Annotated in this window: 59 protein-coding genes (1 of these 59 cut by a window edge); 22 read left to right on the top strand and 37 right to left on the bottom strand. The window is 69.3% G+C overall.

All coding sequences use genetic code 11. The annotated features are described in order from the left end of the window. A protein-coding gene (locus F9C11_RS08500; protein WP_409184338.1) for an ABC transporter ATP-binding protein crosses the window boundary here: on the top strand, positions 1-549 show its 3' portion. Its footprint begins 1194 nt before the window's first position; only the last 549 of its 1743 coding nucleotides appear in the window; its start codon lies off the left edge, out of view; its stop codon occupies positions 547-549. Between the two features lie 72 nt (positions 550-621). Next, positions 622-1041 carry a pyridoxamine 5'-phosphate oxidase family protein gene (locus tag F9C11_RS08495; protein ID WP_009084795.1) on the top strand — a complete coding sequence of 140 codons (420 nt, stop codon included), beginning with the start codon at positions 622-624 and terminating at the stop codon, positions 1039-1041. A 48-nt stretch (positions 1042-1089) separates the two neighbouring features. Here the strand turns inward: F9C11_RS08495 and purQ are convergent, their stop codons facing one another. Together purQ and purS are read right to left on the bottom strand one after the other, a co-directional pair. Beyond that, positions 1090-1767 (bottom strand): phosphoribosylformylglycinamidine synthase subunit PurQ, encoded by a 678-nt coding sequence (purQ, locus tag F9C11_RS08490; protein WP_409184337.1) that lies wholly within the window; start codon positions 1765-1767, stop codon positions 1090-1092. Further along, the gene (gene purS, locus F9C11_RS08485; protein ID WP_409184336.1) at positions 1764-2003 is read right to left on the bottom strand and encodes a phosphoribosylformylglycinamidine synthase subunit PurS; all 240 of its coding nucleotides are present in this window, start codon (positions 2001-2003) and stop codon (positions 1764-1766) included. Before purS ends, purQ begins: the two co-directional genes overlap by 4 nt. A 93-nt stretch (positions 2004-2096) precedes the next feature. Between purS and F9C11_RS08480 the strand changes: the two genes are divergently transcribed. The 3 genes from F9C11_RS08480 to F9C11_RS08470 all read left to right on the top strand — a co-directional run bounded on the left by F9C11_RS08480 (position 2097) and on the right by F9C11_RS08470 (position 5441). Next, positions 2097-2975 carry a hypothetical protein gene (locus F9C11_RS08480; protein WP_409184335.1) on the top strand — a complete coding sequence of 293 codons (879 nt, stop codon included), beginning with the start codon at positions 2097-2099 and terminating at the stop codon, positions 2973-2975. An 82-nt stretch (positions 2976-3057) separates the two neighbouring features. Beyond that, a complete protein-coding gene (locus tag F9C11_RS08475; RefSeq protein WP_409184334.1) occupies positions 3058-4638 on the top strand; it encodes a GMC family oxidoreductase in 1581 nt (526 codons plus the stop codon). Further along, on the top strand, positions 4635-5441 hold the full coding sequence (locus tag F9C11_RS08470; protein WP_409184333.1) for a class I SAM-dependent methyltransferase: 807 nt from the start codon (positions 4635-4637) through the stop codon (positions 5439-5441). Before F9C11_RS08475 ends, F9C11_RS08470 begins: the two co-directional genes overlap by 4 nt. Here F9C11_RS08470 and F9C11_RS08465 read toward each other — a convergent pair. Then, the gene (locus F9C11_RS08465) at positions 5438-6631 is read right to left on the bottom strand and encodes a glycosyltransferase 87 family protein (RefSeq protein ID WP_409184332.1); all 1194 of its coding nucleotides are present in this window, start codon (positions 6629-6631) and stop codon (positions 5438-5440) included. The genes F9C11_RS08470 and F9C11_RS08465 overlap by 4 nt on opposite strands. Positions 6632-6840: 209 nt before the next feature. On the opposite strand from F9C11_RS08465, the gene F9C11_RS08460 reads away from it, so the two are divergent. Continuing rightward, positions 6841-7182 carry a hypothetical protein gene (locus tag F9C11_RS08460; protein ID WP_409184331.1) on the top strand — a complete coding sequence of 114 codons (342 nt, stop codon included), beginning with the start codon at positions 6841-6843 and terminating at the stop codon, positions 7180-7182. 4 nt (positions 7183-7186) lie between these two features. Here the strand turns inward: F9C11_RS08460 and F9C11_RS08455 are convergent, their stop codons facing one another. Continuing rightward, the gene (locus F9C11_RS08455; protein ID WP_409184330.1) at positions 7187-8350 is read right to left on the bottom strand and encodes an alpha-hydroxy-acid oxidizing protein; all 1164 of its coding nucleotides are present in this window, start codon (positions 8348-8350) and stop codon (positions 7187-7189) included. A gap of 9 nt (positions 8351-8359) precedes the next feature. Next, on the bottom strand, positions 8360-9856 hold the full coding sequence (locus F9C11_RS08450; RefSeq protein WP_409184329.1) for an aldehyde dehydrogenase family protein: 1497 nt from the start codon (positions 9854-9856) through the stop codon (positions 8360-8362). 199 nt (positions 9857-10055) lie between these two features. On the opposite strand from F9C11_RS08450, the gene F9C11_RS08445 reads away from it, so the two are divergent. After that, positions 10056-10691 (top strand): MBL fold metallo-hydrolase, encoded by a 636-nt coding sequence (locus tag F9C11_RS08445; RefSeq protein WP_409184328.1) that lies wholly within the window; start codon positions 10056-10058, stop codon positions 10689-10691. Here the strand turns inward: F9C11_RS08445 and F9C11_RS08440 are convergent. The 6 genes from F9C11_RS08440 to F9C11_RS08415 form a co-directional block, all read right to left on the bottom strand. Beyond that, entirely contained in the window at positions 10688-11386 is a 699-nt protein-coding gene (locus F9C11_RS08440) for a DUF2334 domain-containing protein (protein ID WP_409184327.1), read from the bottom strand. The two genes, F9C11_RS08445 and F9C11_RS08440, sit on opposite strands and share 4 nt — an antisense overlap. Before the next feature lie 231 nt (positions 11387-11617). Beyond that, positions 11618-12478 carry a class I SAM-dependent methyltransferase gene (locus F9C11_RS08435; RefSeq protein WP_409184326.1) on the bottom strand — a complete coding sequence of 287 codons (861 nt, stop codon included), beginning with the start codon at positions 12476-12478 and terminating at the stop codon, positions 11618-11620. Between the two features lie 246 nt (positions 12479-12724). Then, positions 12725-13243 carry an NADPH-dependent FMN reductase gene (locus F9C11_RS08430; protein WP_409186847.1) on the bottom strand — a complete coding sequence of 173 codons (519 nt, stop codon included), beginning with the start codon at positions 13241-13243 and terminating at the stop codon, positions 12725-12727. A 738-nt stretch (positions 13244-13981) separates the two neighbouring features. Next, on the bottom strand, positions 13982-14818 hold the full coding sequence (locus F9C11_RS08425) for a patatin-like phospholipase family protein (protein WP_409184325.1): 837 nt from the start codon (positions 14816-14818) through the stop codon (positions 13982-13984). Between the two features lie 30 nt (positions 14819-14848). Beyond that, positions 14849-15670, bottom strand: coding sequence for a helix-turn-helix domain-containing protein (locus F9C11_RS08420; RefSeq protein ID WP_409184324.1), 822 nt, complete (start codon positions 15668-15670; stop codon positions 14849-14851). Between the two features lie 73 nt (positions 15671-15743). Further along, positions 15744-16625 (bottom strand): phosphoribosylaminoimidazolesuccinocarboxamide synthase, encoded by an 882-nt coding sequence (locus tag F9C11_RS08415; RefSeq protein WP_409184323.1) that lies wholly within the window; start codon positions 16623-16625, stop codon positions 15744-15746. A 47-nt stretch (positions 16626-16672) separates the two neighbouring features. Between F9C11_RS08415 and F9C11_RS08410 the strand changes: the two genes are divergently transcribed. After that, positions 16673-17467 carry an S-adenosyl-l-methionine hydroxide adenosyltransferase family protein gene (locus F9C11_RS08410; RefSeq protein ID WP_409184322.1) on the top strand — a complete coding sequence of 265 codons (795 nt, stop codon included), beginning with the start codon at positions 16673-16675 and terminating at the stop codon, positions 17465-17467. On the opposite strand, the gene F9C11_RS08405 is transcribed toward F9C11_RS08410, so the two are convergent. Next, positions 17350-18237 carry an MOSC domain-containing protein gene (locus tag F9C11_RS08405; RefSeq protein WP_409184321.1) on the bottom strand — a complete coding sequence of 296 codons (888 nt, stop codon included), beginning with the start codon at positions 18235-18237 and terminating at the stop codon, positions 17350-17352. The two genes, F9C11_RS08410 and F9C11_RS08405, sit on opposite strands and share 118 nt — an antisense overlap. Positions 18238-18321: 84 nt before the next feature. Here F9C11_RS08405 and F9C11_RS08400 point away from each other — a divergent pair, with 84 nt between their 5' ends. Continuing rightward, positions 18322-18843 (top strand): NUDIX domain-containing protein, encoded by a 522-nt coding sequence (locus F9C11_RS08400; RefSeq protein ID WP_409186846.1) that lies wholly within the window; start codon positions 18322-18324, stop codon positions 18841-18843. On the opposite strand, the gene F9C11_RS08395 is transcribed toward F9C11_RS08400, so the two are convergent. From F9C11_RS08395 to F9C11_RS08365, 7 genes are all read right to left on the bottom strand, one after another. Beyond that, entirely contained in the window at positions 18803-19543 is a 741-nt protein-coding gene (locus F9C11_RS08395; protein WP_409184320.1) for an amino acid ABC transporter ATP-binding protein, read from the bottom strand. The two genes, F9C11_RS08400 and F9C11_RS08395, sit on opposite strands and share 41 nt — an antisense overlap. Next, positions 19540-20280, bottom strand: a complete 741-nt coding sequence (locus tag F9C11_RS08390; protein ID WP_409184319.1) for an amino acid ABC transporter permease — start codon at positions 20278-20280, stop codon at positions 19540-19542. Before F9C11_RS08390 ends, F9C11_RS08395 begins: the two co-directional genes overlap by 4 nt. Before the next feature lie 4 nt (positions 20281-20284). After that, positions 20285-21049, bottom strand: coding sequence for an ABC transporter substrate-binding protein (locus tag F9C11_RS08385; RefSeq protein ID WP_409184318.1), 765 nt, complete (start codon positions 21047-21049; stop codon positions 20285-20287). A 20-nt stretch (positions 21050-21069) separates the two neighbouring features. After that, the gene (locus tag F9C11_RS08380) at positions 21070-21873 is read right to left on the bottom strand and encodes a substrate-binding periplasmic protein (protein ID WP_409184317.1); all 804 of its coding nucleotides are present in this window, start codon (positions 21871-21873) and stop codon (positions 21070-21072) included. A 145-nt stretch (positions 21874-22018) separates the two neighbouring features. Next, on the bottom strand, positions 22019-23446 hold the full coding sequence (purB, locus tag F9C11_RS08375) for an adenylosuccinate lyase (RefSeq protein ID WP_409184316.1): 1428 nt from the start codon (positions 23444-23446) through the stop codon (positions 22019-22021). A 34-nt stretch (positions 23447-23480) separates the two neighbouring features. Beyond that, positions 23481-24629 carry a galactonate dehydratase gene (dgoD, locus tag F9C11_RS08370; RefSeq protein WP_409184315.1) on the bottom strand — a complete coding sequence of 383 codons (1149 nt, stop codon included), beginning with the start codon at positions 24627-24629 and terminating at the stop codon, positions 23481-23483. An 18-nt stretch (positions 24630-24647) separates the two neighbouring features. Further along, a complete protein-coding gene (locus F9C11_RS08365; protein ID WP_409184314.1) occupies positions 24648-25328 on the bottom strand; it encodes an SDR family NAD(P)-dependent oxidoreductase in 681 nt (226 codons plus the stop codon). An 80-nt stretch (positions 25329-25408) separates the two neighbouring features. Between F9C11_RS08365 and F9C11_RS08360 the strand changes: the two genes are divergently transcribed. From F9C11_RS08360 to F9C11_RS08350, 3 genes are read left to right on the top strand one after another with little or no spacing between them, the layout of a single operon-like run. Next, on the top strand, positions 25409-26023 hold the full coding sequence (locus F9C11_RS08360) for a bifunctional 4-hydroxy-2-oxoglutarate aldolase/2-dehydro-3-deoxy-phosphogluconate aldolase (RefSeq protein ID WP_409184313.1): 615 nt from the start codon (positions 25409-25411) through the stop codon (positions 26021-26023). Next, positions 26020-27006, top strand: coding sequence for a lactonase family protein (locus tag F9C11_RS08355; RefSeq protein WP_409184312.1), 987 nt, complete (start codon positions 26020-26022; stop codon positions 27004-27006). Before F9C11_RS08360 ends, F9C11_RS08355 begins: the two co-directional genes overlap by 4 nt. Further along, positions 27003-27713 carry a FadR/GntR family transcriptional regulator gene (locus tag F9C11_RS08350; protein WP_409186845.1) on the top strand — a complete coding sequence of 237 codons (711 nt, stop codon included), beginning with the start codon at positions 27003-27005 and terminating at the stop codon, positions 27711-27713. Before F9C11_RS08355 ends, F9C11_RS08350 begins: the two co-directional genes overlap by 4 nt. Here the strand turns inward: F9C11_RS08350 and F9C11_RS08345 are convergent. After that, complete coding sequence (locus F9C11_RS08345; protein ID WP_409184311.1) at positions 27689-28621, bottom strand: GlxA family transcriptional regulator; 933 nt, start codon at positions 28619-28621, stop codon at positions 27689-27691. The two genes, F9C11_RS08350 and F9C11_RS08345, sit on opposite strands and share 25 nt — an antisense overlap. Positions 28622-28692: 71 nt before the next feature. Between F9C11_RS08345 and F9C11_RS08340 the strand changes: the two genes are divergently transcribed. Together F9C11_RS08340 and F9C11_RS08335 are read left to right on the top strand one after the other, a co-directional pair. After that, positions 28693-29349 carry an HD domain-containing protein gene (locus F9C11_RS08340; protein ID WP_409184310.1) on the top strand — a complete coding sequence of 219 codons (657 nt, stop codon included), beginning with the start codon at positions 28693-28695 and terminating at the stop codon, positions 29347-29349. Positions 29350-29362: 13 nt separating this feature from the next. After that, the gene (locus tag F9C11_RS08335) at positions 29363-29776 is read left to right on the top strand and encodes a RidA family protein (RefSeq protein ID WP_409184309.1); all 414 of its coding nucleotides are present in this window, start codon (positions 29363-29365) and stop codon (positions 29774-29776) included. A 6-nt stretch (positions 29777-29782) separates the two neighbouring features. On the opposite strand, the gene F9C11_RS08330 is transcribed toward F9C11_RS08335, so the two are convergent. From F9C11_RS08330 to F9C11_RS08320, 3 genes are read right to left on the bottom strand one after another with little or no spacing between them, the layout of a single operon-like run. Then, on the bottom strand, positions 29783-30394 hold the full coding sequence (locus tag F9C11_RS08330; RefSeq protein ID WP_409184308.1) for a TetR/AcrR family transcriptional regulator: 612 nt from the start codon (positions 30392-30394) through the stop codon (positions 29783-29785). A 37-nt stretch (positions 30395-30431) separates the two neighbouring features. Beyond that, positions 30432-31121 carry a hypothetical protein gene (locus tag F9C11_RS08325; protein ID WP_409184307.1) on the bottom strand — a complete coding sequence of 230 codons (690 nt, stop codon included), beginning with the start codon at positions 31119-31121 and terminating at the stop codon, positions 30432-30434. After that, positions 31114-31623, bottom strand: a complete 510-nt coding sequence (locus F9C11_RS08320) for a SigE family RNA polymerase sigma factor (protein ID WP_009084836.1) — start codon at positions 31621-31623, stop codon at positions 31114-31116. The genes F9C11_RS08325 and F9C11_RS08320 overlap by 8 nt, the downstream gene beginning before the upstream one ends. 141 nt (positions 31624-31764) lie before the next feature. Here F9C11_RS08320 and F9C11_RS08315 point away from each other — a divergent pair, with 141 nt between their 5' ends. Both F9C11_RS08315 and F9C11_RS08310 read left to right on the top strand, forming a co-directional pair. Next, on the top strand, positions 31765-32781 hold the full coding sequence (locus tag F9C11_RS08315) for a threonine aldolase family protein (protein WP_409186844.1): 1017 nt from the start codon (positions 31765-31767) through the stop codon (positions 32779-32781). A gap of 17 nt (positions 32782-32798) precedes the next feature. Continuing rightward, positions 32799-33380, top strand: coding sequence for an HAD family hydrolase (locus tag F9C11_RS08310; RefSeq protein ID WP_409184306.1), 582 nt, complete (start codon positions 32799-32801; stop codon positions 33378-33380). Between the two features lie 67 nt (positions 33381-33447). On the opposite strand, the gene F9C11_RS08305 is transcribed toward F9C11_RS08310, so the two are convergent. The 9 genes from F9C11_RS08305 to purD all read right to left on the bottom strand — a co-directional run bounded on the left by F9C11_RS08305 (position 33448) and on the right by purD (position 41323). After that, on the bottom strand, positions 33448-33633 hold the full coding sequence (locus tag F9C11_RS08305) for a hypothetical protein (protein WP_409184305.1): 186 nt from the start codon (positions 33631-33633) through the stop codon (positions 33448-33450). 124 nt (positions 33634-33757) lie between these two features. Continuing rightward, a complete protein-coding gene (locus tag F9C11_RS08300) occupies positions 33758-34924 on the bottom strand; it encodes a pyridoxal phosphate-dependent aminotransferase (protein WP_409184304.1) in 1167 nt (388 codons plus the stop codon). A gap of 41 nt (positions 34925-34965) precedes the next feature. After that, entirely contained in the window at positions 34966-36105 is a 1140-nt protein-coding gene (locus F9C11_RS08295) for a transglycosylase SLT domain-containing protein (RefSeq protein ID WP_409184303.1), read from the bottom strand. 22 nt (positions 36106-36127) lie between these two features. Then, positions 36128-36439 (bottom strand): hypothetical protein, encoded by a 312-nt coding sequence (locus F9C11_RS08290; RefSeq protein WP_067577414.1) that lies wholly within the window; start codon positions 36437-36439, stop codon positions 36128-36130. A gap of 189 nt (positions 36440-36628) precedes the next feature. Then, positions 36629-37387, bottom strand: coding sequence for an ESX secretion-associated protein EspG (locus F9C11_RS08285; protein ID WP_409184302.1), 759 nt, complete (start codon positions 37385-37387; stop codon positions 36629-36631). Then, the gene (locus F9C11_RS08280) at positions 37384-38982 is read right to left on the bottom strand and encodes a hypothetical protein (protein ID WP_409184301.1); all 1599 of its coding nucleotides are present in this window, start codon (positions 38980-38982) and stop codon (positions 37384-37386) included. The genes F9C11_RS08285 and F9C11_RS08280 overlap by 4 nt, the downstream gene beginning before the upstream one ends. 9 nt (positions 38983-38991) lie before the next feature. After that, positions 38992-39594 carry a DUF3558 domain-containing protein gene (locus tag F9C11_RS08275; RefSeq protein ID WP_409184300.1) on the bottom strand — a complete coding sequence of 201 codons (603 nt, stop codon included), beginning with the start codon at positions 39592-39594 and terminating at the stop codon, positions 38992-38994. After that, positions 39575-39964, bottom strand: coding sequence for a PE domain-containing protein (locus tag F9C11_RS08270; protein ID WP_037354127.1), 390 nt, complete (start codon positions 39962-39964; stop codon positions 39575-39577). The genes F9C11_RS08275 and F9C11_RS08270 overlap by 20 nt, the downstream gene beginning before the upstream one ends. A 99-nt stretch (positions 39965-40063) precedes the next feature. Then, positions 40064-41323 carry a phosphoribosylamine--glycine ligase gene (gene purD, locus F9C11_RS08265; protein WP_409184299.1) on the bottom strand — a complete coding sequence of 420 codons (1260 nt, stop codon included), beginning with the start codon at positions 41321-41323 and terminating at the stop codon, positions 40064-40066. 241 nt (positions 41324-41564) lie between these two features. Here purD and F9C11_RS08260 point away from each other — a divergent pair, with 241 nt between their 5' ends. After that, the gene (locus tag F9C11_RS08260; RefSeq protein ID WP_409184298.1) at positions 41565-42701 is read left to right on the top strand and encodes a glycerophosphodiester phosphodiesterase; all 1137 of its coding nucleotides are present in this window, start codon (positions 41565-41567) and stop codon (positions 42699-42701) included. A gap of 37 nt (positions 42702-42738) precedes the next feature. On the opposite strand, the gene F9C11_RS08255 is transcribed toward F9C11_RS08260, so the two are convergent. Next, positions 42739-43206, bottom strand: a complete 468-nt coding sequence (locus F9C11_RS08255; protein WP_409184297.1) for a nitroreductase family deazaflavin-dependent oxidoreductase — start codon at positions 43204-43206, stop codon at positions 42739-42741. Positions 43207-43573: 367 nt separating this feature from the next. Between F9C11_RS08255 and F9C11_RS08250 the strand changes: the two genes are divergently transcribed. Together F9C11_RS08250 and F9C11_RS08245 are read left to right on the top strand one after the other, a co-directional pair. After that, complete coding sequence (locus F9C11_RS08250; protein WP_409184296.1) at positions 43574-45109, top strand: amino acid permease; 1536 nt, start codon at positions 43574-43576, stop codon at positions 45107-45109. Positions 45110-45545: 436 nt separating this feature from the next. After that, the gene (locus tag F9C11_RS08245) at positions 45546-47183 is read left to right on the top strand and encodes a Na+/H+ antiporter (RefSeq protein ID WP_409184295.1); all 1638 of its coding nucleotides are present in this window, start codon (positions 45546-45548) and stop codon (positions 47181-47183) included. Here the strand turns inward: F9C11_RS08245 and F9C11_RS08240 are convergent. Then, positions 47164-48066, bottom strand: coding sequence for a TIGR03564 family F420-dependent LLM class oxidoreductase (locus F9C11_RS08240; RefSeq protein ID WP_409184294.1), 903 nt, complete (start codon positions 48064-48066; stop codon positions 47164-47166). The genes F9C11_RS08245 and F9C11_RS08240 overlap by 20 nt on opposite strands. 149 nt (positions 48067-48215) lie before the next feature. On the opposite strand from F9C11_RS08240, the gene F9C11_RS08235 reads away from it, so the two are divergent. After that, entirely contained in the window at positions 48216-48713 is a 498-nt protein-coding gene (locus F9C11_RS08235) for an OsmC family protein (protein WP_409184293.1), read from the top strand. On the opposite strand, the gene F9C11_RS08230 is transcribed toward F9C11_RS08235, so the two are convergent. Next, positions 48714-49892 (bottom strand): pentapeptide repeat-containing protein, encoded by a 1179-nt coding sequence (locus F9C11_RS08230; protein WP_409184292.1) that lies wholly within the window; start codon positions 49890-49892, stop codon positions 48714-48716. A 303-nt stretch (positions 49893-50195) separates the two neighbouring features. Continuing rightward, a complete protein-coding gene (locus F9C11_RS08225) occupies positions 50196-51482 on the bottom strand; it encodes an adenylosuccinate synthase (protein ID WP_009084870.1) in 1287 nt (428 codons plus the stop codon). Positions 51483-51558: 76 nt separating this feature from the next. On the opposite strand from F9C11_RS08225, the gene F9C11_RS08220 reads away from it, so the two are divergent. Next, the gene (locus tag F9C11_RS08220) at positions 51559-52230 is read left to right on the top strand and encodes a hypothetical protein (protein ID WP_409184291.1); all 672 of its coding nucleotides are present in this window, start codon (positions 51559-51561) and stop codon (positions 52228-52230) included. Between the two features lie 152 nt (positions 52231-52382). Beyond that, positions 52383-53021, top strand: coding sequence for an HNH endonuclease family protein (locus F9C11_RS08215; protein ID WP_409184290.1), 639 nt, complete (start codon positions 52383-52385; stop codon positions 53019-53021). Between the two features lie 66 nt (positions 53022-53087). Here the strand turns inward: F9C11_RS08215 and F9C11_RS08210 are convergent, their stop codons facing one another. Then, positions 53088-54965, bottom strand: a complete 1878-nt coding sequence (locus F9C11_RS08210) for an FAD/NAD(P)-binding protein (protein WP_409184289.1) — start codon at positions 54963-54965, stop codon at positions 53088-53090. Positions 54966-55021: the final 56 nt, after the last annotated feature.

Here is a 55021-nt window from a genome sequence, read left to right as displayed (position 1 = left end):
GTCGGCGGCGCCGAGGTGTCGACGCTCGCGGACGACGTGCTGCGCGGCGAGGTGCTGCTGCTGACGCAGGAGCACCACACGTTTTCCGGCACGCTGCGGGAAAACCTGGCGCTCCCGGCGCGCCGCGGCGGCGGGGACTGGACCGACGAGGAACTGATGGCCGCGCTCGCGTCCGCCGGCGCGGCGGAGTGGGCGGCCAGCCTTCCGGACGGGCTGGACACCAAGCTCGGCTCGGGCGCGTACGCGGTCCCGGCCGGTCTCGCACAGCAACTGGCGCTGGCCCGGGTCGTCCTGGCCGACCCGCACACCCTGGTGCTGGACGAGGCGACGTCGCTGCTGGACACCGGTTCGGCTCGGGAGTTGGAACGGTCGCTGAACTCGGTGCTCGAAGGCCGCACGGTGATCGCGATCGCGCACCGGCTGCACACGGCCGCGGCGGCCGACCGGGTCGCGGTGGTCGAGGGTGGGCGGATTACCGAACTCGGCCCGCATGAGGACCTGATCGCGGCGGGCGGTCCGTATTCGCGATTGGTTGCGGCGGCGAGTTGAGCGGAATGCCCGCAGGGGTTCGGCGTTGGCTCCAAGCGGAACCTGATCTTCCTAGCTTGGGGGTGGTGCCGGATGGCAGTCATGACGGTAGATGAACGAGAGAAATTCCTCGCCGAGGAGCGCGTGGGCGTGCTGTCGATCGGCAGGGAAGGCGCGGCTCCGCTCGCCGTGCCGGTCTGGTACGACTACGAGCCCGGCGGCGAACTGCTGATCTGGATGGACCGCGGCTCGGCGAAGGACCGCGCGATCGAGGCGGCGGGCCAGCTGAGCCTCACGGTGCAGCAGGAGACCCAGCCGTACAAGTACGTCACGGTGTCCGGCCCGGTCGTGGACCGGTCCTCGGCTCCGACCGAGGAGCAGGCGCTCGCCATCGCCTCCCGGTACGCGCCGGAGGCCGAGGCGCGGAAGTTCGTCGAGGGTTCGCTCAAGGAGACCTCGGTGCTGGTGCGGGTGCGCACCGAACGCTGGCTCTCCAGCGACCACAGCAAGTAACGCGAAAAGGGGCCCCGGGATTTCCCAGGGCCCCCTTTTCGGCGCTGATCAGGCTTTCACGAGCGCGTCGACCGCGCTGTAGAACATGCCGAGGCCGTCGTCGGACGGGCCGGTGAGCGCGTCGATCGCGTGCTCGGGGTGCGGCATGAGACCGACCACGCGGCCGTTCTCGCTGGTGACGCCCGCGATGTCGTTGCGGGAGCCGTTCGGGTTGCCGCCGACGTAGCGGAACGCCACCCGGCCCTCCGCCTCCAGCATGTCCACAGTGGACTGATCGGCGACGTAGCAGCCGTCGTTGTTCTTGAGCGGGATCAGGATTTCCGCGCCCGCCTCGTAACGCGTGGTCCACGCGGTGGTGTTGTTGTCCACGCGCAGCCACTGGTCACGGCACACGAAGTGCAGGCCGACGTTGCGGATCATCGCGCCGGGAAGCAGTCCGGCCTCGCACAAGATCTGGAAGCCATTGCAGATGCCGAGCACCGGCATGCCCTTGCGGGCCGCGTCGATGACCGACGACATCACCGGCGCGTAGCGGGCGATCACGCCGGCGCGCAGGTAGTCGCCGTAGGAGAAGCCGCCGGGGACGACGACCGCGTCGACGCCCTTCAGGTCGTCGTCGGCGTGCCAGAGCGAAACCGCCTCGGCCTCGGCGTAGCGGACCGCGCGGGCGGCGTCGCCGTCGTCGAGCGTGCCGGGGAAGGTGATGACGCCGATGCGGGCGCTCACGCGTCCACCCGCCGGATCGTCCACTGCTCGATCACCGGGTTGGCGAGGAAGCCCTCGGCCATCTTGGCCAGCGTCTCGTCGTCGACGTCGTCGTCGACCTCGAGTTCGAAGTGCCGTCCCTGACGCACGTCGGAGACCCCGGAAAAGCCCAGCCGCGGCAGCGCGCGCGCCACCGCCTGGCCCTGCGGGTCGAGGATCTCGGGTTTGGGCATGACGTCGACAACGACTCGAGCCACGGCTGGCTGCTCCTTATTTCTGCAGGTCGTGGGTGCGGTTGAAGCGTACTTCACTAGCCTGACCGGCAGACAGTCCGGTATCGAGGGGGAGACATGAACCACCCGCCGCAAGGCCCGTACCCGCAGCAGGGTCCGTTTCCGCCGCGCGGGCCTCAGCAGGGGCAGTTCCAGCAGCCGTATCCGCCGCAGTTCGGCCAGTACCCGCCGCCGCCTCCGGAGAAGAAGTCGAAGGCCGGGTTGTGGATCTCCCTCGGCGCGGCGGTCGTCGTGCTCGGCGGCGCGGTCGCGTTCACCGGCTGGGTGACGCCCGGGTTCTTCACGGAGAAGCTGGACACGACGTCGCGGGGGACGCCGGAGCAGCTGGCCCAGTCGGTCGCGAACTCGATCACCGAGCAGACCGGGCTGGACCAGCTGTGGTGCAAGATCCGGTCGAAGCGGTCCTACCCCGCCGACGACTTCTTCCGGAGCGCGAAGGGCGAGGCGAAGATCAGCAATCCGGTGCATCCGACCGGTCAGCAGGAACGCGCGGCCACGGTCACCGCGAGCAACCTCGCCTACGGCATCGCGCTCATCCCGGACGGCAACGGCTGGTGCGTGCGCGACGCCAAGGCCGACGGCGAACCCGCCCCGCTGGCCAGCGTGTCGACCGAGCCGAAGCCGCGGCCCCAGGTGAAGGACGGCACGGACGCCGCGATCAAGTTCATCGACGCGGTCAACGCCCGCGACATCCCGGCGGCGCTGTCGGTGATGTGCCGGGACGCGCCGGACACCACCCGCGACGGCACCCAGCAGTGGATCTACGGCGAAACGCAGCTGGCCGTGCGGAAGACGGACGTGCTGCGGACCGCGGGCCGGACCATCGTGCACGTCGACGCCAAGCTCGACGGCGTCGCCAAGGAGGGCCGGGTGGAAACCGACGACCACGCGGTGGACGGCGCGTGCGTCACCTCCTTCGACCCCACTTCTGACTGATCGGTTTTCCGGGGAGTTGCGCGTAGCGTGACCTGCGCCATGATGTGTCGTTGACAGGGTGTCAACACCACCGGGAGGCAGCGTGCCAGAGCAGGACTCCTTCGACTACGTGATCGTCGGCGCGGGCAGCGCGGGCTGCGTGCTGGCGAACCGGCTGAGCGAGGACCCGTCCGCGCGGGTGCTGCTGCTCGAGGCGGGCGGCGAGGACACCGCGGACGAGGTCCGGATCCCGGCGGCGTTCGCGTCGCTGTTCAAGACGAAGTGGGACTGGAACTACGAGACCGTCGAGCAGAAGCACACCGGCAAGACGGCGTACTGGCCGCGCGGCCGGATGCTCGGCGGCTGCTCGTCGATCAACGCGATGATCTACATCCGCGGCAACCGCGCCGACTACGACGGCTGGCGCGATGCGCACGGAGCCGCCGGGTGGGGCTGGGACGACGTGCTGCCGTACTTCAAGCGCGCCGAGGGCAACCAGCGCTTCGGCGGCCCGCTGCACGGCACGGACGGCCCGCTGCACGTCGAGGACCGGCGGTTCACCCACGAGCTGTCGCACGCGTGGGTGGACAGCGCGGTCACGTGGGGGCTCAAGCACACCGACGATTTCAACGGCGAGTCGCAGGAGGGCGCCGGGCTCTACCAGGTCACCTGCAAACGCGGCCGCCGCTGGTCCACCGCGGACGCCTACCTGCGGCCCGCCTTGTCGCGGCCGAACCTGACGGTGCGGACGAACGCGCAGGTCACCCAGGTGGTGTTCGAAGGAACCCGCGCGGTCGGAGTGTCCTATTTGGACAAGGGCGTGCCGACGACCGTCCGGGCGGACGCGGAAGTGCTGCTGTCCGGAGGCGCGATCAACTCGCCGCAGCTGCTGATGCTGTCCGGCGTCGGACCGGCCGAGCATCTGCGCGAACTGGGCATCGACGTGGTCGCCGCGCTGCCCGGGGTCGGCGCCAACCTGCACGACCACCCGGCGGTCGGCGTGATCTGGTCCACGAAGGGCACGACCGACATCGCGGACTCCGCGACGCCCGCCGGACTGATCCGCTACCAGCTGACCAAACGCGGCCCGCTCGCGTCGAACATCGGCGAGGCCGGCGCGTTCTACGCGACCCGCGACGGGCTGGCCGCGCCGGACATGCAGATCCACGTGGCCCCGACGTTGTTCTACGACAACGGAATGCGCGAACCGACCTGCCCTGGATTCACGTCCGCGGCCACGCTGGTCGACGTCGCGAGCCGCGGCCGGCTGCGGCTGAAGTCGGCGAATCCGCTGTGGAAGCCGGAAATCGACCCGGCTTATTACGCGGAGCCGATCGACCTGGAGACGGTGAAGTCGGCACTGCGCTCACTGATCGAGATCGGCCGGTCGGGTCCGCTGGCGAAGTTCCTGGACCGACCGTTCCTGCCGGCGACGCACGAACTGTCGGACGAGGCGTTGACGGAGCATGTCCGGGAGAACACGCAGACGCTGTACCACCCGGTCGGCACGTGCGCGATGGGCAACGGCGAGCACGCGGTGGTGGACCCGGAGTTGAAGGTACGCGGGGTTACCGGACTGCGGGTGGTGGACGCTTCGGTGATGCCGGTGGTGCCGCGCGGGAATACGAACGCGCCGACGATCATGGTGGCGGAGAAGGCGGCGGATTTGATTCGGGCTCGATGACCGCTCTCTCCACCTGGCGAGAACTCCTTGCCGCCTGGGCGATTCCGGACACCGTGCATCCTCCGGAATCGCCGTGGGTCCTTCCGCGCGAGGTGTTCCTCCGGCGGGCCGATCGGCAGATCGCGCAGCCGATCGGCGCGACTCACCGGCTGGCCGCCGAGGCGTTGCGGGGACCGGGCACAGTGCTCGACATCGGCGCGGCGGCCGGGGCGGCGAGTCTCCCCCTGGTCGGCCGCGCGAACGTTACCGCGGTGACGGCGGTCGACACCGACGACGAGTTGCTCGCTGCGTTCGCCGAGCGGGCCGCGGGGGTGGAGCATCGGCTGTTGTCCGGTCGGTGGCCCGATCTCGCCGACGAGGCGGGCGTGGCCGATGTCGTGGTGTGCGGGAACGTGGTCTACAACGTCCCCGACCTGGCTCCGTTCGCCGCGGCGCTCACCGCGGCGGCACGACGTCGGGTAGTGGTCGAGACTGCCGCGCGGCATCCGTTGACTGAGCTTAACCCGCTGTGGCAACGGTTTCACGGCATCGAGCGGCCGAATGGGCCGACTGCCGAGGACTGTCTCGCCGCGCTCGCCGAAGTGGGGATCGAGCCGGAAGTCGTGGAATGGCAGCGTCCGCCGGAGCCGGAGTACGCGGAATTCTCGACCATGGTGGACGTCGTCCGGCGGCGGTTGTGCTTGCCTGCCGGCGCGGCCGCGGAGGTCGAACACGCCTTGCTGGAACTGGGCGTAGACCCGGAAATGCCACCAGATCTCGGGTCTTCCGGCCGGGATCTGGTGACACTGGCGTGGTCTGCTTAACGGACCCGTTCCAGCACGGGTACCCGGGCGAACTGCACCGCGAGTTGCCACGAGAGGAAACCTAGGGCGAGCAGCAGGTACGAGTCGCCGATCAGGTGTTGCCACGGGGCCCACGCGAGTTCGCGCATTTCGCTCGATGGAAGGAAAGCGTGTGGCGCGGCGATGAAGACCGCGACACCCGCGAGCAACACTGCGGCGGCGCGCGGCGTACGGACCCGGGCGGCGAGGATGAGCGCCGCGGGGGCGACCCAAACCCAGTGGTGCGACCAGGAAATCGGCGACAGGACCAGCACCGCCGTCGCGTTGACCACGAAGACGAGCGGGCCGTCGACGCGGCGCATGATGATTACCGCGGCGGTCAGGACGAAGGCGGACAGCGTCAGCCACAGCAGGTCGTGGGCGTATGGCGGCAGGTCTAGGCGGTTGAGCGCGCCTTCGATGGTCTGGTTGGTCGCATAGGGCGAGCCGCTGAGGCCGCCGGCACCGGTGAGGCCGCCGCCGAAGAAGTACTCGGCGGACGCGCGCGGGGCGACCAGGAAGCCGAGCAAGGTGGCTCCGGCACCGGCGAAGAGTGCGTTGCGAGCGGCGCGGAAATCCTTGGTGAGCAGGAAGAACAGCAGGAAACCGGCGGGCGTCACCTTGATCGCGGCGGCCAGGCCGACCAGCACGCCACGCGGCCAGCGCGGGTTGGGCGCGAGGCAGTCGACCGCGACCAGGGCCATCAGGACGAGGTTGATCTGTCCAAAGGAGATAGTCGAGCGCACGGGTTCGAAGGCAAGTGCCGTAACGGTGAGCCCGGACGCGGTAATGACTGCGGTGCGGCGGTTCCAGGACTGCCACAGGCGGCGCACCGCCGCGTACAGGACCGCCCAGAGCGACGCGAGCGAGATGAGGTCCAGCAGGACAGCCGCGACGGGCAGCGGGGGAAGTGCCAGGGCAGAGAAGAGAATCGCGGCGAACGGCGGGTAGATGAACGGCAGCGGGTACCCGGACGTGGTGGCGGGGAGGGTGCCGTAGAGGTCGCCGCCGTGGAGGACGGCGTCCGCGCCGAACCGGTAGACCTGCAGGTCGACCGGCCCGAAGCTGCCGACGACGGTTACTACGCCCGCGACGAGCACGGTCGCGCAGACCGCGAACGACAGGGCAGGCATCTGCCTGGCCTTTTCGGGCAACCACGTGCCGATGTCCATTGTCCCCAGTCACCTCGTGTTCCGGTGGTCTTGATCCGGAACCCGAGCCTGGCGGCCGGGACGCTGGCGCTGATCATCTGAATGGCCCGGGCACAGTGGCCGTTCGGGTGGGGTTTGCCAGCGGGGATCAGCCGAATGGCTGAGAACGATCCCTGACGGTTTGTCGATATTTCGCCGTTTTGTCGGACCCCGTCGCTACTCTCCAGCCCATGAGCACTTCCCTCTACTACGACGCGAGCCGGGCGACCGCGCTCACTCCGGCCGAGACCGCGGCGATCGAACGGATCGTCACCGGCCAGCAGTCGGCTTTTCCTTACCCCGACGAGGAATCCCTCTTTCTGTACGAAGAGGACAGCAGCGAACCGGACACGGTCGTGGCCGGGTCAACCAAGCTGCCGTTCGATCCGGACCGGGTGATGCCGGTGCTCGAACACCTGCTGGGTTCGGTGACCGAGCTGCGCCGCGCTGTTCCGGACGCGCAGTGGCGCGTGCACCTGGACGATTTCGACCTCCCGTGGGACGAGAGCGAGGGGTATTTCCTGCCCTCGTAAGCGGCTAGCCGACTCTCCGCAGCGCTTCGCGGGTGAGGTCCGCCAGGGTCGGATAACCGTCGACAGCCATGATCAGGTCAGCTTCAGCGAGCAAGGTACGCAGAACATGGACAACGCCGTCCTCACCAGCCAAAGACAAGCCCCAGGCATACGGGCGGCCGACGCCCACCGCGGTCGCGCCCAAGGCCAGCGCCTTGACCACGTCGGCTCCGGAGCGCACGCCGGAGTCGAACAGCACCGGCGCGCCGTCCGCGGCGTCGACGACTTCGGCCAGGCAGTCCAGTGCCGGGAGGCCGCCGTTGGCCTGCCGTCCGCCGTGGTTCGAGCAGTAGATCCCGTCGACCCCGCCGTCGAGGGCGCGGCGGGCGTCGGCGGGATGCTGGATGCCTTTGACCAGCAGCGGAAGCTTGGTCAGCGACCGCAGCCAGGGCAGGTCTTCCCAGGTCAGCGGGTTGCCGAAAAGCTGCGCCCACAGTCCGATGGCGGCCGCCGGATCGTCCTCCGGCGCCTTGCCGAGCCGCTTCCGGAACACCGGGTCGGTGAAGTAGTTGGCCAGGCAATGCCCGCGCAGCTGCGGGAAGTTCGCGGTCGACAGGTCGCGCGGCCGCCATCCGGTGACCCAGGTGTCGAGCGTGACGACGATGCCGCGGAAACCCGCTTCCTCGGCACGCTGCACCAGCGAGGCGGCGAGGTCCCGGTCAGTGGGCGTGTAGAGCTGGAAGAAGCCCGGGGTGTCGCCCAGTTCCGGGACGAGCGTTTCGATCGGGTCGACGCTGAGCGTCGAAGCGACCATCGGCACGCCCGTCCGGGCGCTGGCCCGCGCGGTCGCGAGGTCGCCGCGGCCGTCCTGCGCGCACAGGCCGATCACCCCGACCGGCGCGAGGAACAACGGCGACGGCAGCTTCATCCCGAACAGGTCCACCGACAGGTCGCGTTCCTTCGCGCCGACGAACATCCGCGGGACCAAACCCCAGCGCGCGAACGCCTCGACGTTCGCGCGCTGGGTCCGCTCGTCGCCCGCGCCACCGGCCACATAGGACAGCACGGACGGCGGAAGTGCCTGTGCCGCACGCGCTTCCAGCTCCGCGTACGCCATCGGCAGGTCCGGAACGCGGCCGGACAATCCGGCGAAATAGATCTCGTGCTGGAAATCGCCGAAGCCGGGCAACAGTTCTCCTCAGCGTTTGCCGTGCAGGACGGTGACCAGCTTGGCGACCAGCGCGTCCGTGGATTCCTTGCGGGAGAAGGAGGTGAGCGTGAGCGGCGCGGTGAACCGCTGCCGCGCCACGGCCTTCGGGCGGGCGAACTCGCGCAGCCCCTCCGGACCGTGGATCCGCCCGAACCCGGAATCGCCGACGCCGCCGAAGGGCAGCGACGCGATGCCCGCGAACGACAGCGGCGCGTTCACCGCGGTCATGCCCGCCCGCAGCCGCGACGCCAGCTCGGTGCCCCGCGCCCGCGAAAACACCGTGGAACCCAGGCCGTACTTGGTCGCGTTGGCCTTCTCCACCGCCTCGTCCATGTCGCGCACCTTCGCGATGGTCACCGTCGGCCCGAACGTCTCCTCGCGCACGGCCTCGGAGTCCTCCGGCACGTCCACCAGCACGGTCGGCTGCACATACCGGTCGCCGACGCTGTCCACGCCGCCGACCAGCGCTTTCCCGCCCCGCTCGAGCGCGTCGGCGATGTGCCGGCGGATCACCGACAGCTGCGAGGGCATCGTGATCGGGCCGTACTGCGCGTCCTCGTCCGAACCCGCGCGCACGTTCTTCGCCTTCTCCACCACCTTCGCCACGAACTCCTCGGCCACGCGTTCGTGCACGTAAACCCGCTCGACGCCGATGCAGGTCTGGCCGGAGTTCGAGAACGCACCCCACACAGTCGCATCAGCCGCCGCTTCCAGGTCCGCGTCCGTGTCGACCAGCAGCGCGTCCTTGCCGCCCGCCTCGATCACCACCGGAGTCAGCGTCTCCGCGGCGGCGGCCATGATCTTCTTGCCGGTCGCCGCCGAACCGGTGAACGCGATCTTGTCCACCCCGGAACCGACCAGCGCGGCCCCGGTCTCCCCGAACCCGGTCACCAGCTGCAGCACCGGCTGCTCCGGCACGACCTCGGCGAACGCGTCCACCAGCCACTTCCCGACGCCGGGGGTGTACTCGCTCGGCTTGAAGACCACGGCGTTGCCCGCGGCCAGCGCGTACGCGATGGAGCCGAGCGGGGTGAACACCGGATAGTTCCAGGGTCCGATCACGCCGACCACTCCGAGCGGGAGGTACTCGACGGTTGCGGCCTGGTTGGCCATCAGCAGGCCGGACGAGCGGCGGTGCTTGCCGAGCACCTTGCGGGCGTGCTTCGCCGCCCAGGCGATGTGCTCGATCGCCAGCACGCTCTCGAGCTGGGCGTCCGCGATCGGCTTGCCGGTCTCGTCGCGCACCACCTGGCACAGCTGCGGCAGCCGCCGCGTCAGCACGCCCTTCCAGCGCTGCAGCCGCTCCGCGCGCCCGGCGAAACCGAGACCGGCCCACCAGCCCGCGGCCGCCCTCGCCCGCTCGACAGCGGCGCCGACCTGCTCGGCCGTGTGCACCGGGTAGGTGCCGACGACCTCGTCGGTGGCCGGGCTGAGCGAATCGAACGTCTCGCCGACGGGCGTCGGCTTCGGCTGGACCGCGGTCATCGGCGTCTCCCCGTCTCGGTGAACCCCCAGGCTACGAGGTTGCTGACTCTCTGCCAACAGTTGCCCGGGCTTCCCGCCAGCATGGCATCCGGGAAGCGGGCGCGGGAAGTCCTCCGACCGGGAGTCCTCGCCGGACGCCGACGCCGCACCGGCCCGAAGCGTAAGGTTGAGCCGACTAATCTGGTAAGGAGAAAACCTGATGCGGATCGTCCATTTCGGACATTCCTGCGTACTGCTCGAGACCGCCGCGGAGCGGATTCTGCTCGACCCGGGCACGTTCTCCACCGGCTTCGAGGCCGAGCGCGAACTGTCCGCGGTGCTGATCACCCACCAGCACTTCGACCACCTCGACGTCGAGCGGCTGCCCGACCTGCTCAAGGCGAACCCGGACGCGAAGCTGATCGTCGACCCGGGTTCGGCCGAGGCGGTCGAGAAGCTGCACCTGGAGTTCGAGGTCGCACGGCCTGGGGACGCGTTCGAGTTCGGCGGCACGGCGGTGTCGGTCGTCGGCGGCGAGCACGCGGTGATCCACGCCGACATCCCGGTGATCCCGAACATCGGCTACCTCGTCGACCACGGCGCGTTCTACCACCCGGGCGACTCGTTCTTCGTGCCCGAGCAGAAGGTCGACGTGCTCGGCCTGCCCACCGGGGCCCCGTGGCTGAAGGCGGGCGAAGCCGTGGACTTCCTGCGCGCGGTCGCGCCGCGCCGTTCGGTGCCGATCCACGAGGCGGTGCTGGCCAACCCGGCGATGCACTACGGGCTGTTCCAGAACCTCGCCCCGGAGGGCACCGACGTGAAGGTGCTGGAGCGAGGCGTCGCGACGGAGGTCTAGGCGGGAGCGGTGTGGCGCAGGGAGCCGTAGGTGCTCCCGAAAGCCCGGTTTTCGAGGGCGACGTCCACCGCGTCCAGCAACGCCTGCCGCAAGCCGGGGCGGCTGAGGTCAGCGGCGTCGATGCCAAGCCGCACCAGCCCGCCTCGGCGCGCGGCCCGGGCGGAGGCCAGTACGAGCGCGAAGCAGCGGACGGTCTCCGTACGGTGCGACTGACTCGTGAAGTCCTGCACCCGTGCACGCCGGATCTCGCCGGTCACCAGGTCCCGGACGGCGTTTTGGTCAGCGCACAGCTTGAAGCCGTGCTCCCGCAGCGCCTGCACAGTGCCGGGAGACGCGAGCCAACGCGGCGGCGCGAAGCCGTCGACAGCCACGCCGGTCGCGTCGAGCGCGGCCTTCGCGGCGATGAGCCGAAGCCGCGCTTCGTGCGCGGGTAGCGCGGCGAACTCGGCCTTACGCCCCAGGTGCACCGCGCGGTGCGTCGGCGGGATGCGGTGGTCGTAGCCGTTGAGCAGCACCGAGTCGCCCGCCGCGGCGCGCGTCCGGACCCAGGCGGTGACGGGTCCGTCCTCGGTGCGCGCGACATGCAGGATCGACAGCGGGACGTTCCGACGTTCGAGTTCGGCCGCCAGATGCGCACAACGGTGCAGCGTGCGCGTGGTGACCCCGGACAGCGAGACCAGCAGGCGAGCATCCACGCCACCATTGCGCCGCAGCCGGGTGGCGGCCGCCTGACCGCGCCGTGAACTGCGAGTGAGACTTACGCGGCGGACCGGTCTGAGTCAGCTCCGCCCGCCCGCCGTCCAGCGGGTCCGCCGTCCCTTCCCACCGCACGCGACCAGCCGGTTTGCCGTCGTGCAGCCAGGTGTAGGCCAGCACCTCCGGCGACCGCGATTCCAGTACCTCCGCCCCGGTCACCGCCGGGTTGGTCAGCCGGTTTTGCGGCAGTGCCAGATGAGCATCGCCGGCACGTCCTTCGCCGCTGCCGCCAGCGCGTCCGGGACCAGGCCGTTCAGCGACCACGGCCAGAGATCCCACGGCCCGCCTCCCGGGACGTGCCGGGGAGTGGTCGAGGCGGGCTTCGGTTCCTGGCAGCTCACCGGCGCGAGATCCGCGGCGAAAAAGGCGCGCAGATAATCGCCGACGCGATGGTGGTTCGTGCGCACCCGGGCCGGAGCGCCGTCGACCGTGCGCACGGACGGGATCGATCCGCGCTGGACCTGCTCGGGGTGCACGTCGGAAAGGACGAGATGCCCACCCGGGGCGAGGACGCGGGCGAATTCGGCGATCACCGGCGTCAGGTCCGGCACGTGCGACAGCGCGAGGCCGCAGAGGACTAGGTCCTGCGAACCGTCGTCGACCGGGAGTTCGTGCAGGTCAGCGACGAGGGTCGAGTCCGCCTTGGCGTGGCTGAGCATCTCGGGCGAACCATCGACGGCGACGACGTGGTGCCCGCGCTCGACCAGGAGACGGGTGAGCCGCCCGGTACCGCAGGCGGCGTCGAGCGCGCGACCAGGCGGAATGGCGTCGAGGATCGCCGCGAGGTGGGGTTCGTCGGCGAAGGCCGCGTTCTCACCGGAGTCGTACGCGGCGGCCCAGCGCGCGTAGCCGTCTCGGGGGTCCAACTGGGTCACCTCGACCCCGTGAGCCAGGTCTTCGTCGGCCAGCAGCGCGCGGATCTCGGCCAGACGTGCTTCGACGAACTCGCGATCGTGCTCGCCGGTGAACGCGCGAAGCAGCGCCGCTCCTTCGATGCCGATGAGGTAGGCGAGGGGATGCTCGTAACTCACTCTTGTGGACGCTAACCGGGCAAATGCCACGGGGCCACCGATTTTCGCGCCAGGGTCCGGCGGAATCCGTTGTTCCGCCTCACGGCTTACCCTGTGCTGGCTTTATTGCCCGAGAACTCCGGGATTTCCGCCGCAGCCGCATCGCATCAGAGCCTGCGGGCTCACCTCCCTTGCCGCGGAACAGGTTCGCGACCTGCCCGCCGCGGTACTGCCCGGGCGTGAGACAGCTCTCTCTCGCTTGGGCGCTTACGGGTTGACCGGTTTGGCCGCCTCCACGAGCCGCCGCACCGCGACCGCGACCCGCCCGCGCAGATCAGGGTCGATGAGGGCCCCGTTCTCGACGGCCTGGCGGGGAATGGGAATCCGCGCACATGCGTCGTCGACGATGCGGGTGCCCGCGTAGGTGAGCGTCTTGCGGAGGGATTCGTGCGCGTCCGCACCCCCGGTCGGCGCGGCAACCGAAGAGGCGTTGATCCACGCGACGGGTTTGCCGTACATCTCGCCTCCGCCGATGGTCCAGTCGAGCAGGTTCTTGAAGGACCCCGGCAGACCGCCGGCGTACTCCGGGGTGCAGAACAGGACGCCGTCCGCCGCCCCGATCGCCTCCCGCAACGCCACGACCTCAGCAGGCAACGGCTCCCGATCGCGATCCGGATTGAAATGCGGCAGCCCGGCAAGCCCGCCGTACACAGTGGACGCCGTGAACCCGGCCGCGGTGGCGATCACAGCCCCGTTCACCGAACCGGCCCGGAGGCTGCCGCTGATGAGGAGAAGCACGGGCCCAGTGTGCCAGCGCGGGAGTCTCCGCGGGGCCGGGTTTGGTCCGGGTCGCCTGACTTTCACCCGCTGATACCGCACGCACGGGATCGCCCGCACGACCCGCCGCCCGCCGAGACGCACTTGGCGGTGGCTGACTGGGGGTGAATCGGGGCGACCCAGCGGAGCCCGAACTCCGGAGCAGCCTGCTTCGACAGATCAGGCCCGCTCCGGAGCACGAGAGCTGCCAAATGCGGCTCGCACAGCACCGAGCCCAACCCGGCGGTGACTGAGCAGCGGTGAACCGGGACGACCCAGCTGAGTCCAGACTCCGGAGCAGCCTGCTTCGACAGGCCAGGCCCGCCCCGCAACACGAGAGCTGCCAAGCACGGCACCCACACCCACACGAAACCGCACGGCACCGAGCCGCACTCGGCAGTGGCTCAACGGCGGTGAACCGAAGCAGACTGCTCCGCAGCACGAGTGCTGCCAACTGCGGCTCCCGCGCCAACGCAAACCGCACAGCACCGAGCCACACTCGGCGAGGGCTGAGTGGCGGTGAATCGGAGCGACCCAGCGGAGCCCGAACTCCAGAGCAGCCTGCCTCGACAGACCATGCCCGCCCCGCAGCACGAAAGCCACGAAGCGCAGCTCCCGCACCAACGCCAAACCGCACAGCACCGAGCCCGCACCGGAACCCGGGACAGCCCGCCAAGGGTCAGCGGCGAGTCGTCAGGTGCACCAGCCTTACTTCCACACCACCCCTCCCCGTTGGCCTTGTGCCAAGCCCGCCGCCGCGGCTGCCGTTCGGGTTTCTGGGTCCAGTGGGTTCGGGCCGATCGCCGCGACTGAGGCCTCGTCCGGTTCCAGTACCGCTACCTTCGCTCCTGCCGCGCGCAGGTCCGCCAGTACCTGATCGAACGACCGCTCCGTCGGGAATATCTCCGTCGCGCCCATCGGGACGACCACTGTCACCTGGGCGAAACCTGTTGCGTAGTCGGCATTCGCGGAGGAGCGGACCCCGCCGTCGACGTACCGCTTTCCGTTGATCGGCACTACCGGCCAGACGCCCGGCACCGCGCAGCTAGCCGCCACCGCGGCGACCAGTGGGACGCCGGACGAGCGGTCGAATACCTCCGCTTCGCCGGTTTCCGCTTCCACCGCAATGATTTTCATCGCACGCTCGGGCCAATCGTGGGACGGCAGGCGGGATTCGATCACCGCGCGCCGGCGCGGTTCCGGCACGGTTTCCGCGACCAGGGCGTATTTCCCCACCGCTCGGCGGGTTTCCGCCGCGGTGCTGCCCTCGGACAGCACCGCGGCGAACTCCTCGCCGAACTTTTCCTGGTCGAACTCGGCCGCGATCTCCGCCGCTTGCAACGCCGGGTCGGTTTGCCTCGCGTACAACTGCGGCAGCGGCAATCCGCTGCCCAGCTGCGCCGCCACCGTCGCGCCCGCTGACGTGCCGATCAGCAGGTCGGCGTCAGTCAGGTCCTGGCCGGCTTCCGCCAGCCCGGCGAGCAAACCGGTCGCCCACGCGATCCCGGCGACGCCACCGCCGCCCAACACCAAAGCTCGGCTCATGCCGCTCCCTTCGCCAGTGCCCACTCTGCCTCAGGGCACCGACAATTTCCGAAGCGCCGACTCCAGCAGGGCATCCGTCTCCGGCTTCGGCAAGGCCAGCTCCAGCAACGTTTCCGCCACCTCGCGGTACTTCGCCACCCGCGCCGGGCTCGAACTGCTCGCGCTTTCCCGCAACAGCCGTTCGTGGACGATCGACGGCAGGTCCGCGAAATCGAAAATCGTGAACGCCCTGCCCAGGTCGGGACGGCGGTCCACCGGGACCACTCGCACCTCGACCTTGCCTTCCGCCAACCGCTCGCGCAGGTGCCACAGCTGTTCCGCCATCACCTCCGCGCCGCCGATCTTCTTGTGCAGCGCCGTTTCCCCCAGCGCCAGCACACACCGCGTGCCCGAATCGAACACCGCTCGCCGCGACAGCCTCTCGGCTACCTTCGCGTCCACCTCGTCCTCGACCGCGCCCGCGGCACTCGACAGCAACGCTCGCGCGTACCCGCTCGTCTGCAACAACGGCGGCACCACTTCCGGCTCCCAGCCGAACACTGCCTCCGCCGTGCGTTCCCACTCCAGGTACGGCTCTTCTCCTCCGTTGTCTATCCAGTCCTGCTCTCGCGCTCCTCGCGCCATCTCCACTATTCGCCTGCGCTCCGGCCCGATCACCCTGCAGTGCGCCAGTACCGCTCCGATGTCCTCCGGCTTCGGCAGCCGCAGTCCTCTTTCCCAGTTCGTCACGAAACCAGGCGTCATCCCCAGCAACCGGGCCAACTCTCTTACACCCAGTCTTCTTCTCTCCCGCGCCGCGCGTAACTCCAGGCCCAATGCCCTCGCGCGCGGTGTTGCGTACGGTGTGGTCATGGTTGCAGTGTGTCAGGGGGTGCCGACAGTTTTCGGGGTTCTCTCCCCTGGGCCCCTCGGCTGCTTCCCCGGGCTACAGCCAGTCCTCCAGCGACAACCCCGTCATCCTCTCGTACGCCTCCACGTACCTTCCCCTCGTCGCCTCCACCACTTCACTCGGCAACGGCGGCGGCTGCACGTTCGACGCCCTGTCCCAGCCCGACTCCGGCCCCGTCAGCCAATTTCGCACGTACTGCTTGTCGAACGACGGCTGCACCCTTCCCGGCTCGTACCCCTCCGCCGGCCAGTACCGCGACGAATCCGGCGTCAGCACTTCGTCCGCCAGCACCAGCGCTCCCGTCTCGTCCACGCCGAACTCGAACTTCGTGTCCGCCAGCAGGATTCCGCGCTTCGCCGCCACTTCCGCGCCACGGCGGTACACCGCGAGCGTCGCCTCGCGTAGCTCCTCCGCGCGCTTCGCGCCGATAGCCGCGACCACTGCGTCGAACGAAACGTTCTCGTCGTGCTCGCCGAACGCCGCCTTCGTCGCGGGCGTGAAGATCGGCGAAGGCAGCTTCGAGGCCTCCACGAGCCCTTCGGGCAGCTCTACGCCGCACACTGCGCCCGTACGCTGATAGTCCGAGTACCCGGACCCCGTGAGGTACCCGCGCGCGACAGCTTCCACCGGCAGCATGTCGAGACGGCGTACGAGCAGCGCGCGCCCGCGTACCTCGGCGGGGATGCGCGGGTCGTCGTACGCGACAAGGTGGTTCGGGATCAGGTCCGACAGCTGCTCGAACCAGAACACGCTCATCGCCGTGAGCACGCGGCCCTTGTCCGGGATGGGCGTGTCCAGGATGAAGTCGTAGGCGGAGATGCGGTCCGAGGTGACCAGCAGCAGGTGGTCGTCCCCGACCGCGTACAGGTCCCGGACTTTTCCGGCGGCGATCTTCGGGTAATCGGCGAGCGTCGTCACTGCTGCACCCTAACCCGAGCACCGCTATCGCGAGGATGATGCAGGTCATGGCCTACCGCTGGATTTCGTTCACCTCCGACTACGGGCTGCACGATGGCTTCGTGGCCGCTTGCCACGGGGTCATCGCCGGCATCGCGCCCGACGTACGCGTTCTCGACGTAACCCACCTCGTCCCGCCGCAACAGGTGCGCTCAGGCGCGGCAGTGCTCGCGCAGACCGTGCCGTCGCTGCCTAAGTCCGTACACCTGGCTGTCGTCGACCCAGGCGTCGGCACCGAGCGTCGCGGCATCATCGTGGTCGCGGCGCACGGCATCCTGGTCGGCCCGGACAACGGCCTGCTCTTACCCGCCGCGGAGGCGCTAGGCGGCGTGTACGCGTCGTACGTGATCGACGTGCGTACGCCGACGTCCGCGACCTTTCACGGCCGTGACATCTTCGCCCCCGTCGCCGCGAAGCTCGCTCTCGGCGCGCACCCCGGCTCCTTCGGACCCGCCATCCACGACCTGGTGCGCCTGCCAGAACCGCTGGTCGCGGCGTTCCCCGGCAAGCTCGTGTCGGACGTGCTGACCGTCGACCACTTCGGCAACGTCCAGCTCGCCGCCACCCCCGCCGACCTCGAACTAACCGGCTTGACCGGTGAGGTGACGGTGCACAGCGAGCACGTCGCGGTGTCCGCCGCGATCGGCCGGACCTTCGCCGACGTGCCGCGCGGCGCGAATCTCGTCTACCCCGACTCGGCGGGGAAGCTGGCCGTCGCGGTCAACGGCGGTTCGGCGGCTTCCGTGCTGCGGATCGGGCCCGCCGAGGAATGCACCATCACCGCGTCGCCGACCGCCAGCTGACCGGGCCGGGTCACCGCCGCCTTCATGCCGAAGAGGACGCCCCCGGCCGGGTCGCGGTGGTACGCCGCGAGCGACCGGATCGGCTCCGGGCCGGAGCGCTTGCCGGTTTCCTGGTCGACCATCGGCACCGCGCAACGGACGCACAGCTGCGCGTAGGCGAACTCGACGCCGCCGGCTTCCATCCGGCGTACCGCGTCCTCGGCATGCGGTTCCGCCCAGCCGCGGATCACGAGGTTGGGCCGGAACCGGTCCATCGGCACCGGCTCGCCGCCGCGCTGCGCGATGCGTTCATTCAGGTGGTCCAAAGAGGACTCGGAGATGACGAGGATCGCATGGCCGTCGGCGAACCGCGCGGTACCGGGAGTCTCGCCGCCCGTGACGCGGTCATGCTCCGGAGTGACGCCGAGCAGCACGGACGGCTGACCCACCACGGTGGAAAACCACTCAGCGGCATCGGCACCCTGGTGGACGCCCTCGCCGGTCCAGTTGAAGGTGGACGCGGGGTGCCGTCGGCCGTCCTTCTGGACCTCGATGGTGAGGTCTTCGACGCCCGGCGCGGACAAGGCGAGGCGGCTGCCGCCGTCCAGCAGGCGGGGGCGGATCGCGGCCATGACGGGGAAACGGCGCTGGCTGCGAAAGTCGCCGTCGGCCGCGGTGACGATGAACTCGCGGTCGTGCGCGAGCCCGGCCGGGGTCACGTCGGCGGACTGGACTGTCGTGCCGGCGCAGCCTTTGACCGGGTAGTACGTGAGCCGCGAGATGGTCCCCATGGGTTCACGGTACCTGTTGGTCCGAAGGGGACTGGGGTGCACGATCCCGCACGGACGGCTGCCACGCCGGTACTCTGCGAACTCGTGGAGCTGCTGCCGTTCGACGAGTATGTGCGCTCGCTGCCGCGGAAGCGGATGTCGGCAGGCACCCTGCTGCGCGACGAAACCGGGCGCGTTCTGCTCGTCGAGCCGTCCTATAAGGACAGCTGGGACATCCCCGGCGGCGTATGCGACGCGGGCGAGCCGCCCTGGCGCACGGCGCGCCGGGAACAAGCCGAGGAAATCGGGATCGACCGCCCGCTCGGCCCGCTGCTGGTCATCGACTACGCACCGGACGACGGCCGGATGCCGGAAGGTCTCGCGTTCATTTTCGACGGCGGGCGAATCTCCGCGGCGGAAACCGAACGCCTGACCCTCACGGATCCGGAGATCCTGGCCGTGCACCTCCTGCCGATCGACGAGGCGACTCAGCGAGTAGCCCCGCCGCTGGCCAGGCGGCTTCAGGTTTCCTGGGAAGCCGCCCGGGCCGGCGATTGCTTCGTTCTCTGCGAGGACGGCCGTCCCCTCACAGCACCTGTGACAGGAACTGCTGCAACCGAGGGCTAGCCGGTGCCTCGAACACCTGCTCCGGCGTCCCCTGTTCCACGATCCGGCCCTCGTCCATGAACGCGACCTCGTCCGCCACGCTTCGGGCGAAGCCCATCTCGTGGGTTACCACGATCAAGGTCAGGCCACGGGAAGCCAGCCCCGCCATCAGGTCCAGGACGCCCTTCACCAGTTCCGGGTCCAGTGCGCTCGTCGCCTCGTCGAAGAGCATCACTTCCGGTTCCATCGCCAGCGCGCGGGCGATCGCCACCCGCTGTTGCTGGCCGCCGGACAGCGCGGCCGGGCGGTACGGGGCCTTGTCCGCGAGACCCACCTCCGCCAACCTAGCGCGGGCTACCTCTGCAGCGTCCTCTTTGGACAGACCGCGCACGCTGCGCAGCGGGAGCACGATGTTGTCCAGCACGCTTCGATGTCCGAACAGGTTGAAGTGCTGGAACACCATCCCCACCCGCTGGCGCAACGCGTCCGGATCCGAGGAAATGACGCTCTCCCCGTCCAGCAGCAGATCACCGCTGTCCGGTTCCTGCAGGCGGTTCACGCAGCGCAGCAGGGTCGACTTACCGGAACCGGACGGGCCGATCACACACGTCGTACTCCCGCTCGGCACCTTAAGGTTGACCCCGCGCAACACTTCCAGCGTCCCGAACCGGACGTGGATGTCGCGCAATTCCACCGAAGACGAACGAATCGCTGTACTCATACCGTCCCGCTCGCGATCATTTCCTTGGTCTCCGTGGTCACCTTCCGACCGGTCTGCAGCCGCTTGTCGATGTAGTTCACCAGGTGCGTCAGCGGAACCGTGATCACCAGGTACACCACCCCGGCGGCGACCAGCGGCGACAGGTTGCCCGTGTTGGCCGCGAGGTCCTGGCCGATCCGGAACAGTTCCCGTTGCGAGGTAAGGAAACCGAGGAAGTACACCAGGGTCGAGTCCTTCACCAGCGCGATGAACTGGTTCACCAGCGCGGGCAGCACCCGCCGCACGCCCTGCGGGATCACCACCAGCAGCATCGCCTTGGTGTAGCTCATGCCGAGCGCGCGGCTCGCCTCCAGCTGTCCTTTGTCGACGCTCTGGATGCCGGCCCGGAAGATCTCGCCGATGTAGGCGGCGGCGATCAGGCTCAGCGCGGCGATGCCCAGCGGGTACGGGTTGTTGCCCACCAAACCGCGGGCGAGCAGGCCGACGCCCTGGCCGATCACCAGGATCGTCAGGATCGCGGGCAGCCCCCGGAAAATGTCCGTGTACACCCGCGCCGGCCAGCGCAGCCAGCGTTTCGTGGACAGGCCCATCACCGCGAGCACCATGCCGAGCAGAGTGCCGATGACGGCCGCGGCCACCGACAGGATCAGGGTGTTCAGCAGGCCGGTCTTGAGCAGGTCCGGGAAAACTTCCCAGATGTACTGCCAGTTGAGGAAAGTGTCGAAAAACTGGTCCATCAGGCTACTTCGTCTTGAAATCCGCGGGAACCGGAATGCTCGGCTCGAACTGCTGGTGCACCCGCGCCCAGGTGCCGTCCGCGACGGCCTTCTTGATGCCGTCGTTCAGCTTGGCCAGCAGTTCGTTGTTGCCCTTCCGCACCGCGTATCCGTGCGGGATGCTGGTCGTGATCGCCTTCGTGACCTTCAGCTCCGGGTTCTTGCTCGCGTAGTCCTCCGCCGACACCTGGTCGAACACCGCGCCGTCGATCGCCGAGGACTTCAGCCCGCTCAGCGCCGCCGCGTCGTTCGGGAAGCGGACCGCCTGCGCCTTCGGCGCGTTCGCGGCGAGCCAGGTGTCCGACACCGTGCCCTGCACCACGCCGATCCGCTTGCCCGCCAACGAGTTCTCGTCGGAGATGCCCGCGCTCGCCTTCGCCTCGATGCCGAGCGACTGGTAGTTGTACGGATCGCTGAACGCCACCGTCTTCTTGCGCTCGTCGGTCTGCGCGATCGCCGAACTGCCGATGTCGAACCGGCCGTTCGCGACGCTGCCGAGCAGGGCCGAGAAATCCGTCGCCACGAATTCCAGCTTCAGCCCCTCTTTCGCGGCGATATCCTTCAGCAACGCGTTGTCGAACCCGGTGAATTCGCCGTTTTCCTGGTACGCATTGGGCCGGGAGTCGCTGAGGGTGCCGACCCGCAGGGTGGTCTCGCCTGCGTCGCCACCGCACGCGGTGAGACCGGCGACCAGTGCCGCCGCGAGGGCGGTGACGATCAGTTTTTTCATGCCACCAGTGTGCCCTCGCATCAGGAGTTCGCCACCGGGAGGCCCGGTCCGCCCTTCTCCAGCTCCTTCGCGACCGGCGCTTCCTTGAAGAACTGCGCGTGCAGCCGGGCCACGGTGCCGTCCGCGATCGCCTTGGCCAGCCCGTCGTTGATCTTCTTCAGCAGCTCGGTGTTCGACTTGGCGACCGCGAAGGCCGACGGGGTGTCCTTGTCCGCGACCGTGTAGCCGAATTCCAGCGGAACCGCCGGGTTCTGGTCGATGTACTTCTGGCCGATGTCCTTCGGCACGACCCAGCCGTCGAGACCGCCCGTCTTCAGCTGCGCGAAACCGGCGTTGTAGTCCGGGAACCGGACCACCTGCGCGCCGGCGAGCTTGCCGGCGAACTCGTCCTGCACCGAACCCTGCACGACGCCGACGCGCTTGCCGGCGAACGAGTTCACGGCGGGCAGCGCGGCGCCCTTCTTGCTGACGACGGTGGTGTAGCTGGTGTCGTAGCCGTTGCTGAACGCCACGGTCTTCTTGCGCGCGGCGGTCGCGGAGATCGTCGAGCTGCCGATGTCGAACTGGCCGCCGGCGACCTTCGCGAGCAGCCCGGAGAACTCGGTGCCGACGAACTCGACCTGGAAGCCCTCGCGCTTGGCGATGTCGCGCAGCAGCTCGTTGTCGTACCCGGTGAACTGGCCGTTTTCGAGGTAGATGCTGGGCGGGGCGTCGGTGAGGGTGCCGACGCGCAGGGTCTGCCCAGAAGCGTCCGAGGATCCGCACGCCGTAAGGCCCGCGGTGGCGGCGACTACGACGGCGAGCGTGCTGAGGAGCTTTCTCATGACTTCTTCCTGAGTATCCGGGGTGCGCAGACGAGAAGCGCCAGGCCGCGGGTCGGCGGCCTGGCGCTTCCGGGTTCGGCACGAAGACTAAAAGCTTCGCCCGATCGAGTAATGCCGTCTCAGCACGTGGACGGCGTGCGCGCACTCACAGAATCGGCTGCGGCGCGTACGCCGCGGCGTCCGGGAATCGCTTGAGCACGTCCTCGACGCGCGCCGCGACCTCTTCGACCTGACGCGGGGCCACGCCGGTGAACGAGATCCGGTCGGCGAGGAGTTCGTCCAGCTCAGCGCGGTCGAGCGGGATCCGTTCGTCGGCCGCGAGCCGGTCGAGGAGGTCGTTCTCCGCGCCGCGTTCGCGCATCGCGAGGGCGACCCCGACGGCGTTCTCCTTGATCGCCTCGTGAGCCGTCTCACGCCCGACGCCCCGGCGCACCGACGCCATGAGCACCTTCGTGGTGGCGAGGAACGGGAGATAGCGATCAAGCTCACGCTCGACCACGGCCGGGAACGCGCCGAATTCGCCGAGCACGGTGAGGAAGGTCTCGAGCAGGCCGTCGAGCGCGAAAAACGCGTCCGGCAGCGCGACGCGGCGCACCACGGAATCCGAAACGTCGCCCTCGTTCCACTGGTCGCCGGCCAGTTCGCCGATCATCGACAGGTAGCCGCGCAGCACCACGGCCAGGCCGTTGACGCGCTCGCAGGACCGGGTGTTCATCTTGTGCGGCATGGCCGACGACCCGACCTGGCCGGGTTTGAATCCCTCGGTGACCAGCTCGTGCCCGGCCATCAGCCGGATCGTCTTGGCGAGGCTGGACGGCGCGGCGGCGAGCTGGACCACGGTGGACAGCACGTCGAAGTCGAGCGAACGCGGGTACACCTGGCCGACGCTGACGAACCGGTTGCCGAACCCGAGGAACTCGGCGATCTTCGTCTCCAGCTGGTCCAAAGTGGACTCGTCGCCGAGCAGGTCGAGCATGTCCTGCGAGGTGCCGACCGGGCCCTTGATGCCGCGCAGCGGGTAGCGCTCGATCAGGTTGTCCAGCCGGGAGAACGCGACGAGCAGCTCGTCGGCGGCGGTCGCGAAGCGCTTGCCGAGCGTGGTGGCCTGCGCGGCGACGTTGTGCGAGCGGCCGGCCAGCACCAGGTCGGAGTGTTCGACGGCGAGCGCGGCCAGCCGGGACAGCACCGCGGCGACGCGGCTGCGGACCAGTTCCAGCGACCGCAGCTGCTGCAGCTGCTCGACGTTCTCGGTGAGGTCGCGCGAGGTCATGCCCTTGTGCACGTGCTCGTGCCCAGCGAGGGCGTTGAACTCCTCGATCCGGGCCTTGACGTCGTGCCGGGTGACGCGTTCGCGGGCGGCGATCGAGTCGAGGTCGACCTGCTCGACCACGCGCTCGTAGTCCGCCAAGACGCCTTCGGGCACCTCGACGCCCAGCTCGGCCTGAGCCCGCAGCACGGCGAGCCACAGCCGCCGCTCGAGCACGACCTTGCGTTCGGGCGACCAGAGCGCCACCAGCTCCGGCGAGGCGTAGCGGGCGGCGAGCACGTTCGGAATGCGGGGCTTGTCCGTCACGCGGCCACGATACCTGCGCAGGTCAGCGCGGCGGTCACCACTCCGTGAAGCTGCCGTCGGGCAGCCGCCACACCGGCGACCGCCAGACGTGCCCGCTCTCGTCGGCGCGCCGCACGGCCTGCTCGTCCACCTCGATGCCGAGGCCGGGTGCGGTCGGGCGCGCGGCGTAGCCGTCGGTGAACCGGAACAACGCGTCGTCGGCGAGATAGGCGACCGGCTCGCGGCCGTCGTGGTAGTGCATGCCGAGGCTTTGCTCCTGGATCAGGAAGTTCGGCGTCGCGAACGCGACCTGCAGCGCGGCGGCGAGCGAGATCGGGCCGAGTGGGCAATGCGGGGCGAGGTTCGCGCCGTACACCTCGGCCAGCGCGGCGATCCGGCGCAGCTCCGAGATGCCGCCCGCGTGCGACGGATCCGGCTGCACCACGGCGACGCCCGCGTCCAGCACCGGTTTGAACTCCCAGCGCGAGAACAGCCGTTCCCCGAGCGCGATCGGCACCGTCGAGGCCTCGACCACCGACTTGACCACGTCGGCGGGCAGTTCCGGCAGCACCGGCTCCTCGACGAACATCGGCTGCACTTCTTCGAGCATCTTCACCAGCCGGCGCGCCATCGCGGGCGAGACGCGGCCGTGGAAGTCGATCGCCAGGTCGCGGTCGGGTCCGAGCGCTTCCCTTGCCTCCCGCGCGCGGGCCAGTGCGGCCGTGGCTTCGGCGGGCGTGGCGATCGGCCCGAGCGGACCGGCGACGTTCATCTTCACCGCGGTGAAACCCCGCTCGACCTGCGCGGACACCGCGTCGAAGATCCCGGACGGACGGTCGCCGCCGACCCACGAGTACACCCGCACTTTCTCGCGCACTGGACCGCCGAGCAGCTCGTGCACCGGCGCGTTCCGGGCCTTGCCCGCGATGTCCCACAACGCCTGGTCGAACCCGGCGAGCGCGCTGGAAAGCACCGGACCGCCGCGGTAGAAACCGCCGCGCCGCAGCACCTGCCAGTGCTCCTCGACGCGCAGCGGGTCTTTGCCGATGAGCAGTTCGCTCAGCTCGTGCACAGCCGCTCGGACGGTCCCGGCCCGTCCTTCCACGACCGGTTCGCCCCAGCCGGTGATGCCCTCGTCGGTGCTGACCTTGAGGAACAACCAGCGCGGCGCGACGAGGAACGTTTCGATCCCGGTGATCTGCACCCTTGTCTCCTAAGCGGACTAAGCGGAATCTTTCGCAGCCGACCAGCCGCCGTCGACGGTCAACTCGGCGCCCGTGACGAACGACGCCGCGGGCGAGAGCAGGAACGCGATCACCGCGGCGATTTCGGCCGGGTCGCCGAGCCTTCCGGCGGGCGTCGCGCGGACGCTGCGTTCGCGGTCTTCCTTGCTGATCCGGCTCCACGCTTCGGTCTCGACCGGACCGGGCAGCACCGAATTCACCCGCACTTCCGGCGCGTACTCCACCGCCAATTGCCGGGCCAGAGACACCAACGCGCCTTTGCTGGCCGCGTACGCCGGATGGCCGGGCAGCCCGAATCGCGCGTGTACCGAGGAAACCAACACCACGGAACCGCGCCGCGCCCGCAACGACGGCAGGCAGGTCCGCACGGCGAGGTACGACGCGGTGAGGTTCACGTCGAGCTGTCGTTGCCATTGCGCGCGGCCGGTTTCGTGCAGGGGGCCCGAAGTCGGCAGATACGCGTTGCTGACCACGGCGTCGACTTCGCCCGCAAGATCAAGAACCCGTTGCCACGTCTCGTCTTCGGTCACGTCCCCTTGCACGCCGCCGGGCACCGGGGCGAGGTCGACGCCGATCACCCGGTAGCCGTCGGCGGTGAGCTGGAGGGCGGTCGCGGCTCCGATCCCGGACGCCGCGCCGGTCACCACGGCAGTGCGCATGGTCCGCAAGCATGCCGCGCCGCCCGAGCAGCGGTCAAGAATAATTAGTAATTTATAATTTGCCTGCTAAGCTGGCCGCCATGGGATACCGGTGGGAGATCACGCGCGAAGCGGTGCGCCAGGGCGTCGTCGGAATCGTGCGGACGGCGGACGCCGCCTCGGCCGTCGCCGCTGCGCGGGCAGTGCTCGACGCTGGGTTGAAGTCGGTCGAAGTCCCGCTCACCAACGCGGGTGCGCTCGTCGCCATCGAGGAGCTGAGTGCCGCCTATCCGGACGCCACGATCGGGGCCGGCACGGTGCTCGACGAATCGTCCGCGACTGCCGCGATCCGGGCAGGTGCCCAGTTTCTCGTCTCCCCGTCGCTGCACACCGAGGTCTTGCGTACCGCTCATCGGTACGGCGTCGCGGCGCTGCCGGGCACCGGTTCGGTTACCGAAATCGTGCGCGCGATGGAGGAAGGTGCTGACGCCGTAAAGGTTTTCCCGGCTTCCGCGCTCGGTCCGCAGTGGATCAAGGACGTGCGCGCCGCGCTTCCGCAAGCTCCGCTCGTGCCGACGGGTGGAATCGCTCCCGAGGACGTGCCACGCTGGCTCGACGCGGGCGCCGTCGCCTGCGGGATCGGGTCGGCGCTGACCCGTGGATCCGCTGAGGACATCCGGGCCCGAGTGGCCGCATTAGTGAGGGAGAACTCGTGAGCGACGTCGTACTCGTCGGCTGCCGTACCGCCGAAACCGGCGGGAAGGGTACGGGAATCGCGGTTTTCCGGCGCTCCGGCGGCGAACTGGTCGCGGATTCGACCGTGCCGATGGTGTCGCCGACCTGGCTGACCCAGCATCCCGCGCTGCCGATGGTGTACGCGGTCAACGAGACGAGCTACGGCGAGATCACCTCCGTTTCAGTCGCCGACGGCCTGGTCGCGCTCGACGTGGTCGAATCCGGCGGGGCCAGCCCGTGCCACCTCGCGGTGACGCCGGACGGCCGGTTTCTGTTGTGCGCCAACTACGGCGGCGGCAGCCTCGCGGTGTTCGCCCTGCGCGAGGACGGCCGGATCGACGGACGCACGGACCTGGTGCAGCACACCGGGAGCGGGCCGCGCGCCGACCGGCAGGAAGGCCCGCACGTCCACATGGCGGTGTCCTCGGCGGACAGTTCGGTGGTGAGCGCCGTCGACCTGGGCACCGACGAAATCCGCAGCTATACGCTGTCTCCGCAAGGAAAACTCACCCCGCTGGCCGTTTCGGCGCTGCCGCCGGGCACCGGACCGCGGCAGCTCGTCCGCGGCGCGGACGGAATCGCTTACGTGGCAGGGGAATTGTCCGGCGAGCTGATCACGATGCGGGAGACTTCGCCGGGAGCGTTCGAGTTCGTCGAGGCGACCCCTTCGACGGTGGCGGGCGGCGAATCCCTGGTGGCACACTTGGAAGTACTCGACTCGGGGATTTACCTGTCCAACCGCGGCCCGGAATGCATTACGTCGTTCGCCGGGACTCCGCTGCGCGCGACGGCGGATCAGCGATGCGGTTCTTATCCGTGGAACTTCGCCGTGGCGGACGGGCTGTGCTACGTCGCGGCGTTCAAGGACGACGCCATTTCCGTTTTCCCGTTGAAGGACCTCGGAAACGCGGAGGTCCGTGATTACCCGGCCGGCTCCCCGACGTGCGTGCTTCCGCTCCGGTGACCGACCATCGCCCTCGCGGCCTGCACGGACAGACGGTGGAAACGCTCGCCGCGCGCGTTCTGTCCGGCGAATGGCGCGAGGGCATGGTGCTGGATCTTCCCGCACTGCGCGAGGAGCTGGACATCAGTCTCACCGCGCTGCGGGAAGCGTTAAAAGTGCTGGCCGCAAAGGGAATGATCGGCGCGCGGCAGAAGCATGGCACGTTCGTGCAATCGCGCGAGAATTGGCAACTGCTCGATGCCGATGTCATGCGCTGGCAAACCACCGCCCGCGGAAACGCCGGTCTGCTGGACGAATTGGCCGAAGTCCGCGCGGTGGTCGAACCCGCTGCTGCGCGGATGGCCGCCGAGCGCGCGACCGCCGAAGACCTTGCCGCCCTTGAGTCCGCGCTCGATGCGATGGTGGCCGCGCCGGATCTGGAAGCGAGCGTCGAGGCGGATTTGTCCTTTCACCGCAGCCTGTTGACCGCCGCGCACAACAACTTCCTGCTCCAGATCGAACGCGTCATCGCGATCGGCCTGGCGGAACGAGACAAACTCGTGCACAGCGCCGGTCCCGCCGGCGATCCGGTGCCGAGCCACCGCCGGGTACTCGACGCCATCGCCGCGCACGACCCGGTCGGCGCGGAGACCGCGATGCTGGAGCTGCTGGCCACCTCGGCCGCCGACGCCAAGCGAGCGGGTCAGGAAGTGAACGCCCGGCGGTAAGCCGTCGGGGTGGTCCCGAGCACGCGCCGGAAGTGCAACCGCAGGTTGGCCGGGGTGCCGAGACCGCAATCCCGCGCCACCCGGTCCACCGAATAGTCAGTGGTTTCCAGCAATTCCCGCGCTTTGCCGAGCCGGGCGTTGAGCAGCCACTGCAGCGGCGTCGTCCCTGTTTCCTCGGCGAACCGGCGCAGAAAAGTCCGCTGCGACATCCCGGCGTGCCGGGCGAGCAGCCGGATGCTGAGCGATTCGTCCAGTCGCCGCAACGCCCATTCCCTGGTGGCCGACAGCGAAGCATCCCCAGCGTCCGCGAGCGGCGCGGGGACGTACTGCGCCTGCCCGCCCTCGCGGTGCGGAGCGGCGACCAGACCGCGCGCGATCCGATTCGCGACCGCGGCGCCCAGATCGCGGCGCACGATGTGCAGGCAGAGATCGATGCCACAGCACACGCCTGCTGAGGTGAGCACGTCGCCCTCGTCGACGTAGAGGACGTCCCGGTCGACCTGGACCGCCGGGAATTCCCGCTCGAATTGGTCGAGGTATTCCCAATGCGTCGTGGCGTGCAGACCGTCCAGCACCCCTGCCGCGGCCAGCGCAAACGCACCCGTGCAGATGGACACCACTCGCCGCCCTCGGTCGCGTGCCTCGGCCAGCAGCTCGACCGCCGCTTCCGGCGTTGGGCCGATCGGGTCGTAACCCGGCACGATCACCGTGTCCGCCGCGCGCAGCTCCTCGATCCCGCCCTCGGCGGCCAGGGTGAACCCGGCGCTGGTGGAAACCGTCGGGCCAAGCGCGCACAGCGTCATCTCGTAGTGCGTTTGCGGCCGGACGTGAAACACCTGCGCCGGGATCGCCAAGTCCAGCGGGAGGACGCCGTCGAGCGCCAGCACCGCGACCCGATGCACCGTCATGGCAAGATTCTATCGAAGTACGGCAAACTTGCCACTCACCAGGTCAGCGGCTCGCGGTCCACCCTGAAGACATGACCGAACTCCTTCCGGACCCGGTACTCGCCCTGCCCGCGACCCCGCTGGCGGACGCCGTGCTCGACGTCGTCCGCCCGGTGGAATCGCAGTCGGTGTTCAACCACAGCGTCCGCACCTATCTGTTCGCCCGCCTCGTCGCCGACCGGCTCGCCCTGTCGGACTTCGACGACGACCTGCTGTTCGCCGCGTGCGTCATGCATGACATCGGCGTGGCCCCGGACGGCCCGCACGTGGAACGCTTCGAGGTCGAGGGAGCCGAACGCGCGGCCAGATTCCTGGTCCAGCAAGGGGTTTCGCCTGGCGACGCCGACCAGGTCTGGCAGGCCATCGCCCTGCACACCTCCGCGGGCATCGCCGAACACCGCGGTCCGCTGTGCGTGCTTGTCCGCGCCGGGGTCGCCGTCGACTTCGGCGGACCGATCGGTGCCGAGTACCTCGACGCCGTCACCGACGAACAGGGCGCGGCGATCCACGCCGCCTACCCCCGGCTGGAGATGGTCCGCTCGCTCACCGACGCGATCGTCGCTCAAGCCGCGAAAAACCCGAAGAACGCGCCAGTGCCGTCCGTGCCCGCGGATTTCCTGCGGGAACGCGCGGCCGACGGCGAAACCCGGCTGGAACGCGCCAGCCACGCTTCCCGCTGGGGAAGCTGAGAAAGGAAGCCACATGCATTCCGTCGAAATCCCCGAGGACTCCGAGGTTTTCGGACCGTCCGGAGCCTCCGCCTTCTCCCGCTTCGGCTACTCGGCCGCCGTCCGCGCGGGCCGCCTTCTCTTCATCGCGGGCACGATCGGCCGCCGCCCGGACGGCGAGATCGCGGAAACCGTCGAGGAGCAGACCGAGATCGCGCTCCGCCGGATCGAGGAAATCCTCCGCTTGGAAGGCCTCGGCCTCTCCGCGCTGGTCGACGTCACGAGCTACCACGTCGACATCCACCAGCACCTGCCCGGGTTCCTGGAAGCCAAAAAGCGCCTCGTGCCCGCCGAGCCGTACCCGGCGTGGTCGATGATCGGCGTCAGCGGGCTCGCCAGCCCGGGACTGCTGGTCGAAATCCGCGCCACCGCGGCGTACGCGGACTGACTGTCCTCAATGGACGCTGGCGGACTCCGCGAGCGCGGTCCGCAGCATCCGCCCGGCCGCGGCGCGCGGGGCCGGGTCGACCGCGATCAGCGCGTTCACCACGGCCCCGTCCACGAGCGCGACCAGCCGGTCCAGCTCGTCCTTGGCCACCGGCGTCCCAGACCGGGCGAAGATCTCCGTCAGCAGTTCGTTGAGCTGCTGGGACAGCGTCCGCATCAACGGGCGCAGGTACGGCCGCCGCCCGGTCGCCACCAGGCGTTCGTAGCGCAGCAGGACCGCCTCGGCGTCGGCTTCCGGATCGCCGCTCTGCGGGCCGAGCAGCATGTCCAGCACGAGTTCCACGGTCGCCTGCACGCCCCGGTTCCGGGTCGTCAGGTCCTCCAGCTGCCGGCGTCCGTTGGCCAGTTCGGTCTGCCCGTGGTGTTCCACCGCGGCGGTGACGAGGTCTTCCAGCGAATCGAAGTAGTACGTCGTGGACGCCAGCGGCAGCCCGGCCCGTTCGGCGACGGCCCGGTGCCGGACCGCGTCGAAACCGCCCTCGGCCAGCAGCTCAGCGGCGGCTTCGACGAGCGCGGCCCGTCGTCGCTCGCCCTTGGGAGTGGTGGCTGCTGCCGTCATGCCCGGATATTCTGCCAGCCGCCCCGACGGCCGCCGATCAGAACCGGGGGGCCAGCGAAGCAGCGAAGCGCGCCAGGTCGGTCGCGTACGGTGCTGGATGCCCGGAAGTCCCCGGCACGCTGACCAGCACGAGAGTTCCACCACTGCCGGTTTGCTGACGCACGGTGACGGCTCCGGCCGGTTGCGTGGGCACGTTCACCGCGGTCCCGCGAGCGAACACCGCCGCGCCGATCATCCCGTCCGGAAGCGGGAACCCCGCGCCGCGCGACGACGTCGTACAAACGCTGCCTGGGGAAGCCTGTGCGGCATTCAAGTGGCCTGGGAGCTCGCCAGCGAGGGCAGTGGCGAGCTCCCAGTCCACCCGTCCGCACCCGGAGGTGCCTTCGACCCGAGGGCCGGTCCTCCCGGTTTCGCCGGCTCCCTGCCGAGACGGCTCGCCCGGGAAGTCATCCCCAGTGCTGAAAGGACGCGCCGCCGGTCCACTAGGTTGCACGGGCGCGGCCGCGGAATTCGCCATCGAATCGGACTTTTCGTTCGAAATGCCCACAATTCCCCAGGTACCGAACCCGGCGACCACGAGCACGGCCGCCGCGCCCGCGGTGATCCGGTTGCGCCGGCGCACCGTTTCGCGCTTCGAACGGCGCACCACGTCTTCCACCGAGAAGGTCGGCGGCGGCACCTCGCCGGGAACGGCGGAGAACAACGTCTCGGCTTCCCGCTCATCCATTGGTCTCCACCTCCCGTTCCAGCACCTGACGCAGATTCGCCAGCCCGCGCGCCGTCTGGCTCTTCACGTTGCCCTCGCTGCAGCCCAGCGCGGTCGCCGCGGCCCCGACGTCCAAACCGTCGAAGAACCGCAGCACCAGCACCGCCCGCTGCTTCGGCGGCACTTCCTTCAGCGCCGCGAGCAGGTCCTCGCGAGTCGCGACGCGTTCGGCGAGCCCGGGACTGTCGTCGACGGGTTCCGGCAGCACCTCGGTCTGCCGCTCCCGCCGCCACGGACGGCGGGATTCGTCGATGACCGCGCGCACCAGCGTCTTGCGCACGTACGCGTCGGTCGCCGCGCGGTCTCTGATCTTCTTCCACCTCCGGTGCAACGCGACGAACGCCGTCTGCGCGAGGTCGTCGGCCTTGTGCCAATCCCCGCACAGCAGATAGGCAGTCCGGCGCACAGCGTCCCTCTTCGCGGCGAAGTACTCCGCGAACTCCTGTTCGTCGCGCTGGTCCACGCGCTTTGCAGCTCCGCTCTGGCCATGTCCGGTGAAGGGACGGATCCGGGGGCGTCCACGGTTGCACGTCCGGCCGGAAACGTTCCACCCCCCGCCGCATTGATGCCGTGCCCAGCTGTGTGATGTGATCGGACTGTGACCATGACTGGGCAGCTGATCGACTTCCGTTCCGACACCGTCACCCGCCCGGACGCGATCATGCGCGCGGCCATGGCCGAGGCCGAGGTCGACGACAACGTCATCGGCACCGACCCGACCATCGCCGAACTGGAGCACCGGGCCGCGCAAACGCTCGGGATGCCCGCCGCCCTGTGGACGCCGAGCGGGACGATGGCGAACCTGATCGCGCTGAGCGTCCACCTCCAGCGCGGCGACCGCTTCCTCGCCACCCGCGGCGCGCACGTGCTCGTCAACGAACTCGGCTCGGCCGCGTGGCTGGCCGGCGGCATGCCGGACATCCTCGAACACGACGCGGGCCCCGGCCGGTGCCTGCCGGAAACGCTCGAAGCCGCGATCGGCAACCCCGGCCCGTACTTCACGCTCCGCACCACGCTGTTGTGCCTGGAGAACACGCACAACGCGGCCGGCGGCGCGGTCACTCCGCCGGACGAGCACGCGCAGCTGCTGTCCGTCGCGAAGCAAGCCGGGCTCACCGTGCACCTCGACGGCGCGCGGATCTGGCACGCGGCCGTCGCGCTGCAGGTGCCGCCCGCCGCGCTGACCGTCGGAGTCGACTCGGTGTCGGCGTGCTTCAGCAAGGGCCTCGGCGCGCCGGTCGGCTCGGTCCTCGCGGGCAGTGCCGAGTTCGTCGAAAAGGCCCGCCGGATGCGGCAGATGCTCGGCGGCGGCGTGCGGCAGGGCGGGATTCTCGCCGCGGCCTGCCTGGTCGCGCTGGACCGCGTGGACGAGCTGGCCGAAACGCACGAGTTCGCGAAACGGCTGGCCGACGGCCTCTCCGAACACGGCTGGGACGTGCAGCCGCCGGACACCAATATCGTCCTGGCCGGGGTGCCGGACGTGCCGACCGCGCTGAACTGGCTCGGCTCGCTCGGCATTCAAGCCCTTCCCATGGCGGGCAAGGTCCGGTTCGTGACCCACCGCGACCTGTCGTCCGCCGACATCGCCGAAGCACTGCACCGGATCAAAGCCGGTGCCTGAACCCCTGGGGGACTCGGGTGACCAACTGGATCGTGTTCGACTACGGCGAGGTGCTCAGCCACCGCACCGCCGCGGTGCCGAAGCTGGCCGCCGCCATGGGCGTCTCGCCCGAGACGTTCGAGCCGGTGTACTGGAGCGTGCGCGACGCGTACGACCGCGGCTGCACCGACCTGGAGTACTGGACGTCGATCGGCGACCAGGTGGGCGTGCAGGTGGACGACGCGCTGTCGGCCGAGCTGACCGCACTCGACGTCGCCGGATGGGGACAGCTCGCGCCGGGCTCGCTGGACCTGCTGCAATCGCTCTCCGACGCCGGAGCCTCGCTCGCGCTGCTGTCGAACGCGCCGTCGGCGTTCGGCGTCTGGGTGCGCGAACAGGAATGGTCGAAGCTGTTCAAGCACACGCTGTTCTCCGGCGACGTGAAGGTCGCGAAGCCGGATGCCGAGATTTTCCAGCTGCTGCTGGACAAACTGGGTGCGTCGCCGGACGAGTGCCTGTTCTTCGACGACCGCCAGGTCAACATCGACGGCGCCCGCGCGGTCGGAATCCGAGCCCACCTGTGGGACGGCGCCGAGGCCGCCCGAGCGGCACTGGCCTGAACCGCGAACGGCTCCCGCACTTTCCCGGTGCGGGAGCCGTCGTCTGCTCAGGATGGTTCGGCGCCGGTCAGCGGGTGATCCGCTTCGACTGCTTCTTGCCGGTGATCGCCCCGTAGGCCGCGGTGCCCAGGAACAGCACCCCGCCGATGATGCCGATCCACAGCACGGCCTTGAACAGGAAGCCGATCACGGACCCGATCACCATGAAGGCGATCCAGGCCACGACGAGCGCTCCGACGATCTTCCAGAACATGGCTCCTCCGATGCCGTTTCCGCGCCACGTCGGCCCGGTGCCCTCCAGCGTGCCATCCGTGCGTCGGAAACTCTCTCATTCGGGCCAACGTTCAGGGAAAGCTCGGGGTTCCCCCTGACCGGTTTCACCCCAGCCAGCCACCGAGCCGACGCAGCCCCTCGGTCACGTCCTCGGTCGCGCCCGCGAAGGAAAACCGCACGTAGCGGCCGCCGTCGACCGGGTCGAAGTCGATGCCCGGGGTGATCGCCAGGCCGGTGTCGGCGAGCAGCCGCTGGCACCAGCTCAGGCTGTCGGTGGTGTGGTCGGAGACGTCGGCGTAGGCGTAGAACGCGCCGTCGGCCGGGGCGAGTTTGCCGAGGCCGATCTCGCGCAGGCCGGCGAAGAGCAGGTCGCGGTTGCGCCGGTAATGCTCGACGTGCGCGTCCGCTTCGGCGTACGACTCCGGGGTGAACGCCGCGACCGCCGCGTACTGCGAAACCGCGGGCGGGCAGATGGTGAAGTTGCCGGTGAGGACGTCGACCGCGCGGTGCAGCCGCTGCGGCACCAGCATCCAGCCGAGCCGCCAGCCGGTCATCGCGAAGTACTTCGAGAACGACCCGAGCACCAGCGCTTCCCGGCCGTACTGCCAAGCGCAATCGAGCTGCTTGCCGTACGAAATCCCGTGGTAGATCTCGTCGCTGATCAGCTGCACGCCGTGCGACGCGCACCAGCCGGAGATCGCCGCCAGCTCGCCCGGCGGCAGCACGGTTCCGGTGGGGTTGCTGGGACTCGCGACGATCAGCCCGTCGATCGGCCCGAGCTGGTCCAGCTGCTCGACGGTCGGCTGGAAATTCGTCTCGGCCGTGGTCGCGAACTCCACGACCTCGCAGCCGAGGACGTTCAGCAGATTCCGGTACGCCGGGTAACCCGGGCGGGCCATCGCGACCCGCGCGCCCGGGTCGAACGCGCTCAGGAACGACAGCAGGAACCCGCCGGACGAGCCGGTGGTCAGGACGACGTCGGACGCGGTCACGTCGATGTCATAGGTGCGCCGGTAATGCCCGGCGACGGCTTCGCGCAGCTCAGGAATGCCGAGCTGTTCGGTGTAGCCGAGGGTGTGCGCCTTGAGCGCTTCCTGAGCGGCGTTGAGCACCGCAGCCGGAGCGGGCACCGACGGCTGCCCGGCGGCCAGCGAAATCAGGTCGCCGTGGCTGCGCTGCCGGGCCTGCGCCGCGGACAGCACGTCCATCACGTGGAAAGGAGGCACGCCTGCCCGCAGCGCGGGCCCGCCGAAAGCACCGATGTCGACCATGCGGCCAGGCTAACCGGCGGGACCGCGTGCCGGGCGTGCCGTCAGTAACCGCGGTACGCGCCGCCGTGCGCCATCGCCTGGATGCCCGGCACGTTGCCGAGCGAGCCGTACCGGTCGATCGAGTACCGCACGCCGGCGATGATGTTGTCGACCGGGTTGTAGATGTTGTCGTGCCCGGGCAGCTTGTGCGCGTTGAACGTCGAGTCGATGCACTGCATCAGCCCCTTGGACGGATGCCCGGCCGCGGCGTTCGAATCCCAGTTGTTGATCGCGTTCGGATTGCCGCCGGACTCGTGCTGGATGATCGCCCAGATGTTCTTGATGTCCGCGTCGGTCACGTTCACGCCCGCGGCCTGCAGTGCCTTGATCGCTTCCTGGATCCACTGCTGAACGTTGCCGGGCGGAGGCGAGGACGGCGGACCGCCGCTCGGACCGAGACCGCCGCCGCCACCGCTGGCGCCCCCGCCACCGCCGCCGTGGTGCCCGCCTCCGCCGCCACCGCCGCCGTGTCCGGTGTGCAGGCCGCCGGTGCTCTGCGGGATGGTGCCGTCCGAGTTCGGGAGCGGGACCTTCGAGTAGCCGCCCTCGATCTGGGTCTTCATCAGGTCCTGCGACTTCTTGACCATGTCGTCGGCCTGCTTCAGCAGCGGGTCGATGGCCTGTTCGGCATTGGTGGCGTCGGTCTGGTTGTCCTGGTTCGCCTTGTCGATGATGGACTGCGACGTCGGACTGGGCGCCGGGCCCTTCTTGTCCGACTTGGCGTACTCCGCCTCGGCGGCCTGCGCCTTCTGTGCTTTGTCCGACTCTTCCTTGATGCGGTTGTCGATCCGCGTCTTGGCGGTGTTGAAGGCCTCGGTGACCTTGCTCTTGATCCCGCCGAGGTCGCTCGACAGCTGGGTCAGGTCCTTGCCGACCTCGTCAAGATGCCCCTGCACCTTGGCACCCGCCGTGGTGATCTGCCGGACGTAGTCGACGAAGGCGTCCGCCGCCGGACCTTCCCACACCCCGCCGGCCAAAGAATCGGTGGACGATTTCAGTTCTTGGCTGTGGTCGCCCGCCCGCTTCGCGGCCTCGGTGAACTGCTGCCCCGCCCGGTTGATCGCGTCCGGGTTGATCTTGTCGACCTTCTTGGCCTTTTCGACAATGCCATTCCAGTTCGGCGGGTAGTCGATCAGCGCCATGCTCCAGCCCCCTCGTGCCTGCTCAGCGGTCTTCGTGAACGGTCAGGTCGGTCTTGTGGACCTGGTCGGTCTCCTGGATCAGCCCGGCGGCCTTCTTGAGAATGAAGCTGGTCGCCTCCATCAGCTTCCCGGCCGCGTCGAACTCGCTGTGCACGCCCTGCTTGAACGTGCCGACCGCGCCGTGCACGTCCTTGGAGCCGCCCATCGTGCCGAACGGGCTTTCCGGCTCGTCGTCAACGCCGGTGAGGTGCTTCTTGGACTTTTCGAACTCGTCCTTCAGCTTCTCCACGTTCCTGGCGGCGATAGCCATGGAATCCGGGTCGTAGACAGGCACCGTTCGTCATCCCCTTCGCGACACTCGCTTCCCGACCAGCTCAGACGTTCCCCTGACCGGTTCGGTTCCCCCGCTTACTCTAAGACTTCGCGCGCGTGCCGTGTGCAGTTCTGTCCGACTTCCGGCCGCGAACCCCCGAACCGGGTTAGAGCCGGGGCAAAACGGGAGAAAACGGTCTGCCCCAAGGCATCAAATCGCGGCCTGCAACTCCCGCACCCGCTCCGCCAGCATCGCGTTGTCCGCCGGGCTCACCGTCGCCCAGGTATGCCCGTCCGAATCGTCGGTCAGCTGGAAGAGATACCGCCCGGAATCGGTGTCGTAAAACGCCGCCACGTGCGGCGACCGGCGCACCGTCCCGTCTCGCAGCACCCGTTCCGCGCAGAACTGGCCGCGCGCGGCCTGTCCCATCAGCATGCCCGCCAGTTCCTGCGCTTCCCACAACGCCACGCCCCGGTCTTCCAGGGCGGTGACCAGCGTCTTCGGGTCGCCAGCGGCAGCCGCGTCGGCAGCGACGAGCGTGCGGTGCGGCACCGAGACCGACTGGCCGACGCCCGGGTCCAGCGATCCGGCCACCGACACCACGGCCTCGGCGAGCGCGGTGGCGTCGGCGGGAATCAGCCACACCTCGTCCCGGTCGATCACCGCGAGCACGGCCTGGCTGCCCCGGCTCACCGCGCGGCCGTGGATTTCCCGGTCCGCCCACACCCAGACGTCCACCGCCTCCCGCGGGCTCGCCAGCAAATGCAGCTGATCGAGCACTGTCCCGGAAGGACGGCGGCCGCGCGCCAGCCGGCGCTGTGCCAGCGAATCCCACACGGACTCGATCAGCTCGGCCCGTTCGGTGTGCGTGCGGCCCGGCGACGGGACCGCGAGCGCGGCCGGGCGCCCGCCCAGGTCCAGCGATTCCCACAGCACATCGAATTCGAGGGCGGTCAGTACCAGGTTCACGGCCGGCGCACGTCTCCCGTGCCGTCGCCGAGGACGTCGCGCGTCACCATCCGGCCGTCGGCGAACAGGTCCTTGTCGTCGACGCCGAAGCGGCGCACGTGCTCGTCGTCGCCTTCCTGCGGAGCGGCTTCGGAGAGGTACTTGGCGTCTCCGCCACCCGATTTCGGCGCGATCTGCTCGGCCTTCCGCAGTGCGACGGCTTCTTCCTCGGGAAGCTCGTCCACCGGCAACGGCCGGACCAAGCCCTTCTGCTGACCGTCTTGCGCGCGGCCCTGCCGTTCCCGGTCGCCGGAAAGCGCGCCACCGGCCACTCCCGCGCCCAAGGCGGCAGCGCCTGCCCCGATTTCGCCGGGCGACGCTCCTCCTCCACGCGGGACCGGGGCGGTGCCGGAGGTTTCGGCCACCGGCGCGGGCGGCGCCTGCGGGACGCTGCCGACCAGCCGACCTCGTTGCAGCGCTTGGTTTTCGTGACCACCACCGGGGTTGCCGCCACCGCCCGGACCAGGCGTGGAACGACCGGATCCGCTTGCGCCGCCAAGACTTTCGGAACTTCCCACAGCTCCGCGACCAGCCGGACCACCAGATCCGCTGTCGGTGCCCCGCGGTCCAGCCGGCAGGAACGTGCCCGGTTCCCCGGGCCGAACCGCGCCCGGAACCCGAGACCCACCCGCGGCGGGTCCGCTCGAAGTGCTTGGCCCGCTAGGGATTCCCGGTCCGTTGGTCGAACCGACCGACCGAGGCGCGCTGCCGTGCGGTGCCGGTCCCTTCTGCCACCCCTGCGGCGGAGGAGGCGGCGGCGCGTAACTGGCCGCGACCACCGGCGCGGCCGGCCGAGGAGCCGGTGCCTGCGAAGCCGTGCCGTACGCGGGGGTCGGCGGATCCACCGGCGGGGCCGAAGGAGGCGGCGGCGGGGGAACGTACTGCGATTTCACCGACGCCGCAGCGGGACGCACCTGGCCGTCCGGGGTCACCTCGACGGCCGCGGCCGCGCGGTCGACCGGGCTCGGCCCGCTGCCCGGCTGGACCATCGTGAGCGACTGCGGCTGGCTCAGCGGCTCGGTGGACAGCAGGTTTTCCCCGCTCTGCTGGGCATAGGCGTTCAACGCCTCGACCGCCTGGCCGCGCGCGTTGTCCGCGGCCTGCACCTGGGCCGCGTGATCGGTCTCGAAACCGAGGAAGCTCGCCACCGAATCGATGAGCGTCAGGCTCTCCGCGCCTTTGCGCACCGCGGCCGGGTCGGGCAGCTTGTACTTGGTGCGGTTGAACGCTTCTCCTTGGGCGAACAGCATTTCCGCGGTGTGCGCGACCTTCTGCATCGCGTCCTGCGAGAAGCCCGCCTGGTCCGACAGCACCTGCCCGGCCTGCCCGCCCGCCTGGCTCTGCCATTCGACGCCGAGCTTCGCCAGCTGGTCGCGCAGCGCGTGGTCGGTGCTCGCGAGCGCGGTGGCGATTTCGCGCAGCGCCTCGACCGCGGCGGCGATACTGGCGATTCCGTCGCCGGTGCCGAACTTCTCGATCTCGTCGGCGATGGCGGTGTCGGTCCAGCCGTCGAAACGGTGGTCGCGGATCCTGCCCGCGAGTTCGGAGATCTCCACGCGCCCTCCCTAGGTCCGGTTCTTCAGGCCCTGCACGGCCAGGCCGGCGGCCTGGGTGGCGATTTCGCACAACTGCGGCTGGCTGAACGCGCCCGCGGTGACCGCGAACTCCTGTGCCGCCATGGTCTGTCCCGCCGCGACGCCGACGAGCACCTCGCAGTCCGCGGGCGTGCCCGCGGCGCGGTAGCTGGTGATCGCCGGATAACCCTCGACGCTGGTAGTCGCGGTGGTCATGCTGTTCTTGCGCCGAGAGCCGGTGAGCCATTCCCGCACGTCCGCGTTGACGATCCGCAGGTGCAGCGCGTGGAATGGTTCGGTCTTGTCCGAATCGAACACGCAGGTCGGCCCGTCCTTCGACTCCGCGGCCTTGCGCGGCACGCTCGTCACCTTCAGCAGGTCGAGCTGCGCTTGCCCGAGCAAGTCGCACGGATCGGTCCCGGCGATCGGCAAATCCGACGGCCGCTGCGGCAACGCGGCCGCTTTCGTCTGCTGCGCCAAGGAACTCATCGCGGGCTGTACGGGGTACGCGGTGCCTTGCGCACCTGACGAGCAGCCTGCGACCCCGAGCACCGCGACAACGGCGATGAGCGGCTTAGTGGATGCCGTGCGCACCGCGGTCCCCGAACGCCGCTGCCTTGTCCGCGTCGCTGGCCTCGTACGTCTTCGCTGCTTCGCGCAGCTGTCCGACAAGCTTGTGCAGATTGGCGACGTACGCACGCACCTGCGCGGCGTACGACTGATCACCTTCCGCGACCACGGTGTTCCACGCGGCCATCGCGTTGACGCTCACCGTGTCCGACGAAGGAGTGTCGACGCGCAGCTCGCCCAGCCGCGTGAGGAGCTTGTCTTCGAGCGCGCTGACCTGCTCGTCGACCACCCGCGCGACCTCGAGCAGTTTCGCCGGCTCGACCACGATGTCCGCCACGCCCGGCGCTGCCGGTACCGACGAAGCCAGGTCGGTGAGCGGTGTGCTTCCCGGCATGCGCTAACCCCTCCCGTGATACGGACGGTGACCGTACGGACCCGTTTCGAGGCTACCAACCGGCGCGTGAACCCGAGGCGAACTTCGTGGAGAAGCTGCTCAGGCGGGAGCGCTTACTTCCCCGTTGGCCGCGCGCAGTGCGATATCGGTGCGATGGTGCGAGCCAGCGAGGTGTACGCGCTCGACAGTCTCGTACGCGTGCTTACGCGCCGCCTTGAGCGACTTGCCGGTGCCGACGACGGACAGCACGCGCCCGCCAGCCGAGATAACCGCACCGTCGTCGCGACGCCGCGTACCCGCGTGAAGCACGCCTTCGATCTCCCCGCCAGTGATGACGTCGCCAGTGCGCGGCTTGCCGGGGTACCCGTCCGCGGCGATCACCACGGTGACCGCGGCCCCGTTCGACCACTCCAACGGCGGCAGCTCAGCCAGCTTCCCGGTAGCCGTCGCGTTCAGCACCGTCGCCAGCGACGTACGCAGCAGCGCGAGCACTACCTGCGTCTCGGGGTCGCCGAAACGGCAGTTGAACTCGATCACCTGCGGGCCTTCCGAGGTGAGCGCGAGGCCGGCGTAGAGCAGGCCGGAGAACGGGCTGCCCCGGTCGGCGAGTTCGTCCACCACCGGCTGCACGATCCGCGCGACGACGTCGTCCACCAGGCCTTCGGGTGCCCACGGGAGGGGTGCGTACGCACCCATGCCGCCGGTGTTCGGGCCGGTGTCGCCGTCGCCGACGCGCTTGAAGTCCTGCGCGGGCAGCATCGGCACCACGGTGCGGCCGTCGACGAAGCAGAACAGCGAGGCCTCCGGGCCGTCCAAAAAGGACTCCAGGAGGACCGGGTGTCCGCCGTCGAGCAGCATCAAGGCGTGCTTGCGCGCGACCTCGATGTCCTGCGTCACGACCACGCCCTTGCCAGCGGCGAGGCCGTCGTCCTTCACGACCCAGGTGGGCCCGAAGCGCTGAAGCGCGGCGTCGAGACGCGCGGGGGTGTCGACGACTTCACTGCGGGCCGTCGGCACCTTCGCGGCCGCCATGACGTCCTTCGCGAACGCCTTCGACCCCTCGATGCGCGCGGCCGCGGCAGAAGGTCCGAAGCAGGCGATGCCGGCTTCGCGCACCGCGTCGGCGACGCCCGCGACAAGCGGCACCTCCGGCCCGATCACGACGAGGTCGGCCTTCCACTCCTTGGCCAGGGCCGCGACGGCCTCGGGCTCGGCGAGCTCGACCCCGAGCTGCTCCGCGACCGCAGTCGTGCCGGCGTTGCCGGGGGCGCAAGCGAGCGCCGTGACCGCGGGGTCGCCTGCCACCGCGAGGACGAGTGCATGCTCCCGGGCGCCGGAGCCGATTACCAGTACGCGCACGCCGGACAGCGTAACGGTGCGTGTCGCGCCGCGGCAGCGCGCCGTCCGCGACCCCCTCCGGACCAGGTGCGCGACTGATCCGGCGCCGGTCACCCGGTGTCCGGATTCGGGTGCCATCCACCGTTTACCCGGTTGTCAACCGCCCGTCCGGCTGGTGCCGTGCGCGCGACGCTTGCGGCGGTGAGGGTGACGCGGTAGTCGTGGCGAGCTGCGGATCGCCCCGGTAGAGAAAGGTCCCCCCATGAAGCGCAAACGCCTCGGCGTGCTCGCCCTGTCCGGCCTGGCCCTGCTCGGCGTCGCGGGTCTCGCGATCGGCCCGGCCGCCGCGAGCGAGGAGACGGCCGCGGGTGCGGCCGCGCACGGTCCCCGGCACGATGATCCGGTGATCGTCGGACACCGGGGCGCGCCCGGCTACCGCCCGGAGCACACGCTCGCGTCGTACGAACTCGCCTACCGGATGGGCGTGGACTACGTCGACGTCGACCTGGTGCCGACCAAGGACGGCCAGCTCGTCGCGCGGCACGAGCCGGAGATCGGCGGCACCACCGACGTCGCGGCCCATCCGGAGTTCGCCTCGCGCAAGACCACGAAGGTCATCGACGGAACCAAGATGACCGGCTGGTTCACCGAGGACTTCACCCTCGCCGAGCTGAAGACGCTCTACGCCAAGGAGCGGATCCCGCAGAACCGGCCGAACAACCAGCTCTACGACGGCCGCTACCGGATCGCCACCTACCAGGAGGTGCTCGACCTGACCCGGCGGCTCGGCCACGAGCTGCACCGGACGCTGGGCACCTACCCGGAGGTCAAGCACTCGACGTACTTCAGCTCGATCGGCAACCCGACGGAACCGAAGCTGGTGTCGATCCTCAACCGCAACGGCCTGAACCGGCCGAACGCGCCGGTGATCATCCAGTCGTTCGAGGTGTCGAACCTGCAGGCGCTGAGCAAGCAGGTGCGAGTGCCGCTGCTGCAGCTGACCGAGGCGAAGGGCGCTCCGGCGGACTTCGTCGCGAAGGGCGACAAGCGCACGTACGCGGACCTGGTGACGCCCGCCGGCCTGCGCGAGATCGCCAAGTACGCGAAGTACCTCGGCCCGGAGAAGGGCCAGATCATCCCGCGGGACGCGCAGGACAACCTCGGCAAGCCGACCACGCTGATCGCCGACGCGCACCGCGCCGGGCTCGAGGTGCAGCCCTACACCTTCCGCAACGAAAACCCGTTCCTCCCGGCGAACCTGCGCTCGTCGGCCAGCCCGAGCGCGTACGGCAACGTGTTCGCGGAGGAAGCGGCGTTCCTGAAGGCCGGGGTCGACGGATTCTTCGCCGACCAGCCGGACACCGCACTGGAATCGGTGCGGGACTTCGTCGGTCGCTGAGTTTTCCTTTAGTTCTTTCCGGCCCGCCGGTGCCCCGTCACCGGCGGGCCGTTTCGTGTCCGCCTTGCGGAGCGAGCAGAACGATCGGGATCACGCGGTCGGTTTTCTGCGCGTACTCGTCGTACAGCGGGAAAACGCGCGCCATCTGCGGCCAGAGCACCTCGCGCTCTTCCGGAGACGCGACGCGAGCGCGCGCGGTCAACCGGCGCGCGCCGACCTGCACGCCGACGCTCGGTTCCGCCACGATGTTCTTGAACCACTCCGGGTCCTCGTCGGCGCCGCCCTTGGAAGCGACGACCACGAATTCGTCGCCGGAAGTGCCGTAGATCAGGCAGGTGCGCCGGGGCACGCCGGTCTTGCGTCCGGTGGTGGCGAGCACGAGCATGCGGAGCCCGTCGGATTCGTGGCCTTCCGCGCCGTTCGAGGCCAGGTATGCCCGGGTCTGCTCGGCAACCCAGTCCCACTGGGAGTCAGTAGCGCGGTCGAGGTCTGCGGCGACAGCCATGGCGGTGGTCCTTTCCGGTGCGGACGGTGCTTCTCGCCTTGGAGACGGAGCCGCCGCGTCGTTCTCTACATCGCGGCAGCGAACTGCGTCAGGACTTGGGTGACGGTTGTGGGTTCTGGGGGCGGGTGCCTGAGCGTCGGCCGTTGCCGACGCATTTGATGCCGGAGACGACCGGTTCGAGTGATGCGCTCTCGAACATTCGTTCGAGATACTGGAGCCATGTTGATCACCCAGCTCCGAGCCGCCCTGCGCCGTTCGGAGGAGCTTCCTTCCAGCCACCAGCGAAACCTTGACACCCGCGAACGGAGAGGGCTAACTTCTGCGCACTCTCAATGGTCTGTCCGCATACCTTTCAGGTGGGTGCCCGATGGATGTCTCCGACCAGCAGACCGGCCAACCCGACGAAGACAGCGCTCGCCTGCACGCGCTCGGCTACGCGCAGGAACTCAAACGCACGATGTCGGCGTTCTCGAACTTCGCCGTGTCGTTCACGATCATCTCCATCCTGTCCGGCTGCCTCACCCTGTACGGCTTCGGCATGAAGACCGGCGGCCCGGCGGCGATGATCTGGGGCTGGCCGCTGGTCGGGCTGTTCGTGGTGCTGGTCGGGCTGGGCATGGCGGAGGTGTGCTCGAGCTATCCGACCGCGGGCGGGCTGTATTACTGGGCGGCGAAACTGGCGACCCGCAACGGTCCGGCGTGGTCGTGGTTCACCGGCTGGTTCAACCTGATCGGGCAGATCGCGGTCACCGCCGGCATCGACTTTGGAGCCGCGCTCTTCCTCAACGCGTTCCTCGACCTGCAGTGGGGCTTCAGCGCGACGCCGGGGCACACGATTCTGTTGCTGGCCATCATTCTCGTCGTGCACGGGGTGCTGAACACCTTCGGCGTGCGAGTGGTGGCGGTGCTGAACAGCGTGAGCGTGTGGTGGCATCTGCTGGGCGTGCTGGTGATCGTGGGCGTGCTGGTGTTCGTGCCGGCGAAACATCAGGAAGCGTCGTTCGTGTTCGGCAGCTTCGTGAACCAGACCGGCTGGGGTTCCGCGCCGTACGTCTTCTTGCTGGGTTTGCTGCTGGCGCAGTACACGCTCACCGGCTACGACGCCTCGGCGCACATGACGGAGGAAACCAAGAACGCGGCGAAAGCGGGACCGCGCGGGATCATCAACTCGATTCTCGTGTCGCTGGTCGCGGGCTGGATCCTGTTGATCGGCCTGACGTTCGCGATCCAGGACTACGACGGAGCCGTCAACTCGGCCACCGGCGTCCCGCCCGCACAGATCTTCATCGACGCGACCGGCGCGGTGACCGGCAAATTCCTGCTCCTGATCTGCATCGGCGCACAGTTGTTCTGCGGCATGGCATCGGTGACCGCGAACTCCCGGATGATCTACGCCTTCGCCCGCGACGGCGCGATCCCGGGCTCGAAGATCTGGCACAGCATCAACAAACGAACCCAAACCCCGACCAACGCAGTGTGGCTGGCAGCGGGCGGTGCACTGGTGCTGGCGCTGCCGTACCTGTGGAGCGCGACGGCTTACGCAGCAGTCACCTCGATCGCGACGGTGGGCCTGTACGTCGCCTACGTGATCCCGGTCTTCCTCCGCGTCCGCCGCGGCGACAGCTTCGAGAAGGGCCCGTGGAACCTGGGCCGCTGGGGCAAACCGATCGGCATCGTCGCGACGGCGTGGGTCGTGGTGATCTTCGTGCTCTTCATGCTGCCCCAAGCCAGTCCCATCACGGTCGACACGTTCAACTACACGCCGATCGCCTTCCTGGTCGTCCTCGGCGGGGCGGCGCTGTGGTGGGTCCTGTCGGCACGGAAATGGTTCACCGGCCCGAAGGTGCAGGGGTCGGCGGAGGAACTTGCCGCGGTGGAAAAGGAATTGAAGGAACTGGGTTAGCCCCGCGGGTTTTCGAGACGGCCGGGCGTTCTCCGCCCGGTCTCGTATGGTCCGGCCTCGTTTCGCTGGCGGGTGGCTGACCGGAGCCCGCGTCCGCCCCCGAGACCCAGGTCGGTGCCGCTTCCGTGTTGATTCCCGTGATCGCCTCGCGCGCCCACGGACTCGCCCGGATGCCGCGCTGCGACTATCCCGGCACGGTCCGCCAACCACCACCGCCTCGGCCCGGCCCGGCCCGGCGATCACCCCCGTGGACGGTGTCGCGCGCCCGCCGCCGCCCCGGGCAGACCATGACCACACCACCCGCGACCGCCGCGCGCGGCCCTCCGAAGAACCGCCCGCCCCACGACCCCAGCCATCCCACCTCGACCCGAAGGGAGTCCCGACACGAACCCACACCATCCGTGCCTCGGCGGAGCCATGAGTCAAGATGCGAAGCATGGAGACCTTGACGCTGGTCGGCGTGCTCGCCGGGTCGCTGGGGCTGACTGCGATCGCCCGGCGGTTCAACCTGTCCGCGCCGCTGCTCATCGTGGTGGTCGCGCTGGGGGTCGCGTTGATTCCCGGCGTTCCGCGGGTCGAGCTGGAGCCCGAGCTGATCTTGACCGTCGTGCTGCCGCCGTTGCTGTACTCGACGTCGCTGGAGAGTTCGATCTCGCACTTTCGTGCGAATCTGCGGCCGATCATCACGCTCGGCGTGCTGCTCGTGGTGGCCACCGCGTTCGTGATCGCCTTCGTCGTGCACCTGCTGCTGCCGGATTTGCCGTGGGCTTCGGCGCTGGTGCTCGGGGCGGTCGTGTCTCCGCCGGACGCGGTCACGGCGGTCGCGATCGGGCGGCGGCTCGGGCTGCCCCGGGGCGTGATGACGGTGCTCACCGGCGAGAGCCTGGTCAACGACGCGGCCGCGCTGACGCTGTACAAGGTCGCGCTCGCGGCGGTGGCCGGGACGGCGGGGTCGCTCGGGCACGGGTTCGCGGTCTTCGCCGTCGCGACGGTGGTCGGCATTCTCGTCGGGCTGGTCGCCGGCGGGGTCGTCGAGCTGATCCGCACGCGGCTGGACGATCCGCTGCTCGAATCGGCGTTCGGGATCGTGGTGCCGTTCGCGGCGTACGTCACCGCGGAGCATCTGCATCCGTTCGGGGCCGAGTTCAGCGGGTCCGGCGTGCTGGCGGTCGTCACGGCTGGGCTGTTCCTCGGCCACCGGTCGTTGCGGGCGTCCCCGGCGACGCGGGTGCAGGACCGGTCTGTCTGGGCGTCGATCGACGTGATGCTCGAGGCGCTGGTGTTCGCGTTGATGGCGCTGCAACTGCCGTTCGTGCTCGACGGGGCGCAGCATGCCGCTCGGGACAACTGGACGCTCGCGGTGTCGGCGATCGTCGTGTTGCTCGCGACGATGTTCGTCCGGATCCCGGCCGTTTTCCTGTCCAGTTACCTGCCCCGGTCACTGCAACTTCTCAGACGCACCAAGCACGATCCGCCGGCGTGGCGTTCGCTCGCGGTGATCTCCTGGACCGGGATGCGGGGCGTCGTCACCATCGCGGCCGCGTCCGGTGTTCCCGCGGATACGCCTGGGCGAGCCGAGATTCAGCTGTTCGCGTTCGCCGTCGCGGTCGGGACCGTGCTGATCCAAGGGCTCACGCTGCCGCCGTTGATCCGGTTGCTCAAAGTCCAGGACCCGGACGAGGACGCTCGCGACCAGGCCGAGGAGCTGGCCGCGCGCAAGGTCGCGCAGAAGGCCGCGCACGAACGCCTGCGCGAGCTCGCGCGCGACCAACTGTCCACTATGGACATCGAGCCGGAGAAGATGAAGCGGCTCGAACAACGGCTGGAACGCGTCGTGGACACCCGTTACCGGTTCGCGCAGGCCGCGATCACACTGTCCGGCGAGGAGCGGCGCGACAGTCCGCAGGCGCAGTTCGCCAAGGCACGGCGGGAACTCCTCATCACCCAGCGCGCGGCGATGATCGAGGAGAACCGCGCCGGCCGCCTCGACGACGACGTCCTGCAGAAGGTGCTGCGCGAACTCGACCTGGAGGAAATGTCCGTAACGACAACCCTTACGAACCGATTGAGTTGAGCTCGCCCGTCAGCCGCCAGGTACGCCGCCGGTCCTCGTCGGTGTGCAGGGCGGTTTGGGTGAGCAGCACGTCGGTCGCGCCGGCGTCGAAATAGCGCTGCACGCCGGCTGCGACCGTCTCCTCGTCGCCGATCAGCGCCAACTCCGTCGCGCTTTCGACGCCGCCTGCAGCGAGCACCCGCTGGTACGACGGGATCGAACCGTAAAAATCAAGCTCTTTCGCCGCGAGTTCGCGCACCGCGTCGACGTCGCTGGTCACCACGGCCGGGACGGCGGCGATTACCCGCTTCCCGGGGCCGATCCCAGGCACGATCAGGTTCGAGAGAGCGCGCGGGCTGGCCAAGTACGGCAGGGTGCCGTCGGCCAGTTCACCGGTGACCCGCAACGCCTGCGGCCCCATCGCGGCGACAAGCACCGAAATCGGCGCGGCCGGCGCTGGCTCCGACAGATGCACCTCCACCGTCGAGCCGGTGAAGTCGACTTGTTCCCCGGCGAACAATGCCCGCAAGACGGTCAGGTACTCCCGCAGGTGCCGCACCGGCGGCGGATACGGCGTGCCATAGACGGGTTCGAGGAAGCTTTTCGCACCGAGGCCGATGCCCAGCGCGAACCGCCCGCCGGACGCCTCGCTCGCCGTTCGCGCCGCGGCGGCCAGCACCAGCGGGTGCCGTGGGTAAATCGGCACGACGGAGGTGCCGATTTCGATGCGAGAGGTCACCTGCCCGGCCAGCGCGGACACCGCCAGCGCGTCATGGCTCGTGGGCAGCTGGGCGAACCAAATCGACGCCGCACCCGCCTCCTCGGCCTCGCGTGCCTGGTCCAGGACTTCGGTCACCGTGATGTGCTCCCGCGGGAGGGCGGGCAAGCTCAGTCCGACGCTCATGTCTTCAATTATTCAGGCGCACCACCGGTTTCCCACTAGATGAAACCAGCACTCGGCTTTGTGTCAGCCGCGTTCCCAGCCGACGAGAGCCCCTGCCCGGCGCCCCGGCAGACCCGCACCCTGGACGCCCGACGATTCCAGGAGGACCGATGTCACTGACCGACGTCATCGACGGCACCCGCGAGGCCGTGCGGACGGACCGGCACAACGCGGCGGTGTCGTTCAGCGTCGACCACGCGCTGGTCGCGAACACCGCGACGGTGGTGGACGTCCGGGTGCGCGACCACGCGTTCACCGTCGACGAGCCGCCCGCGCTCGGCGGCACCGACCAGGCGGCGAACCCGGTCGAGTACGCGCTGGCCGCGCTCGGGTCTTGCCAGGTGATCACGTACCAGTTCTGGGCCGCGCGCCTCGGCATCCCGCTGGACGGGGTGCGCGTGAAGGTGGACGGCGACCTGGACCTGCACGGCTTCTTCGGCTTCGACGAATCGACCCGGCCCGGCTTCAGCGACGTGCGAGTGTCCGTGGAACTCGACGGCCCGGCCGCACCCGAGGTCTACGAACAGCTCCGCCGCGCGGTGGACGAGCACTGCCCGGTGCTCGACCTGTTCCGCAACCAAACCCCGGTCAGCACAACGGTTCGCTGATCACGACGGAGCCAATTCGCCGCGATAGGCGAACGTCCCGTCCGCGGAAACGCTCCACCGGTCGGGCAGCGTCGGTTCGGTATCCAGCTGCCCGGCCCTGGCGCCCTGGAAGTTGAATCGGGTGTCGGGAAACTCGGTCCACCACAACGAACCGTCGCTCGGCTCAGTGAGCGCCGACTGCTTGTCGAAGTCGGCGCATCGCTCGAACTCCCCGCCGCTGAAATCGCACCTTCCTCCGAATTTCGAGCGAAGAAACCAGGCTCCGCCGAGGAACCGCACCCCGCTCGCCAAGAAATGCCAGCCGAATCGCGTGTTCGTGAAGACCGCTCGATCGAGAAACCTCGCGTCGCGGAAGCTCGCCAGCCGGTCGAAGTCGGCCTCGTAGAACCACGCCTCTCGGTGAAAGACGGTCTGGTCGAACCTGGCGACCACCAGGAACTGGGCTCCGCGGAAGGTCGCTTCGCCTACGACGCAATGCTCAAACCGGAAGTCGATCAAGACCGCGCGGCTGAGGTCGATATCGAGGACGCCCCACTTCTCCGGGGAGCCGTCCGCCTCCCGGAGATGATCCGCCAGCATTTGCTGCACCGCGAGCCTTACCTGAAGCTCCTCGCGTTCCTGTCGCTCGGCCTCCGACAGCCCGTTCTTCATCTCAACGGCTCTCGACCGCTCGTAATCCCACGACGGTTCCGGAAACGGCATCCGCAGATACGCGCAGATGACGTTGACGACCGCCTGCCGAAGCGTCGGATTCGCGTTGGCCAGCCGTTCGAGCGCGTACAACCCGCCGAGCCGCACCGGTGCCTTGTCCGAACCGATCTGCTCGACCGCCTTGGCGTACAGCTCGGTGATCCGCCGTTCGGTCAGGTCGAACTCGGTCGCGAGCTGGACCCGCTCCCGGTGACGCTGGTCCTCGGCGGTGGCGGCGATGGTTTCTTTGATCTGGATTTCCGTCGACCGCTGCCGCCGCGCCGCGAGCCACAGCGCGAACGCGCCGCCCGTGCCGACCGCGAGGCTCAGCGCCGTGCGAATGGCGTCCAGTTCGGCCCTGGCCGCGTCCGACGTCGGCGCTGTCGCGACCTGGCTCACCAGCAGCCAGGTGGCCGCGGCGATCAGGATCGCGGTCACCGCGGCGGCAGCGGCTACCCACCACCACCGCAGCTCCGGCAGCTTCTGCACCCGGACCGGCCGGACAGGCTGGCCAGGCCGGTCCGGTTCACCGGCAGCGCCATCTGTCCCGCCGCTAGGCCGACCAGACCGGCCCGAATCACCGGCAGCACGACCTGCCATTCCGCTGGGCCCACCAGACCAGTCCGATCCACCGGCGACGCCATCTATCCCGCCGCTAGGCCGACCAGACCGATCCGAACCACCGGCGGCACGATCTGCCATTCCGCTGGGCCCACCAGACCGACCCGACCCACCGGCAGCACCATCTGTCATGCCGCTCTCATCGAACCGCGGCCGTCAGCCGCAACAAGCTCAGGCGAACTCGTGCCGCACGATCGTCTGCTCGCGGCCGGGACCGACGCCGATCGCCGAGACCCGGGCACCGGACAGCTCCTCGATCCGCTCGACGTAAGCGCGCGCGTTGGCGGGCAGTTCGTCGTAGGTGCGGCAGTGCGAGATGTCCTCGAACCAGCCCGGCAGCTCTTCGTAGATCGGGACCGCGTGGTGCACGTCGGTCTGGGTCATCGGCATGTCCGAGGTGCGGAAGCCGTCCACCTCGTAACCGACGCACACCGGGACCTTCTCCAGGCCGGACAGCACGTCGAGCTTAGTCAGGAAGTAGTCGGTGATCCCGTTGACCCGCACCGCGTAGCGGGCGATCACCGCGTCGAACCAGCCGGTGCGCCGCGAGCGGCCGGTGGTGACGCCGAATTCGCCGCCCTGCTTGCGCAGGTACTCGCCGGACTCGTCGTCCAGTTCGGTCGGGAACGGGCCGGAGCCGACGCGGGTCGTGTACGCCTTCAGGATGCCCAGCACCGTCGTGATGCGGCCCGGGCCGATGCCCGACCCCGCGCTCGCGCCGCCGGACGTCGGGTTCGACGACGTGACGAACGGGTACGTGCCGTGATCCACGTCGAGCAGCGTGCCCTGCGAGCCCTCCAGCAGCACCGTCTCGCCGCGCTCCAGCGCCTGGTTCAGCTGCAGCCGCGTGTCGGCGATGCGGTGCGCGAACTTCTCGCCCGCCGCGAGCACCTCGTCGGCGACCTGGTCGGCGTCGAGCGCCTTGCGGTTGTAGACCTTGACCAGCACCTGGTTCTTGAATTCCAGTGCCGCCTCGACCTTCTGCCGGAAGATCTTCTCGTCCAGCAGGTCCTGCACGCGGACGCCGACGCGGGCGATCTTGTCCTGGTAGCACGGCCCGATGCCGCGGCCGGTGGTGCCGATCTTGCGGCTGCCGAGGTAGCGCTCGGTGACTTTGTCGATCGCCACGTGGTAGGGCATGATCAAGTGCGCGTCGGCCGAGATCAGCAGCTTGCTGGTGTCGACGTCGCGCTCCTCGAGACCGGCCAGCTCGTCCAGCAGCACGCCCGGGTCGATGACCACGCCGTTGCCGATGACGTTCGTCACGCCCGGCGTCAGGATCCCGGACGGGATGAGGTGCAGCGCGAAGTTCTCGCCGTTCGGCAGCACGACCGTGTGGCCCGCGTTGTTGCCGCCCTGGTAGCGGACGACCCACTGGACGCGGTCGCCGAGCAGGTCGGTGGCCTTGCCCTTGCCCTCGTCCCCCCACTGGGCACCGATCAGCACGATGGCCGGCATGTGACACTCCAGGTGTTCGGCAATAGGAATAGTGACCCCGGACGGGGGCACGGGTGGCGCTGGCAAATGCCGGTGCATGACTTTAACGGAGGACGCCGGAGTGCGCGGAATAGTGGTGGCCTGCGGCGCCGCGGCGGATCTGCCCGCCCGGCTCGGCGACGTCCCGCTGGTGCACGCCGGGCCCCGTCCCGGCAAGGCGGAAATCGACCCCTTGCTGCGGGAACACGACCGGCTCGTCGTGCTGGGCACGGACGCCGACCTCGCCGCCGTGGTGGTGCGTCTCATGCGCCGCGACCTTCTCCCGGGCGTGTCCGTGGGTTTCGTGGCCACCGAGTCCGGCTCGCGCGTCGCCGCGCGCTGGCGGCTGCCCTCGGACCCGGACGAGGCGTTCGCGCTCGCCTGGAAGGGGGAGGACGCCGAGATCTCCCTCGTCCGCGACGACACCGGCGGCGTGCTCCTCGGGCACGCGAGGCTGCGCGATGTCAAGGGCCAGGCGTATTGCGACGAACAGGTGGCTTTCGACGGCTTCGTTTCCGGCATCGAGGTCGCACCGGACGACACCGGCGTGACCGCCCGAATCACCCGCGGCAAGCTCCTCAAACGATCTTCGACTTATCGCGGCCGCGCCTTCCAGCTCGGCTGCGTGCCGACGTCTTCGCTGGTCATCGACGGTGTCCCGCAGGAACGCGAGATCACCCGGCGGACCTGGTACCGGCATACCGCCGACCTTCGCGCGGTCCGCGGCTGACCCGCTCCCGCCGACCGAGGTTCAACCGGACTTGGACTCTCGGTGACTTTCCGTTTACAGAAGGTCGGTTTCCTGTCACCTGACGGTGTTGCGCACGCCACTTTCGTGGTCAAAGGTGAATCAGTCCCGCATCTGACCAGGAAGGCAGCAAAATGCCGACCACACGTACAGTTCGCAACTCCTTGACCGTCCTGGCCGGCGTCGCGCTGCTCGGCTCGGTCACGGTCGGCGTCGCCGACGCCACGCCGCCCGGCATCCCGTCGGCGGACACCGCGAAAAGCCAGCTCGCCGGCCTCACGGTGAAACCGGACGGTTCGCAGGACGGCTACAGCCGCGACAAATTCCCGCACTGGATCGACCAGGGCAACAGCTGCAACACGCGCGAGATGGTGCTCAAGCGCGACGGCACGAACGTCCAGGTCGGCTCCGATTGCTACCCGACGTCCGGCAAATGGACCTCGCCGTACGACGGCGCGACCTGGAGTTCTCCGTCCGATGTGGACATCGACCACGTCGTGCCGCTCGCCGACGCGTGGCGCACCGGAGCCTCGTCCTGGACCCAGTCGCAGCGCCAGGCCTTCGCCAACGACCTGTCCGACCCGCAGCTGATCGCGGTGACCGACAACGTGAACCAGGAAAAGGGCGACAAGTCGCCGGACCAGTGGAAGCCGCCGTCCACCGGATACTGGTGCACCTACGCCAAGATGTGGGTGACGGTCAAGTACAAGTTCAAGCTCACCGTGAATTCGGCGGAGAAGTCCGCGCTGACGGACATGCTGGGCCGCTGCTGACCCGATCCCGGCTACCGCGGGCACCGCCGCCGTCCACTGTTACCGAACCGGCGGCGGTGCTGGCGGTCAGGGGTTGGCCAGTCGCAGGATTTCCCTTGCCAGCGCGTCGTTCTGCCGGAACGAGATCGCGTTCGTGCGCGGCCGCGTGAAGGCTCCGGCCGATCGGACGCTCGTGTGCGGGCCCACCGCGAACCGTCGCGGATGTGCCGCTCCGTCCACAGTGACCAGCCGGAAGTCGTTGAGCGTGGTGGCAATTCGCCCGGACGGCAACGTCGCACCGTCCACATCCGGCACGGTTTCCTCAGCCAACGCGCCAGCGTCGCGCAGGCTGCGCAACAGCGGGTCGGACACGCGCGGGACGCTCGCGTCGGGCAGCCGCGCCTCGATCAACGTGCGCGCGGCGACGGTGTCCGGGTGGCTGGCGCTCGACGCGACGAACGTTCCGGCCTTCTCGTCAGCAGCGATCGAGATGTCCGCGCCGAGGAACGACACGACGCCAGCGTCCTCGAGAGCGAGCAGTTCCTCGAGCCGACGCGGCGGCGGACCGCTGGCGTAGTAAGAGAAAAAGCCATGGAACCAACCGTCCATATCGGACACTTGCGACGCGGCGGTCAGCCGTCCGGTCGCGAGCAGCGCGGGCAGTTGACCGATCACCGACAGCAGCGCCATGAACGCGCCGAGGTCCGCACTGTGGTGCACGTCCGCCCGGCGCGCGAGGTCGGACTCGATGTATTTCCGCACCGCTTTCCCGAATTCCTCGCCGGAATCGAAGCGGCGGCCAGCGAACGGCCGGTCCAGCCGCTCCAGGTCGAGCCGGTCTTCCCGAGCCGGCACCGCGTCCGCGATCAGCGCGGCCATTTCGGCCGAAAACCACGGCAGGTCGGCGAATTTGTCCGCGAAGACCGCGAAATCCATCCGCACGCGGTCGGGATGCCCAGTGAACAGCTCGGTGTAATACGCCCAGGCGAGTTCCTTCGCGATGAGCGGCCACACATCTACGCGGAAATCGAGCGGACCGGTCAATCCCTCGATCGCCCGCTGGTCGAAGAACCTGGGCAGCTGCAAGGGTTTTCCGCGCAACCGGTAGCCGGTCTTCGCGTGATACGGCACCCCGCGCCGCGAACCGACGTGCAGCACCGGCTCGGCACCGCTCGGGTGGTAACGCAGGCCGCCGCACGGCAGTTCCTCGAATCGGCCGCCGCGCCCCTCGGTCAGCAACAGCATCAGGTCCACGAACGCGAGCCCGAAACCGCGCACTAGCACCGGTTCTCCAGCGGGCACCGCGGAGTAGTCGACGTCCGCGGTATAGCCAGCGGGGTAGTAGGACAGCTGGTGCTGCTCGGCGAACGCCTCCAGTTCGCGTTCGCGGGAGTCGGGGACCGCGTCGAGGTGGCCGACAGTCAGCACCACGGCGTCGGCGGCCACGGCGGTGCCGTCGGAAAGCCGCACGGTCTCGTCGTCGTCGATGCTTTCGGCGGTGGCGAGGTGCTCGACCACCGTGATGCCGGGCGGAAGTTCGGCCACCACCTTGCGGTAAAACCACTCCAGGTATCGGCTTTGCAGCCGCCGCGTCGGGAAATCCGTGGAGGCGAGCGTCTCGAACTCGGCGCGGACGTCGTCCGGCACCGGATAGGCCAGCGTGCCCGCGCGCACCTGCCGCACCCACTCGATCAGCGACGGACCCGGCCGCACCGGACCGTCGATCCGCACGGTGTCGTCGGTGAACACGGTGACGTCCTCGGGCATCGAGTTCATCCGCAGCAGCGGCGACTGCTCGTACCGCCACACGCGGCCGGGGCCGGGCGGGAACGGGTCGATGAGATGGACTTCGATCCGCCGGTCGCCGAGGAGGCCGGGGGCGTTCGCGGACAGCCGTTCGAGGACGCCGACCCCGCGAGGTCCGGCGCCCACGATGGCGAGCGTGAACGTCGGGAGAGCGGTCACCCGGGCGAAGCTACGCGGCCGGGTGGCCGGACGGCGGCCGTTCCACTCTGCGGACG

This window comes from Amycolatopsis sp. VS8301801F10, from assembly GCF_046195355.1.
Classification (GTDB): domain Bacteria; phylum Actinomycetota; class Actinomycetes; order Mycobacteriales; family Pseudonocardiaceae; genus Amycolatopsis.
This window is presented reverse-complemented; position numbering and strand designations above follow the sequence as displayed.

What these genes read in the sequence shown, in the direction of transcription:
- F9C11_RS08495 (WP_009084795.1), top strand. Translation starts at nt 622, where the DNA reads ATGGCAGTCATGACGGTAGATGAACGAGAGAAATTCCTCGCCGAGGAG.
- F9C11_RS08480 (WP_409184335.1), top strand. Translation starts at nt 2,097, where the DNA reads ATGAACCACCCGCCGCAAGGCCCGTACCCGCAGCAGGGTCCGTTTCCG.
- F9C11_RS08470 (WP_409184333.1), top strand. Translation starts at nt 4,635, where the DNA reads ATGACCGCTCTCTCCACCTGGCGAGAACTCCTTGCCGCCTGGGCGATT.
- F9C11_RS08465 (WP_409184332.1), bottom strand. Translation starts at nt 6,631, where the DNA reads ATGGACATCGGCACGTGGTTGCCCGAAAAGGCCAGGCAGATGCCTGCC.
- F9C11_RS08460 (WP_409184331.1), top strand. Translation starts at nt 6,841, where the DNA reads ATGAGCACTTCCCTCTACTACGACGCGAGCCGGGCGACCGCGCTCACT.
- F9C11_RS08450 (WP_409184329.1), bottom strand. Translation starts at nt 9,856, where the DNA reads ATGACCGCGGTCCAGCCGAAGCCGACGCCCGTCGGCGAGACGTTCGAT.
- F9C11_RS08445 (WP_409184328.1), top strand. Translation starts at nt 10,056, where the DNA reads ATGCGGATCGTCCATTTCGGACATTCCTGCGTACTGCTCGAGACCGCC.
- F9C11_RS08425 (WP_409184325.1), bottom strand. Translation starts at nt 14,818, where the DNA reads ATGAGCCGAGCTTTGGTGTTGGGCGGCGGTGGCGTCGCCGGGATCGCG.
- F9C11_RS08420 (WP_409184324.1), bottom strand. Translation starts at nt 15,670, where the DNA reads ATGACCACACCGTACGCAACACCGCGCGCGAGGGCATTGGGCCTGGAG.
- F9C11_RS08410 (WP_409184322.1), top strand. Translation starts at nt 16,673, where the DNA reads ATGGCCTACCGCTGGATTTCGTTCACCTCCGACTACGGGCTGCACGAT.
- F9C11_RS08405 (WP_409184321.1), bottom strand. Translation starts at nt 18,237, where the DNA reads ATGGGGACCATCTCGCGGCTCACGTACTACCCGGTCAAAGGCTGCGCC.
- F9C11_RS08395 (WP_409184320.1), bottom strand. Translation starts at nt 19,543, where the DNA reads ATGAGTACAGCGATTCGTTCGTCTTCGGTGGAATTGCGCGACATCCAC.
- F9C11_RS08390 (WP_409184319.1), bottom strand. Translation starts at nt 20,280, where the DNA reads ATGGACCAGTTTTTCGACACTTTCCTCAACTGGCAGTACATCTGGGAA.
- F9C11_RS08385 (WP_409184318.1), bottom strand. Translation starts at nt 21,049, where the DNA reads ATGAAAAAACTGATCGTCACCGCCCTCGCGGCGGCACTGGTCGCCGGT.
- F9C11_RS08380 (WP_409184317.1), bottom strand. Translation starts at nt 21,873, where the DNA reads ATGAGAAAGCTCCTCAGCACGCTCGCCGTCGTAGTCGCCGCCACCGCG.
- F9C11_RS08365 (WP_409184314.1), bottom strand. Translation starts at nt 25,328, where the DNA reads ATGCGCACTGCCGTGGTGACCGGCGCGGCGTCCGGGATCGGAGCCGCG.
- F9C11_RS08360 (WP_409184313.1), top strand. Translation starts at nt 25,409, where the DNA reads ATGGGATACCGGTGGGAGATCACGCGCGAAGCGGTGCGCCAGGGCGTC.
- F9C11_RS08345 (WP_409184311.1), bottom strand. Translation starts at nt 28,621, where the DNA reads ATGACGGTGCATCGGGTCGCGGTGCTGGCGCTCGACGGCGTCCTCCCG.
- F9C11_RS08340 (WP_409184310.1), top strand. Translation starts at nt 28,693, where the DNA reads ATGACCGAACTCCTTCCGGACCCGGTACTCGCCCTGCCCGCGACCCCG.
- F9C11_RS08335 (WP_409184309.1), top strand. Translation starts at nt 29,363, where the DNA reads ATGCATTCCGTCGAAATCCCCGAGGACTCCGAGGTTTTCGGACCGTCC.
- F9C11_RS08330 (WP_409184308.1), bottom strand. Translation starts at nt 30,394, where the DNA reads ATGACGGCAGCAGCCACCACTCCCAAGGGCGAGCGACGACGGGCCGCG.
- F9C11_RS08325 (WP_409184307.1), bottom strand. Translation starts at nt 31,121, where the DNA reads ATGGATGAGCGGGAAGCCGAGACGTTGTTCTCCGCCGTTCCCGGCGAG.
- F9C11_RS08315 (WP_409186844.1), top strand. Translation starts at nt 31,765, where the DNA reads ATGACTGGGCAGCTGATCGACTTCCGTTCCGACACCGTCACCCGCCCG.
- F9C11_RS08305 (WP_409184305.1), bottom strand. Translation starts at nt 33,633, where the DNA reads ATGTTCTGGAAGATCGTCGGAGCGCTCGTCGTGGCCTGGATCGCCTTC.
- F9C11_RS08300 (WP_409184304.1), bottom strand. Translation starts at nt 34,924, where the DNA reads ATGGTCGACATCGGTGCTTTCGGCGGGCCCGCGCTGCGGGCAGGCGTG.
- F9C11_RS08295 (WP_409184303.1), bottom strand. Translation starts at nt 36,105, where the DNA reads ATGGCGCTGATCGACTACCCGCCGAACTGGAATGGCATTGTCGAAAAG.
- F9C11_RS08270 (WP_037354127.1), bottom strand. Translation starts at nt 39,964, where the DNA reads ATGCCGGGAAGCACACCGCTCACCGACCTGGCTTCGTCGGTACCGGCA.
- F9C11_RS08260 (WP_409184298.1), top strand. Translation starts at nt 41,565, where the DNA reads ATGAAGCGCAAACGCCTCGGCGTGCTCGCCCTGTCCGGCCTGGCCCTG.
- F9C11_RS08255 (WP_409184297.1), bottom strand. Translation starts at nt 43,206, where the DNA reads ATGGCTGTCGCCGCAGACCTCGACCGCGCTACTGACTCCCAGTGGGAC.
- F9C11_RS08250 (WP_409184296.1), top strand. Translation starts at nt 43,574, where the DNA reads ATGGATGTCTCCGACCAGCAGACCGGCCAACCCGACGAAGACAGCGCT.
- F9C11_RS08245 (WP_409184295.1), top strand. Translation starts at nt 45,546, where the DNA reads ATGGAGACCTTGACGCTGGTCGGCGTGCTCGCCGGGTCGCTGGGGCTG.
- F9C11_RS08240 (WP_409184294.1), bottom strand. Translation starts at nt 48,066, where the DNA reads ATGAGCGTCGGACTGAGCTTGCCCGCCCTCCCGCGGGAGCACATCACG.
- F9C11_RS08235 (WP_409184293.1), top strand. Translation starts at nt 48,216, where the DNA reads ATGTCACTGACCGACGTCATCGACGGCACCCGCGAGGCCGTGCGGACG.
- F9C11_RS08225 (WP_009084870.1), bottom strand. Translation starts at nt 51,482, where the DNA reads ATGCCGGCCATCGTGCTGATCGGTGCCCAGTGGGGGGACGAGGGCAAG.
- F9C11_RS08220 (WP_409184291.1), top strand. Translation starts at nt 51,559, where the DNA reads ATGACTTTAACGGAGGACGCCGGAGTGCGCGGAATAGTGGTGGCCTGC.
- F9C11_RS08215 (WP_409184290.1), top strand. Translation starts at nt 52,383, where the DNA reads ATGCCGACCACACGTACAGTTCGCAACTCCTTGACCGTCCTGGCCGGC.